The organism is Mesorhizobium sp. M0678, assembly GCF_040320505.1.
Classification (GTDB): domain Bacteria; phylum Pseudomonadota; class Alphaproteobacteria; order Rhizobiales; family Rhizobiaceae; genus Mesorhizobium.
Genome location: NZ_JAMYPT010000023.1, coordinates 1 through 54,665, shown reverse-complemented (window position 1 = coordinate 54,665; position 54,665 = coordinate 1). Strand labels below are relative to the sequence as shown.

General features: G+C 60.2%; 60 protein-coding genes and 5 pseudogenes. 40 read left to right on the top strand and 25 right to left on the bottom strand.

All coding sequences use genetic code 11. The annotated features are described in order from the left end of the window. Positions 1–598 precede the first annotated feature (598 nt). The 5 genes from NKI29_RS27900 to NKI29_RS27880 all read left to right on the top strand — a co-directional run bounded on the left by NKI29_RS27900 (position 599) and on the right by NKI29_RS27880 (position 3,670). The gene (locus tag NKI29_RS27900; RefSeq protein WP_352694392.1) at positions 599–802 is read left to right on the top strand and encodes a hypothetical protein; all 204 of its coding nucleotides are present in this window, start codon (positions 599–601) and stop codon (positions 800–802) included. 298 nt (positions 803–1,100) lie between these two features. After that, on the top strand, positions 1,101–1,646 hold the full coding sequence (locus NKI29_RS27895; RefSeq protein ID WP_352694390.1) for a hypothetical protein: 546 nt from the start codon (positions 1,101–1,103) through the stop codon (positions 1,644–1,646). Continuing rightward, positions 1,636–2,031: a phage holin family protein gene (locus NKI29_RS27890; protein WP_352450346.1), complete on the top strand. Its 396-nt coding sequence runs from the start codon at positions 1,636–1,638 to the stop codon at positions 2,029–2,031. The genes NKI29_RS27895 and NKI29_RS27890 overlap by 11 nt, the downstream gene beginning before the upstream one ends. After that, the gene (locus NKI29_RS27885; protein WP_352726040.1) at positions 2,028–2,924 is read left to right on the top strand and encodes a hypothetical protein; all 897 of its coding nucleotides are present in this window, start codon (positions 2,028–2,030) and stop codon (positions 2,922–2,924) included. The genes NKI29_RS27890 and NKI29_RS27885 overlap by 4 nt, the downstream gene beginning before the upstream one ends. Further along, a complete protein-coding gene (locus NKI29_RS27880) occupies positions 2,924–3,670 on the top strand; it encodes a hypothetical protein (protein WP_352694385.1) in 747 nt (248 codons plus the stop codon). The genes NKI29_RS27885 and NKI29_RS27880 overlap by 1 nt, the downstream gene beginning before the upstream one ends. 108 nt (positions 3,671–3,778) lie before the next feature. Here the strand turns inward: NKI29_RS27880 and NKI29_RS27875 are convergent, their stop codons facing one another. Both NKI29_RS27875 and NKI29_RS27870 read right to left on the bottom strand, forming a co-directional pair. Then, positions 3,779–4,288 (bottom strand): ferritin-like domain-containing protein, encoded by a 510-nt coding sequence (locus tag NKI29_RS27875; RefSeq protein WP_352450349.1) that lies wholly within the window; start codon positions 4,286–4,288, stop codon positions 3,779–3,781. Then, positions 4,281–4,838 carry a DUF4142 domain-containing protein gene (locus tag NKI29_RS27870; RefSeq protein WP_352694383.1) on the bottom strand — a complete coding sequence of 186 codons (558 nt, stop codon included), beginning with the start codon at positions 4,836–4,838 and terminating at the stop codon, positions 4,281–4,283. The genes NKI29_RS27875 and NKI29_RS27870 overlap by 8 nt, the downstream gene beginning before the upstream one ends. A gap of 233 nt (positions 4,839–5,071) precedes the next feature. Here NKI29_RS27870 and NKI29_RS27865 point away from each other — a divergent pair. Continuing rightward, positions 5,072–5,410: pseudogene (locus tag NKI29_RS27865) on the top strand (IS6 family transposase); the annotation flags it as partial. Positions 5,411–5,680: 270 nt separating this feature from the next. On the opposite strand, the gene NKI29_RS27860 reads toward NKI29_RS27865, so the two are convergent. From NKI29_RS27860 to NKI29_RS27850, 3 genes and pseudogenes are all read right to left on the bottom strand, one after another. After that, on the bottom strand, positions 5,681–6,253 hold the full coding sequence (locus tag NKI29_RS27860; RefSeq protein WP_352694397.1) for a group II intron maturase-specific domain-containing protein: 573 nt from the start codon (positions 6,251–6,253) through the stop codon (positions 5,681–5,683). Positions 6,254–6,433: 180 nt separating this feature from the next. After that, positions 6,434–6,902, bottom strand: a pseudogene (locus tag NKI29_RS27855) ((2Fe-2S)-binding protein). A gap of 279 nt (positions 6,903–7,181) precedes the next feature. Beyond that, entirely contained in the window at positions 7,182–7,463 is a 282-nt protein-coding gene (locus NKI29_RS27850) for a nucleotidyl cyclase domain-containing protein (RefSeq protein WP_352797923.1), read from the bottom strand. Positions 7,464–7,495: 32 nt separating this feature from the next. On the opposite strand from NKI29_RS27850, the gene NKI29_RS27845 reads away from it, so the two are divergent. The 8 genes from NKI29_RS27845 (at position 7,496) to NKI29_RS27810 (ending at position 16,783) form a co-directional block, all read left to right on the top strand. Beyond that, on the top strand, positions 7,496–7,690 hold the full coding sequence (locus NKI29_RS27845; RefSeq protein WP_352797921.1) for a DNA polymerase: 195 nt from the start codon (positions 7,496–7,498) through the stop codon (positions 7,688–7,690). A gap of 80 nt (positions 7,691–7,770) precedes the next feature. Then, positions 7,771–8,712, top strand: a complete 942-nt coding sequence (locus NKI29_RS27840; RefSeq protein WP_352694378.1) for an ATP-dependent DNA ligase — start codon at positions 7,771–7,773, stop codon at positions 8,710–8,712. A 377-nt stretch (positions 8,713–9,089) separates the two neighbouring features. Then, positions 9,090–11,528, top strand: coding sequence for a hybrid sensor histidine kinase/response regulator (locus NKI29_RS27835; RefSeq protein ID WP_352694376.1), 2,439 nt, complete (start codon positions 9,090–9,092; stop codon positions 11,526–11,528). A 5-nt stretch (positions 11,529–11,533) separates the two neighbouring features. Beyond that, a complete protein-coding gene (locus tag NKI29_RS27830) occupies positions 11,534–11,920 on the top strand; it encodes a response regulator (protein WP_352694374.1) in 387 nt (128 codons plus the stop codon). 102 nt (positions 11,921–12,022) lie between these two features. After that, positions 12,023–12,565: a response regulator transcription factor gene (locus tag NKI29_RS27825; protein ID WP_352694372.1), complete on the top strand. Its 543-nt coding sequence runs from the start codon at positions 12,023–12,025 to the stop codon at positions 12,563–12,565. After that, positions 12,565–14,319 (top strand): YaiO family outer membrane beta-barrel protein, encoded by a 1,755-nt coding sequence (locus NKI29_RS27820; protein WP_352726034.1) that lies wholly within the window; start codon positions 12,565–12,567, stop codon positions 14,317–14,319. Before NKI29_RS27825 ends, NKI29_RS27820 begins: the two co-directional genes overlap by 1 nt. A gap of 2 nt (positions 14,320–14,321) precedes the next feature. After that, on the top strand, positions 14,322–15,359 hold the full coding sequence (locus NKI29_RS27815; protein WP_352694368.1) for a HEAT repeat domain-containing protein: 1,038 nt from the start codon (positions 14,322–14,324) through the stop codon (positions 15,357–15,359). Continuing rightward, positions 15,356–16,783, top strand: coding sequence for a glycosyltransferase family 2 protein (locus tag NKI29_RS27810; protein ID WP_352797919.1), 1,428 nt, complete (start codon positions 15,356–15,358; stop codon positions 16,781–16,783). Before NKI29_RS27815 ends, NKI29_RS27810 begins: the two co-directional genes overlap by 4 nt. A 15-nt stretch (positions 16,784–16,798) precedes the next feature. Here the strand turns inward: NKI29_RS27810 and NKI29_RS27805 are convergent, their stop codons facing one another. From NKI29_RS27805 to NKI29_RS27795, 3 genes are all read right to left on the bottom strand, one after another. Further along, positions 16,799–17,110: an Hpt domain-containing protein gene (locus tag NKI29_RS27805; protein WP_352797916.1), complete on the bottom strand. Its 312-nt coding sequence runs from the start codon at positions 17,108–17,110 to the stop codon at positions 16,799–16,801. A gap of 80 nt (positions 17,111–17,190) precedes the next feature. Then, positions 17,191–17,583: a diguanylate cyclase gene (locus tag NKI29_RS27800; protein WP_352694640.1), complete on the bottom strand. Its 393-nt coding sequence runs from the start codon at positions 17,581–17,583 to the stop codon at positions 17,191–17,193. 725 nt (positions 17,584–18,308) lie between these two features. Further along, complete coding sequence (locus NKI29_RS27795) at positions 18,309–18,773, bottom strand: hypothetical protein (protein WP_352797914.1); 465 nt, start codon at positions 18,771–18,773, stop codon at positions 18,309–18,311. A 208-nt stretch (positions 18,774–18,981) separates the two neighbouring features. Here NKI29_RS27795 and NKI29_RS27790 point away from each other — a divergent pair, with 208 nt between their 5' ends. Both NKI29_RS27790 and NKI29_RS27785 read left to right on the top strand, forming a co-directional pair. Continuing rightward, positions 18,982–19,227, top strand: a complete 246-nt coding sequence (locus tag NKI29_RS27790; RefSeq protein ID WP_352726030.1) for a hypothetical protein — start codon at positions 18,982–18,984, stop codon at positions 19,225–19,227. A 277-nt stretch (positions 19,228–19,504) separates the two neighbouring features. After that, positions 19,505–20,029, top strand: a complete 525-nt coding sequence (locus NKI29_RS27785; protein WP_352450366.1) for a helix-turn-helix transcriptional regulator — start codon at positions 19,505–19,507, stop codon at positions 20,027–20,029. A gap of 317 nt (positions 20,030–20,346) precedes the next feature. On the opposite strand, the gene NKI29_RS27780 is transcribed toward NKI29_RS27785, so the two are convergent. Then, on the bottom strand, positions 20,347–20,523 hold the full coding sequence (locus NKI29_RS27780) for a hypothetical protein (RefSeq protein WP_352693844.1): 177 nt from the start codon (positions 20,521–20,523) through the stop codon (positions 20,347–20,349). Positions 20,524–20,575: 52 nt separating this feature from the next. After that, a pseudogene (locus NKI29_RS27775) lies at positions 20,576–21,061 on the bottom strand (SOS response-associated peptidase); the annotation flags it as partial. Positions 21,062–21,133: 72 nt separating this feature from the next. Between NKI29_RS27775 and NKI29_RS27770 the strand changes: the two are divergent. Then, a pseudogene (locus NKI29_RS27770) lies at positions 21,134–21,595 on the top strand (IS110 family transposase); the annotation flags it as partial. A gap of 76 nt (positions 21,596–21,671) precedes the next feature. Next, on the top strand, positions 21,672–21,836 hold the full coding sequence (locus NKI29_RS33535) for a hypothetical protein (protein ID WP_352852068.1): 165 nt from the start codon (positions 21,672–21,674) through the stop codon (positions 21,834–21,836). Positions 21,837–22,057: 221 nt separating this feature from the next. Here the strand turns inward: NKI29_RS33535 and NKI29_RS27760 are convergent, their stop codons facing one another. The 7 genes from NKI29_RS27760 to NKI29_RS27730 all read right to left on the bottom strand — a co-directional run bounded on the left by NKI29_RS27760 (position 22,058) and on the right by NKI29_RS27730 (position 30,423). Further along, positions 22,058–22,396 (bottom strand): slr1659 superfamily regulator, encoded by a 339-nt coding sequence (locus tag NKI29_RS27760; RefSeq protein ID WP_352450368.1) that lies wholly within the window; start codon positions 22,394–22,396, stop codon positions 22,058–22,060. Positions 22,397–22,414: 18 nt separating this feature from the next. Then, the gene (locus tag NKI29_RS27755; RefSeq protein WP_352693841.1) at positions 22,415–22,975 is read right to left on the bottom strand and encodes a slr1658 superfamily regulator; all 561 of its coding nucleotides are present in this window, start codon (positions 22,973–22,975) and stop codon (positions 22,415–22,417) included. A 2-nt stretch (positions 22,976–22,977) separates the two neighbouring features. Further along, a complete protein-coding gene (locus tag NKI29_RS27750) occupies positions 22,978–25,344 on the bottom strand; it encodes a SpoIIE family protein phosphatase (RefSeq protein ID WP_352726028.1) in 2,367 nt (788 codons plus the stop codon). After that, positions 25,341–26,519: a methyltransferase domain-containing protein gene (locus tag NKI29_RS27745; protein ID WP_352693837.1), complete on the bottom strand. Its 1,179-nt coding sequence runs from the start codon at positions 26,517–26,519 to the stop codon at positions 25,341–25,343. The genes NKI29_RS27750 and NKI29_RS27745 overlap by 4 nt, the downstream gene beginning before the upstream one ends. Further along, complete coding sequence (locus NKI29_RS27740) at positions 26,516–27,037, bottom strand: ubiquinone biosynthesis methyltransferase UbiE (RefSeq protein ID WP_502896732.1); 522 nt, start codon at positions 27,035–27,037, stop codon at positions 26,516–26,518. Before NKI29_RS27740 ends, NKI29_RS27745 begins: the two co-directional genes overlap by 4 nt. Before the next feature lie 173 nt (positions 27,038–27,210). Then, the gene (locus NKI29_RS27735; RefSeq protein WP_352693835.1) at positions 27,211–28,860 is read right to left on the bottom strand and encodes a putative bifunctional diguanylate cyclase/phosphodiesterase; all 1,650 of its coding nucleotides are present in this window, start codon (positions 28,858–28,860) and stop codon (positions 27,211–27,213) included. A gap of 420 nt (positions 28,861–29,280) precedes the next feature. Then, on the bottom strand, positions 29,281–30,423 hold the full coding sequence (locus tag NKI29_RS27730; protein WP_352450373.1) for a helix-turn-helix domain-containing protein: 1,143 nt from the start codon (positions 30,421–30,423) through the stop codon (positions 29,281–29,283). Positions 30,424–30,654: 231 nt separating this feature from the next. Between NKI29_RS27730 and NKI29_RS27725 the strand changes: the two genes are divergently transcribed. Next, the gene (locus tag NKI29_RS27725; protein ID WP_352757014.1) at positions 30,655–30,954 is read left to right on the top strand and encodes a hypothetical protein; all 300 of its coding nucleotides are present in this window, start codon (positions 30,655–30,657) and stop codon (positions 30,952–30,954) included. Between the two features lie 30 nt (positions 30,955–30,984). On the opposite strand, the gene NKI29_RS27720 is transcribed toward NKI29_RS27725, so the two are convergent. Further along, positions 30,985–31,230 (bottom strand): hypothetical protein, encoded by a 246-nt coding sequence (locus NKI29_RS27720; protein WP_352693831.1) that lies wholly within the window; start codon positions 31,228–31,230, stop codon positions 30,985–30,987. A gap of 576 nt (positions 31,231–31,806) precedes the next feature. On the opposite strand from NKI29_RS27720, the gene NKI29_RS27715 reads away from it, so the two are divergent. The 9 genes from NKI29_RS27715 (at position 31,807) to NKI29_RS27675 (ending at position 39,410) form a co-directional block, all read left to right on the top strand. Next, on the top strand, positions 31,807–32,070 hold the full coding sequence (locus NKI29_RS27715) for a hypothetical protein (RefSeq protein WP_352693829.1): 264 nt from the start codon (positions 31,807–31,809) through the stop codon (positions 32,068–32,070). Positions 32,071–32,219: 149 nt separating this feature from the next. Next, entirely contained in the window at positions 32,220–32,942 is a 723-nt protein-coding gene (locus NKI29_RS27710) for a DUF4336 domain-containing protein (protein WP_352797912.1), read from the top strand. 26 nt (positions 32,943–32,968) lie between these two features. Then, positions 32,969–33,316 carry a hypothetical protein gene (locus tag NKI29_RS27705; protein WP_352726025.1) on the top strand — a complete coding sequence of 116 codons (348 nt, stop codon included), beginning with the start codon at positions 32,969–32,971 and terminating at the stop codon, positions 33,314–33,316. 701 nt (positions 33,317–34,017) lie between these two features. Then, positions 34,018–34,266, top strand: coding sequence for a DUF982 domain-containing protein (locus NKI29_RS27700; protein ID WP_352531006.1), 249 nt, complete (start codon positions 34,018–34,020; stop codon positions 34,264–34,266). Positions 34,267–34,505: 239 nt separating this feature from the next. Continuing rightward, complete coding sequence (locus NKI29_RS27695; protein WP_352726238.1) at positions 34,506–34,751, top strand: DUF982 domain-containing protein; 246 nt, start codon at positions 34,506–34,508, stop codon at positions 34,749–34,751. A gap of 8 nt (positions 34,752–34,759) precedes the next feature. Further along, positions 34,760–35,002 carry a DUF982 domain-containing protein gene (locus tag NKI29_RS27690; RefSeq protein WP_352726240.1) on the top strand — a complete coding sequence of 81 codons (243 nt, stop codon included), beginning with the start codon at positions 34,760–34,762 and terminating at the stop codon, positions 35,000–35,002. 11 nt (positions 35,003–35,013) lie between these two features. Beyond that, entirely contained in the window at positions 35,014–35,253 is a 240-nt protein-coding gene (locus NKI29_RS27685) for a DUF982 domain-containing protein (RefSeq protein WP_352625651.1), read from the top strand. A 489-nt stretch (positions 35,254–35,742) separates the two neighbouring features. Further along, the gene (ligD, locus tag NKI29_RS27680) at positions 35,743–37,641 is read left to right on the top strand and encodes a DNA ligase D (RefSeq protein ID WP_352797910.1); all 1,899 of its coding nucleotides are present in this window, start codon (positions 35,743–35,745) and stop codon (positions 37,639–37,641) included. 107 nt (positions 37,642–37,748) lie between these two features. Next, on the top strand, positions 37,749–39,410 hold the full coding sequence (locus NKI29_RS27675; RefSeq protein ID WP_352726244.1) for a DNA polymerase/3'-5' exonuclease PolX: 1,662 nt from the start codon (positions 37,749–37,751) through the stop codon (positions 39,408–39,410). Positions 39,411–39,431: 21 nt separating this feature from the next. Here the strand turns inward: NKI29_RS27675 and NKI29_RS27670 are convergent, their stop codons facing one another. Further along, on the bottom strand, positions 39,432–40,070 hold the full coding sequence (locus NKI29_RS27670) for a hypothetical protein (protein WP_352797957.1): 639 nt from the start codon (positions 40,068–40,070) through the stop codon (positions 39,432–39,434). A 258-nt stretch (positions 40,071–40,328) separates the two neighbouring features. On the opposite strand from NKI29_RS27670, the gene NKI29_RS27665 reads away from it, so the two are divergent. Then, positions 40,329–40,505 (top strand): hypothetical protein, encoded by a 177-nt coding sequence (locus tag NKI29_RS27665; protein ID WP_352726247.1) that lies wholly within the window; start codon positions 40,329–40,331, stop codon positions 40,503–40,505. 173 nt (positions 40,506–40,678) lie between these two features. Here NKI29_RS27665 and NKI29_RS27660 read toward each other — a convergent pair whose 3' ends face one another. Next, positions 40,679–40,813, bottom strand: coding sequence for a hypothetical protein (locus tag NKI29_RS27660; protein WP_352450378.1), 135 nt, complete (start codon positions 40,811–40,813; stop codon positions 40,679–40,681). A 1,141-nt stretch (positions 40,814–41,954) separates the two neighbouring features. Between NKI29_RS27660 and NKI29_RS27655 the strand changes: the two genes are divergently transcribed. The 6 genes from NKI29_RS27655 (at position 41,955) to NKI29_RS27630 (ending at position 46,420) form a co-directional block, all read left to right on the top strand. After that, positions 41,955–42,182 carry a hypothetical protein gene (locus NKI29_RS27655; protein ID WP_352726249.1) on the top strand — a complete coding sequence of 76 codons (228 nt, stop codon included), beginning with the start codon at positions 41,955–41,957 and terminating at the stop codon, positions 42,180–42,182. A gap of 357 nt (positions 42,183–42,539) precedes the next feature. Beyond that, positions 42,540–42,782, top strand: coding sequence for a DUF982 domain-containing protein (locus tag NKI29_RS27650; RefSeq protein ID WP_352458910.1), 243 nt, complete (start codon positions 42,540–42,542; stop codon positions 42,780–42,782). A gap of 484 nt (positions 42,783–43,266) precedes the next feature. After that, a complete protein-coding gene (locus tag NKI29_RS27645; protein ID WP_352726252.1) occupies positions 43,267–43,512 on the top strand; it encodes a DUF982 domain-containing protein in 246 nt (81 codons plus the stop codon). Positions 43,513–44,261: 749 nt separating this feature from the next. Further along, positions 44,262–44,582, top strand: a complete 321-nt coding sequence (locus NKI29_RS27640) for a putative quinol monooxygenase (RefSeq protein ID WP_352456140.1) — start codon at positions 44,262–44,264, stop codon at positions 44,580–44,582. A gap of 79 nt (positions 44,583–44,661) precedes the next feature. Continuing rightward, positions 44,662–45,537 carry an NAD(P)-dependent oxidoreductase gene (locus tag NKI29_RS27635; protein ID WP_352456139.1) on the top strand — a complete coding sequence of 292 codons (876 nt, stop codon included), beginning with the start codon at positions 44,662–44,664 and terminating at the stop codon, positions 45,535–45,537. Positions 45,538–45,646: 109 nt separating this feature from the next. Further along, the gene (locus NKI29_RS27630; protein ID WP_502894563.1) at positions 45,647–46,420 is read left to right on the top strand and encodes an AraC family transcriptional regulator; all 774 of its coding nucleotides are present in this window, start codon (positions 45,647–45,649) and stop codon (positions 46,418–46,420) included. 401 nt (positions 46,421–46,821) lie between these two features. Here the strand turns inward: NKI29_RS27630 and NKI29_RS27625 are convergent, their stop codons facing one another. Further along, positions 46,822–47,175 carry a hypothetical protein gene (locus NKI29_RS27625; protein ID WP_352726256.1) on the bottom strand — a complete coding sequence of 118 codons (354 nt, stop codon included), beginning with the start codon at positions 47,173–47,175 and terminating at the stop codon, positions 46,822–46,824. 173 nt (positions 47,176–47,348) lie between these two features. On the opposite strand from NKI29_RS27625, the gene NKI29_RS27620 reads away from it, so the two are divergent. Next, positions 47,349–47,825: a hypothetical protein gene (locus NKI29_RS27620; protein ID WP_352726258.1), complete on the top strand. Its 477-nt coding sequence runs from the start codon at positions 47,349–47,351 to the stop codon at positions 47,823–47,825. A gap of 316 nt (positions 47,826–48,141) precedes the next feature. Here NKI29_RS27620 and NKI29_RS27615 read toward each other — a convergent pair whose 3' ends face one another. Further along, entirely contained in the window at positions 48,142–48,564 is a 423-nt protein-coding gene (locus tag NKI29_RS27615; RefSeq protein WP_352726261.1) for a KTSC domain-containing protein, read from the bottom strand. 512 nt (positions 48,565–49,076) lie between these two features. Between NKI29_RS27615 and NKI29_RS27610 the strand changes: the two are divergent. After that, positions 49,077–49,357: pseudogene (locus NKI29_RS27610) on the top strand (aminoglycoside phosphotransferase); the annotation flags it as partial. Positions 49,358–49,558: 201 nt separating this feature from the next. Here the strand turns inward: NKI29_RS27610 and NKI29_RS27605 are convergent. Then, the gene (locus tag NKI29_RS27605) at positions 49,559–49,960 is read right to left on the bottom strand and encodes a rhodanese-like domain-containing protein (RefSeq protein WP_352726263.1); all 402 of its coding nucleotides are present in this window, start codon (positions 49,958–49,960) and stop codon (positions 49,559–49,561) included. Between the two features lie 91 nt (positions 49,961–50,051). On the opposite strand from NKI29_RS27605, the gene ftrA reads away from it, so the two are divergent. From ftrA to NKI29_RS27590, 3 genes are all read left to right on the top strand, one after another. Next, complete coding sequence (gene ftrA, locus NKI29_RS27600) at positions 50,052–51,029, top strand: transcriptional regulator FtrA (RefSeq protein WP_352726266.1); 978 nt, start codon at positions 50,052–50,054, stop codon at positions 51,027–51,029. Between the two features lie 163 nt (positions 51,030–51,192). Next, on the top strand, positions 51,193–52,494 hold the full coding sequence (locus NKI29_RS27595) for a glucoamylase family protein (protein WP_352797955.1): 1,302 nt from the start codon (positions 51,193–51,195) through the stop codon (positions 52,492–52,494). A gap of 439 nt (positions 52,495–52,933) precedes the next feature. Further along, positions 52,934–53,125, top strand: a complete 192-nt coding sequence (locus tag NKI29_RS27590) for a hypothetical protein (RefSeq protein ID WP_352726216.1) — start codon at positions 52,934–52,936, stop codon at positions 53,123–53,125. Positions 53,126–53,319: 194 nt separating this feature from the next. Here NKI29_RS27590 and NKI29_RS27585 read toward each other — a convergent pair whose 3' ends face one another. Together NKI29_RS27585 and NKI29_RS27580 are read right to left on the bottom strand one after the other, a co-directional pair. After that, positions 53,320–53,967 carry a helix-turn-helix domain-containing protein gene (locus NKI29_RS27585; RefSeq protein WP_352694171.1) on the bottom strand — a complete coding sequence of 216 codons (648 nt, stop codon included), beginning with the start codon at positions 53,965–53,967 and terminating at the stop codon, positions 53,320–53,322. A 147-nt stretch (positions 53,968–54,114) separates the two neighbouring features. After that, positions 54,115–54,561, bottom strand: a complete 447-nt coding sequence (locus NKI29_RS27580; RefSeq protein WP_352694184.1) for a pyridoxamine 5'-phosphate oxidase family protein — start codon at positions 54,559–54,561, stop codon at positions 54,115–54,117. Between the last annotated feature and the right edge of the window lie 104 nt (positions 54,562–54,665).

The following is a 54,665-nucleotide window of genomic DNA, read 5'->3' as shown; positions in this document are numbered from 1 at the left end:
ATAAAAGACGCCGACGGCCTCCGCTTCTTAACCCGCCGGGGCGTGGTGTCTCAGTTTGAATTTCGGCTTGACGACCCGACTTACCGCCACGTGCGGACGTTCGCCAGTGTCGATGTCGGTCGTTGACCAGCGACGCGGACGCTATAGTTTGGTCAAGGGGTCCAACTACGAAAGGAGAAAGCTCATCGATCCCGCGATCTGGATAACATTCGTTCGAACGGTCATCATACTGCAGATGCCATCGAGGTCTGATAACATGCTGGTGATGGCGCGTGGATTGGACAGGGCGCTGAGTTGGGCTGGGACGACAGCCGGCGCGGGCGTGATGCAACTTCCCCTTATCGCGGTCGGCGTTCCTAGCTCGTGCGAGCGTCCCCGTTTGCATTCGCGACGCTCCAATGGATGGGAGCAGCCTATCTCGTTCGGCTAGGACTACGGCTGATCTTCACGTTCGGGAAGCCCGCAGCCCAGCAGGACCCACGTCAAGTCAGTCGACTTGCGGCAGCCCGGGAAGGAATGATCGCAAACCTAGTGAACCCTTGGCCCAACACCTTCATGATCGCCTCCTCCTCAATTTGTTGATCCGCATGGAGGGCCCGTGAGCCTGCAACAGCTCCTGTTAGACGAAACCCAGAAAATGACGGGCGCGTTAGTATTGGGAACTTATGCCATGGCTTCGGGCAGCATCGGTTCGTGGATCACGACGCGGCCCCGCGTGAAGCTTTGGCAGCAGCGGATCGCAGCCTTCTTCATCGTTGCCCTTGGGTTTCGAATGGCTTTTGGTGGCGGGGCAAGCCGCTAGATCCCGGTCTCAGCAGTCCGCTTCCACCCACAGCCGCTTCAAACTGAGACCCTACCGCTGGGGGCATGACTGGACGGCGAAATACCGCCCCTTGGTCCGGGCTGCCACAAGGATCGCTGCCGATAGCTCAATTATCGCGAAGCGAGACCGTGATAGTTGACTCCTATGAAACAGCCGGGATTTCGTGGAAGCACTTTGGTCTGTGCTGAGACGTATCCGCGCGCAAGGGTAGCTTCTTTGAGCAGCTCCACGGAACTAAAGGGTTTTGCCGCAGTTTTGCCTGTCAATGGAGGAAACCATGAACAGCCAAAACAAGGAACGAGAATCCGCGACCAAAACACCTGTTGAGGACATTGCAAACAAGGACATTGGGGCAACCGTGAGCGACGCGGTCTCGAAAGCCTCCGACATGGCTCAACAAGCAGTTGATACGGCCAAGCAGGCGGCCTCGAATAGTGCGTCAACAGTTACCAACCAGGTGAAGGAAATGCTAGACCGTCAGGTCGGCAGCAGTGCCGAGGTGATGGGCCAGCTCGCGAGTTCGACGAAACGCGCAGCCGAGGACCTCGACGAAAGCGCGCCCTTAGTCGCCGGTGTGGTTCGTACGTTTGCGAACAGGATCGATGGTTACGCAGACGATCTGCGGGACCAGTCGGTCGATCAGCTGGTCCGCGCCGCCTCCGATTTGACTAGGCGCCAGCCCGGATTGGTTTTCGGGCTTGCTGCCCTTGCGGGGTTCTTGACATTTCGGACGCTGAAGAGCGCGTCGCCGGCGTCGTCGCGCTCCAATGAGCCCGTGCGCGGGCGCAACCGGCAAGCAGCGAGCGAATTTAATGGCACATGATCAGCTCAAGAATTCCACGCTCCCACGAGCACTATCCGACGCCGCGGCGGATCTTGCCGACCTCGTGCAAAAGGAGCTGCGGCTGGCCCGGGCGGAGCTGTCTGAAAACGTTTTTGCCAAGCTTCGGGCCGGCATCTGGATGTCCGCTGCCGGGGTGCTTGGGCTGATCGCTGGATTGCTGACAGTGCAAGCCGTCGTCTTCTGGATAGCTAGCTTTGGGATCGTAATGCACTGGTCCTGCCTGATCGTTGCCGGCGTCGTGGCCGCAGCTGGAGCGCTCGCCTACTACAAGGGCCGCATGGATGCGCAAAAGGAGATGACGCCCACGCGATCAATCCATCAGATCAAACAGGATATATCGATAACCAAGGAGCATCTAACATGAGCCGCGAAGCGCATACGACCAACATCGGAACGGCGGAATGGCTCATCGGCGCCGCCAAAAACAACCCGGAAGGTCTTCTTCTCGTTGCAGCCGGCTGCGCGCTGTTGATGCGCCGCGGGGGGGCATGGGCCAGCGGCGGCTTTGATCACGCTGACGAAACCCGCGGAAGCAAGGGCCAGCGAAGCGTTCACCCAAGGTCTTCGAACACCGCCGGCCAGGGGCGCCGGTGGAAAAGCATTGAGGACGCTTCGGAGACGGCAGACAATGCACGGGAGCATGCCTCGGACCTCGGCGGCAAGGTCGCGGCCACGGCCAGCGCTTACGCTTCGTCCGCGTCGGAATACGTTGACGAGGCGCGACGCAACGTCACTGAGACATCGGAGCGGGTCGCGCGACGAGCCCAATCAACTTTCCAAGAGACGGTGAACCGCGTAGTCGAAGAGCAGCCACTGACGCTGGCGCTGCTCGGCCTCGCCACAGGGGCAGCTGTCGCTGCAGCCTTCCGCCCCACGGATTTTGAAAAGCGGACACTCGGCCCAGCTGGAGAGCAGTTGACGAACAGCGCCGAGAAAGTCGGCGAACGGTTGAAGGAGTCGACGGTGAAGGCGCGCGAAAGGCTCAGGACCGCTGCCGAGGAGCGCGGCCTTAATGCTGATGGCCTCAAGGATGTCGTGAGCGACGTGGCTGGCGAGTTCGGCAGCACCTTGTCGGGCGAACAGCAAGCCGGGTCGGCTGAGTCGCCGTCCGCGACCTCAGGCGTATCGCGCGGCCAATCGGCCCCGGGTAGCATGGGCCGGTCGACAGATAAATCGGCCAATTCGGATCAGTCACAACGGCCGGGTGCTTCCCGGTCCGGCAGATCCGGTCAGTCCAGCGGAAAGCGAGGTTCGTGATGGGCGAGGCAAATCTCCGCCAACTCGAACACGACGTTGAGGCAGCCCGCGCAAGGCTCGCGGAAGATTTGTCGACGCTGCGCTCGCCAAATACGGTGTCCGAGTTTACCGACGAACTGAAGCAAGAGGCGCTCGAGGCCAAGGATGCGCTGGTCGCGAAAGCCAGATCGACCGCGCAGTTGACGGCGCTGGAGATCATCGAGGATCTCAAGGCAAAGGCTGCCGCGAATCCTGGCGCCGCATTGGTAATTGGGGCTGGTCTCGCGTGGCGGTTCCTTCACCGTCCGCCAATCGCGACCGCGTTGATCGGAGCAGGACTATTCAGCCTGTTGCGTACGCCTTCAATTCAGCCGGGCTTGGACGGGCAGGTCGATCATCTCGCTTTCGCCAGAGAGCGCTTGAAGGAGCAATCCGTCGAGCTGGCAGAGAAGGTCGGCGAAATGAGCGCCAAGACGGCCGAAACAGTGAAGGAACATGCGGAGGAAGCGGCTGGCGCCGTCAAAGAGAAGGTGCGGAATTTGGGCGCCAAGACGCCGAATCTGCTCGACGAATTGCGGCAGGCCGGCAGCGAGGCCGCCGAGGGGGCAGCCGCTGCCGCCGGTCAAGCGTCATCTGCTGTCCAGGGCGCACTGAGCGATCAGGAGACGCGAGACAAGCTCCTTCTTGGTGCCGCGGGTTTAGCCATCGCGGCTGCGGTAGGTATTGCGTATCAGCGACGGCTTGAGGAGCACGCGGCGGTCGACTAGGCGACAATTCAGCGCCGGAACTCCAGAACTACGGAAGAGCAGCCTGGACGACCCAGTGTCCCGGCTGTCAGGAGCGGGTCGCCTTTCTCGCGCTAACCAACCCGGCCATCACCGCTTGGCGCTGTCGCTGTCGGCGGCGGCCCGCGTCAGGAACGTCTGGGTTGTCTGGCCAAGACGGCTCTTCAGCCACTCCGCCATTGCCTCCTCTTCGCGGAGGTTCTGCTCGCAGGCCTGCACGATTTCGGTCTCGCCCTCGGCGTTGGCCGCCGCGATGAGGATTGTATAGGAGGCGATTTCCATGTGCTCGAAAGTGTAGCTGGCGAGGGAGCCCTTCATCACCTCATCGCCGGCGAACACGCCGCTGATGGATTGGGCGAGCGCCATGAGCTTGCCACCCGCGTCCTTCACGGTGGACGATCCTTCATCGATACGGTCGAGGCAGGTCTTCAGCCGGGAAGCCTGTTGCCTTGTTTCTTCGAGATGAAGGCGGATGCGCTCGCTCAGCTCCGGATAGCTCTCGATGCGGCTCAACTGTCCAGACAGCATCGTCTCCGCCTGCTCTTCCATCGCGTGGGCATCTCTCAGCCACTGGATCATCCATTCGCGCGATTCAGACATCAGAGGTCTCCTTGTTTGGTGGCATCCAAACCACGAGCGACGAGGATTGTTCCGGCCGCAGGATGGATCGCACGAACATTATTTCGTAGTCGGGCATAAAGCGGCGTCGGCGAGCGATGGGTTCACCAGCTTCGCCCTGATGTCGCGCGTCATCCGCGGATGCTCCAGCCCCGTCGGCAAGACGTCCGAGGCAAAGTGCTGGATGTCGGCATCCTGGCCGGAACCGATCTCCCATTCGAGAAGCTGCACTGTCTTTGATGGTCGAAATCTGGCCGCTGATGTAGGCGAGATCGAAATCGGCACCGGTGAGCTTTTCGAGCCTGGCGTGCATTTGCTTGTGATCGCTGTCGAGCCCTGCCGGGAGCGGGATCTTGCTGGCCTCGGCGAGCGACTTCAGCCTGTCGTTGGTAGCCGTGTGGTCGTGGACCATGTTGCGGGCGAACTCCTTCACGGCGGCATTTTTGGATTTTCCGGCGAGTTCGCCGAACTGGACCTCGTGTCGCTTGGCAGTTAACCGTAAGAATGCAGTCGTTTCGGTCAGGATTGGCACTTAATTTGAGAACCTGGAAGTTCGGATTCTCAAATTAAATGCCATCGCATTATCGTGAAGGCCGTGCTTCCTTTGAGTTTCACACGCACCTTCGGCAAATGCGATGCCGGCAAGTTGCTGGCGCTGATTCTCGTTTAAGTTCCAATGGCCTGGCATGATTATCGGTTCCGTCGCAAACTCTCCGTCAAGACCGCATGAGGCATGAAGGCTCTTCAATTGCCGAGGAGCTTGTCATGTTCAAGGGCGGTCATTTCGACCAGTCGGTGATCCTGCTGTGCGTACGCTGGTATCTTGCCTACACTCTCAGCCTGCGCGATCTGGAAGAGATGATGGCCGAACGCGGCTTGAGTGTCGATCATTCCACAGTGCATCGCTGGGTCGTCCGCTTCTCGCCGCAACTGCTGGAGCGCTTCAACCGGCGCAAGCGGACCGTCACCGGCAAGTGGCATGTCGATGAGACCTACATCAAGGTTCGCGGTCGCTGGATGTATCTTTACCGTGCCATCGACAGCGTCGGCGACACGGTCGAGTACTTCTTCAGCGAACACCGCGACCTGGTGGCGGCCAAACGCGAAACGGCGGGCCGCAGAAAAGCGCGATGGGCCGAATGACCAATGCGCGCCCTGTCAAAACAGCGCCGGAACAGGCGAACGGCTTCATCTGTCAAACGGCGATGCGATCCGGCCGGCCATGCCGCGCAAGCGCCTTGCGCAAGAAGCGGTGCCAGGCAGCGCATTCACCGGACCGAGCTCGCGCTTCAACGCACTGAAGAAATGCTGGCCGAAAATCTCGCGCTGTGCAGCAGGATACGCCGCCCCCCATGTATTAGAAAGTGATGGACACTATGGAACCCCACGGGATGGCGGCCGATATTTTGACATCGGAAGTTGCCAATGCGCGTTCCAACGCTTGGCCGCGTGGTCCGGCATGCCGCGAGCAATCAGCTCGCGGTAAATGACCGAACCCCGCTTCCAGTGCTTGAGCTGTATGGCCCGCAGGCGGTGGCGAACCCGCCGTCGAGGTCGGCGAACACGCTCGGGGTCGGCAAGCCGGAAGTAAGCCTTCCAGCCGACGAGATAGACCCTGAGCGGCTTGCATATTTGCGCGAGGCTGCGACCGGCATTGCGCCGGGTCAGCATGCGCACCTTCTCCTTCATGCGTCCGATGGCCTGTGGCGCTACCCGTCGCCGGATGTTCCGTCCCCCGGCGACCCAGAACGGGAAGCCGAGGAACTTCGATGCCGTGGCGCGCTCCACCTTGCTCTTGGTCTGATTGACCCGCAGCTTCAGCTTGGCAAGCAGCTTGCGCAGGGATTGCATCACCCGCTCGCCCGAGCGCTGCGTGCGACCGTAGACGTTCAGATCGTCGGCATAACGGACGAAGGCATGTCCGCGCCGCTCCAGTTCTTTGTCCAGTTCGTCGACGGATCGGAATTTCCGCTCTCCACCACCCCACCCAGCCTTTCGACGCTCGTTTCTGGCGTTCCGCAGCCCAGGTGTTTGAACCAGCGGGACGCGCCACTTCTTGACATTCCCGACGCTTTTCCAAAGCGGACTTTCGGTGACCGCCCGGAATCGACCCGAGCGAACCGGAGGTTAGCGGGTGGCCCTCGGCGCTGCGGGCGATGGGCGCCTCACGGCCATCCTGCACGACGGATACGAGGAGACTTCCACCTGTGAGGAATTTTCGATGCAGGCGACACCGGACATGATCTGCCCGGGCGTGCAATAGCCGCACTGGAAGGCATCGCGTTCGATGAAGGCGGCCTGCAGCGGATGAAGCTCCTCGCCCGGGGCGCAGACCCTCGATGGTGATCTCACGCCCCTCCGCCAAGGCAGCGAGCAAGAGGCACGATTTTCACGCGTTTGCCGTCCATCAGCACTGTGCACGCGTCGCACTGCCCAGGCCGCAGCCTTTCCTCGATCCTGTGAGATGCAGGTGCTCCCGAAGGGCGTCGAGCAGGGTCGTTCGCGGGTCGAGGGATAGCCTTTGCTCGGTTCCGTTGATGCGCAGCACCAGATCGAGCGGAGCCGGCGCCGGTGTCTTGCGCGGCCGCCGCCGCAAATTCAGGCATGAGGTTTACTCCCGCAAGAGCGACGCCAGTCACCGCTGTGCCTGCCAGCAGCTCTCGCCTCGTCAATCATAACTGGTCATGTCTGGCCCCTTGCTAGAGCGGGATTCATCCGCGACGGAGCATGCGAACCGGGAAGGACCGGATGGAGCGGAGGTCGCCGCCGCTACAGGCGGCACCAGCCCTCGCGTCCGAACAACGGCTGCGGGCCGATGTTTCCAGCTGCAGCGAATTTACTCCGTGGCACGCTGATTTGGGCGGTAGCCGGCAGTTTATGTATCCGCCCCGAGCCTGTCAGCTGTCTCATGCAAGCACCAGACCGCGACTGGCCGTTGCCTTCCGCGTACCGTGCGCGTCTGGTCGGGCCGCAAGTCTTTGATGATTACAGACGGCTCATGACCGCGGGATTGCACGGCGCGCACCAAGTCGTCGCTGATCATCAGCCTTGTGCCGGTATGGCGGGTCAGGCGCTCGAGCCGGCTGGCGACGTTGACTGCGTCGCCCAGCACCGTGAACTCGAGGCGCTGGGCATGGCCGATGTTGCCGACGACCACCTCGCCATAGTGCAGGCCGATCCCAATCTCGATTGGCTCCTGTTTCGGCCGAACTCGCCAGCGTCGGGAACCGCGACACGCCATTTCCGTTGCCACACGGCCGTGGTGACGAGGCCCATCATGGGGGATCGGGCGTCGATCCGCGCGGCATGCCGAAAGCGCGCGATATCGTCGATCCCTATGCGCACATCGACCGCATCAAGGTGAAGACGCGGGATTTCCGATAGAAGCTGCAGCGGATATCCCGTCCATCATGTGGTAGTCTGGCCCGCATGACGACGCTTTATCTCAATTGGCGCGGAAGACGGTGAATCCCACAAAGCCGAATAAAACACATCCGCCGAAATGGATCGAGCCTCAGCTGACGCGCCTGGTCGACGAAGCGCCCGACGGCCCCGGTTGGCTTCACGAAATCAAGTACGACGGATACCGCATGCACGCGCGGATCGACAGCAGCGACATCCGGTTGCTCACCCGCACCGGCCTCGATTGGTCGCATCGCTATCAAGCGACGATAGCGGCCCTCCGCCCGCTCCCGGTGAAAGAGGCATATGTCGACGGGGAGCTGTGCGCCGTTCGGGCAGACGGCGTCACCTCCTTCAGCCGCCTGCAGGCCGCTATGGACGAGGGCCGCACGGGCGATCTTGCCTTCTTTGCTTTCGATCTTCTGTTCCTGAACGGAGAGAGCATTGCGAACCTTCCACTCATCGATCGCAAAGCGCGACCGGAAGGCCTGTTTTCGACCGACATGCCTGGCCTACGCTTCAGCGATCACGTGATCGGCGACGGGCCTGCGTTCCGCAAGCACGCCTGCCGGCTTGCGCTCGAATATGTCGACACGCCGATTGCCGAGACCTCCCAGCGCATGCCGCAGTTGACCACGTCGCTGCTGCAGAAATACGGCGAAGCCTGGACGCATTCGCTGGCGATCAACGATCTCTACTTCGACTTCATGGGACCTTCGCTCGCAGCGGCCGGCAAGGCCGGCACCGATGCGCCGATCAATGTCGCCGCCGGCGACGGAATCGGCCTATCAGCGCATTCGCGCCGGCCAGTTCCAGAAGGGCTCGATGGCATGATCAAAAAAGCTTCACACGACAATCGCCGAAGCACGTCCAAAACTGGACACCAACGGCATCTTAGACGGGTTCACCCGTCGATATTCGACCAGTTCGAGGGCGGCATCCTGTCCGACAAGCGGGCGCTGCGCACGAGCGGGCATCGGCTACCATGGGTCCTTTCATCCTGATGCGATTACGATTCGGTCGGGCGCGCCAATAGCTGCTCCCGTCACGAAGACTGCGGAGACACGGGGTGGGTATGAGCGTAGCGCGTATGCAGGACTGGACGCTGGATTGGCGTCGCGGAGGGCCGCTTTGCGCCTAATGACGGCCATAGGGGCGTCTTTTGCCTCCGCTCGGAAGCAGACGCCGGAGAACAACCAATAGTCAATACCGAAGCTGGAGCCTGAGCCAAAGAGATGCCCGAGGAGCGTGCAGCAACTAAGACGCCTGCCAAATCGTCCCGTCGGGCTGCTATCGGTCCGACACTGTCGGCTAGCGCGCACCCTTTTTAGAGCTTGGATAGGTTTTGCCGATATCTATCGGTAAAAGGAGCCGGAAAGTCATGACCGAGATCTGGCACTCACTCCTCGCCAATCTTGCCCTCGTCTCCATCCTGGTCGTCGCTTGGGACCTTGTGGCGGATTTCACGGGGCGTCTCCCGCAGCGGGTACAGTCGCTGCTTCTCGGCTTGGTCATGTGCGCGGGCGCGATCATTTCCATGGCGACGGCTCTGTCCGTCTCCGGCTTCGTCGTCGATCTGCGGGCCGCTTTTGTCGGAGCCGCCGCGTTCTTCGGCGGGTGGCCGGCGTTGTTCATCGCCACCGCCGGGTCCATTGCCTATCGCCTCTATCTTGGCGGGCAGGGTGCCAGCGTCGGCATCGTGAGCATCCTGATCACCGCCGTCGTCGGTCTGGCATGGCACCACATCGTGGCGGCCCGGTCGCGCACCATGTTCGACATACTTGGCCTGGGCGTGTCGGTCGCGCTTGCCGGGCTGATCACCCTTCTGATCATCCCCCCGCAAGTCGTCGCCGGCTTTGTGCAGCAGAGCACGCTCCCGTCGCTGGTGTTCCGTTTCCTCAGCACCTTCATCATCGGCGTTCTGGTCGATCGCCAGCAGCGGCGGCGAGATCTCGCCATGTCCAACATGATCTACCGGGCCATGGTCCGCGAGCTGCCGGATAGCCTCAACATGAAGGATGTCGACGGCCGCTTCATCGCGGCCAATCCAGCCACCGCCGAACTGGTGCGCGCCGCCTCGGTCGAGGACCTTATCGGCAAGACGGATTTCGATTTCTACCCCAAGGACGTGGCCGAGCGCTTCAGGCAGGATGAAACGGGCGCGCTGGAGGCCGGGCAGACATTGCGCATCGACCAGCCCGCTCTCCTACCGGACGGCAGGCAGGGCTGGCTTTACACGCTGAAAACGCCTTTCCGCGACGAGGCCGGCAAGATCGCCGGCGTCATCACCTACAACCGCGACATCACCGAGCAGAAGCGCACCGCCCAGCTCAAGAACGATTTCATTTCCACGGTCAGCCACGAATTGCGGACCCCATTGACCTCCATCCGCGGCTCGCTTGGTCTGATCGCGGCCGGCGTGGCGGGCGAACTGCCGCCCAAGGCCGCCAATCTCGTCAACATCGCCCACACCAATAGCGAAAGGCTGGTTCTTCTCATCAACGACATCCTGGATATGGAGAAGATCGAATCAGGCGTGATCACCTTCAAGATCAAGCAGATGCCTGTCCGTCAGGTCCTGGAGCAGGCCATTGCCGCCAGTTCCAACTACATGGCCGACAGTCGGATCAGGATCGTTCTGGTCGACGATGCCCCGCGCGCCGAGGCCAACATCGATCCGGATCGCCTGCATCAGGTGATGGCGAACCTGCTGTCGAATGCGATCAAGTTCTCGCACACCGATGGCACCGTCACGGTGAAACTCCAGCGTCATGACCGCGACATGCTGCGCATCTCCGTGGTGGACCAGGGCGCCGGCATCCCCGAGGCGTTCCGCAGCCGCCTATTCGGCAAGTTCGAGCAGGCGGACGCCTCCAGCACGCGTAAGATAGGCGGCACCGGCCTGGGCTTGAGCATCGTCAAGGCTATCGCCGAAAAGCTGGGCGGCGCTGTTTCCTTCGAAACCGAGGAAGGCAAGGGAACAGCGTTTCACGTCGAGCTTCCCGAAGCGCACAGGCAGGCCGAGAAGCCGGTTTTGGTCGAGCGCCGGGCGCGCAAGCGCGATGGCCGCCTGCGTGTCCTCATCTGCGAGGACGAGCCCGACGTCGCTGCGGTGATCGCAGCACTTCTCGATGCTGAAGGCTTTTCCAGCGACGTCGCGCCCGATATCGACACCGCCAAGGCGCTCCTGAGCTCCCGCGACTACGTGGCGCTGACGCTCGACATCAAGCTAGCGGAGGAATCCGGCATCAAGCTCTTCTACGAGATCAGGGCATCACCGGCCAATTCCGACATTGCGGTCATCGTCATCTCCGCTGTCGCCGACGAGGCCAGGCGCTCGCTGAACGGCAGCGCCGTCGGCATCGTCGACTGGCTGGAGAAGCCGGTGGATTCGAAACGGCTTCACGCCGCTCTCGCCAAGATCGTCGGCCGCAGGATCGAGCCGAAGCCGCAGATTCTGCATGTCGAAGACGATGAGGGCGTGCTTGCGGTGATGTCGGAGGGGCTCGGTTCGAGCGTCTCGATCACATCCGCAAAGACGCTGCAGCAAGCCCGGCAGGCGGTCGCTCGCCATCGCTTCGACCTGGTCATCTTGGACATCGCACTTCCCGACGGATCTGGCCTCGACCTCCTCGTCGATCTGCCACTCGAGACCGCGGTCATCGTGTTTTCGGCGGCGGAACTCGACCAGAAACTCGGCGACCGGGTGCAGGCGATCATGACCAAGACCAGGGCCTCCGAAATCGATGTCGCGAAGCTGGTCAGAAGCATGCTGATCGCTTCTCGCGACGGCAGCGCGCCGACCCCTGGCAAGGAGTGACGATGATGCCGGCAAGGATCTTGTATGTGGATGACGAGAACGATATCCGCGAAATCGCCCAGATGTCGCTCGAGCTCGATTCGGAATTCGAGGTGCGATCCTGCTCTTCGGGCATCGAGGCGCTAACCGATGCCGCCGATTGGCAGCCCGACCTCATCCTGCTCGATGTGATGATGCCGGATATGGATGGGCCTGAAACGCTGAGGCGCCTGGCCGATTCGCCGCTGACGGCCTCAATCCCCGTGGTGTTCATCACGGCGCGCACCCAGACGCATGAGGTGGAGCGCTATCTCGCCATGGGAGCCGTAGGGGTTATCGCCAAACCCTTCGATCCGCTGGCGCTTGCAGGTGAAGTGAGGAAGCTGCTCCCGCAGCGCGATGGCCCGGCCTAGACGCGCCAGGGGAAGGCGGCGGCAAGAAGCTGTCGGCAAGCGCGGTTTGCCGTTTGCGGCTCCTATACCATGGGCCGATATTCATCTAGTGATTGTATCGAAATGCAACCGTCGCGAATCAGCTTTATCTATGATCGCGCGGCGTTGGCGGGCGCGGGGAAAGCTGCGCGGAATTTCTGGCATGGACCACTTTGGCGGATGTCGGTTCATGGGTTGATCACTCCGGGGGGCGACGGAACCGGAGCAGGACTGGTGGATGGAGCGAAAGCAAGAGTTCTGATCTGCGATGATGATCCCTTGTTGCTCGAGCTGATGGAATTCAGGTTGAGGGCGAAAGGATACGAGGTCATCAAGGCGGTGGACGGGGCCGAAGCGCTGGCGAAGGCGGAGCAGGACCGCCCCGACATCATTGTGCTCGACGCGATGATGCCCAAGGCCGACGGCCTGGAGGTACTGGCCCGCCTCAAAGCCGATCCGGCTCTGTCGGAAACTCCAGTGATCATGCTGACCGCCCGCAAGGCTGAAAGGGACATTGTCTCGGCCCTTGAGAAAGGAGCCGACGACTACCTGGTGAAGCCATTCATCCCCGAGGAGCTTCTGGCCCGGCTCGCGCGTCTGATCTCGCGCAAGAGCGGGAAACGCTGATGAGGCGCAGCCGGCGCACAGCTCTGGCCGTATGCCTGATCCTGGCGATCGCCGCGCCTCCCGGCGCCGCGCTGGCGCAGACGGTCGACGAGCTCTACGCGTCCGGCGTCAAGGCCAGGCAAGCGCAGCATTTCGACGAGGCGGCGGACCTTTTCCGGCGCGCGCTGGCGCTCAAGCCCGACAATGCCGACGCCCTGGTGCAACTCGGCTTCGCCGAGCTCGGCCGCGACAATCTGCCGGCCGCCCGGCAGGCCTTTTCCAGGGCGCTGTCCCTTGCCCCGACCTATCGGGACGCCAGCTTCGGCATGGCCGAGGTCGAGTTCCGCTCCGGCAATCCGGATGCCGCGCTGCCGCTCGCCGAGAAGGTCGCGCAGGCCGATCCCGGCAATGCCGACGCCGCAGCGCTTGTCGAGAACATCCGCAAGGCGAAGCAGGCTGCCGGCAGCGAGGCGAAACGGGCTCCCGCGGTTCCGGCGCGGGCAAAGGAACCGGCCAGCCGGCGGCCCGATCCCTTCGCCGGCCTGATGGAGCAGGGCAGGCGCCTGCGGGCGGCGGGAAAGCTGCCCGAAGCGGAGACGGTCTATCGCCGGGCGCTGAGGCAGGCGCCGAAGAACACCGACATCCTGGTCGCCCTTGGCCTTGTCGTCGGCTCCAGCCGGCGCTTCGACAAGGCGGGGCATTTCTTCGACCGCGCGCTTGCAATCAAGCCCGGCCTTCTCGACGCGCGGCTGGGCAAGGTGCGCCTGGCGATCTGGCAGGGCGATGCGCCGCGCGCCCGGGCGCTGGTCGACGGCGTGCTTGCCTCGGCGCCGGACAATGTCGAGGCGCTCGACCTGGATGCGAGAATTGCTCTGCTCGAGGTCGACTACAGGCGCGCCAGGCAGTCGTTTCAGCGCGTGCTTGCGGCCGATCCGCGCAACGCCGACGCGCTGGTCGGGCTCGGCGATGTGCGCCGCGCCGAGGGTGACGACGACGCCGCGCGGGAAGCCTATCGCCAAGCGCTCGCCATCGAGCCAGGTTCTGCCGATGTCGAGCAAAGGCTGGCCGTGCCGCCGCCGCGCAAATGGCGACTCGACCTCGGCGGCGAGGTGAGCGATCTCACCGATGGTCTCGGCGACTGGACCGACAGTTCGGCCGGCCTTGCCTATCGGCTGTCGCCGCGCACGACGATTTCCGGCCGTGCGCGGCTGGCCACCCGCTTTGGCCACACCGACGTCCAGGTCGAGGGCCGCATCGATCAGGCCTTCTCGCCGGCATTCTCCGCCTATGTTTTGGCGGCGACGACGCCGGACGCCGACTTCCTGGCGCGCTATTCGATCGGCGCCGGCGCTTCGTGGCAGCTCGTGACGCCGGCAAAGGCGTTCGGCCCGTTGTCTCTGAACATCGACGCCCGCTACGACAATTTCGCCAACACAAATGTCACCAGCATCTCGCCCTGGGTGCAAGGCTATGTCCTCGACGGCCGCCTTGGGCTTTCCGCCCGCTGGGTGCATGTGCAGGACGATATCGGCACGCGCGCGGACGGCTATGTGCTTCGCGCCGACCTTGCGGTGACACAGCGCTTCAATCTGTTCGGCGGCTACGCGGACGCCCCCGAAATCTCCAATGGCACGCTGGTGCCGACGCGCACCGTCTTCGGCGGCATTTCCTGGGACGTCAGCGACCCGCTGACGCTGCGCGCCAGCATCGCGCATGAGCAACGCCCGACATTCGACCGAGGCATATTCGGGCTCGGACTGACCGCGCGGTTCTGACCATGTGGTACATCTGGGATCTATCCATATTGCTCACCGCTCTTTCCCTGGTAATCATGCTGTTCCTGATCGCGCGCCGCGTGCTGCAGGAGCGCTGGGGCAGGGCTGGGGCCGACCAGCGGCGCCAGCTTCTGACGACGCTGATCGCCTTCACCGAGCACCGCGACCGCGAGGTCCTGAAGGCAGCGGTGCTCGTGGTCCCGGCGGGCGTGGCGATCAATGCCGGGTTCGAGTTCATTTCGCTGCTGCGCGGCGAGGAGCATGACGACGTCCTTTCCGCCTTCAACGAATGCGGCCTGCCGGCCCTTGTCGGCAGGCAGCTGGAAAAAGGCAACGTGGCCGATCGCATACACGCGGCCGAGATGCTGGCGGCGCTGCGTTCGGAAGGTGCGGTGGCAAGCCTGCTTTCGGCGCTCGACCACGACCGTTCGCGCGAGGTCAGGATCGCCGTCGCCATCTCGCTCTGCGATCTCGGCAGCTTGCCGCCGCTCGGCATTGCGCTGCGCAAGATCGGCGTGGCGGGGCAGCGCTCGCGGCGCCTGATCGAGCTTTTCAGGCGCTTTCCGCCGGCGCGCCTCCACCAGCTCGCGGACCATGCCGCGCGTGTTGACGCCGTGCCCTTCATTCGAGCGGCCGCGATCGACGCGCTTGCCCGCGCCGGCGGCTTTCGCTTCGCCGATTTCTTCGCCCGCCTGGCCGGCGACGCATCGCCCGAGATTGCCGCCGCGGCGCTGCGCGCGCTCGGCCTCACAGGACACGCCGACGCGCCGGCGATCCTGGCGACCGCAATGGCAAACGGCAACTGGGACGTGCGCAGCGCCGCCGCCGATGCCGCTGGCCGGCTCGGCCTGTCTGAACTCGCCCCGCCACTGGCCAGGCTGATGGACGATGAGGCGTGGAACGTGCGCTATGCCGCCGCCAATGCGCTGCGCTCCTTCGGCCAGCCGGGAGAGCGGCTGCTGCGCGAGATTTCCGACAGCGAGGTCTCGCGCAGCCAGCGCACCGCCTCGCTCGTTCTTGCCGAGGGGCCGGCCTTATGATCGCCGACTGGAGCCACGAGATCGTTCTTGCCGCCACCACCCTGTCTTGGTTCATCATCGGGGCGGGGCTGGCGCAGACGACGATCTATTTCCTGCAGCTCGCCGTCGCGGGCTATGCGCTTTCCAAGCGCCCGCCGGTGGCGCGCTCGGCGCTGCTCTGGCACCGTTATGGCGACGTCGCGCCGCCGATCGCGCTGCTGGTGCCCGCCTATAACGAGGCGTTGAACGTGGTAGAGAGCGTCCATTCCATGCTCGCGCTCCAATATCCTAATTTCGAGGTGATCGTCATCAATGACGGCTCGAAGGACCAGACGCTGCAGCGCCTGATCGAGGCCTTCAGGCTGGTGAAGTTCCATCGGCCCTATGAGGAGGCGCTCGCGCACAAGCCGATCCGCGGCCTCTATTCCTCGCCGATGACCGAGCGGCTGTTCGTGGTCGACAAGGAGAATGGCGGCAAGGCCGACGCCCAGAACGCCGGCATCAATGTCTGCCGCGCGCCGCTCTTCTGCGCGATCGACGGCGACTCCATCCTCGAGCCCGATGCGCTGATGCGCGCCGCTCAGCCTTTCATCGACGACCCCGAGCGCACCATCGCCGTCGGCGGCACGATCCGAATCGCCAACGGCTCGAAAATCGAAGCGGGCAGGGTGCGCGAGATCCATCTGCCGCGCCGCCTGCTGCCGCTGCTCCAGGTGGTCGAATATCTGCGCGCCTTCCTCATGGCGCGGCTTGCCTGGAGCCGCATCAACACGCTGATGCTGGTCTCCGGCGCTTTCGGCGTGTTCCGCCGCGCAGAAGTGGTGGCGGTGGGCGGCTTCACCAGAGGTTCGATGGGCGAGGACCTGGACCTCGTCATCAAGCTGCACCGCCATATGCGTGACGCTAGGCGCAAATACCGCATTCAGTTCATTCCGGAACCGGTGTGCTGGACGGAGGCGCCGGAAACGCTGAGCGTTCTGGAAAGGCAGCGCACGCGCTGGCAGCGCGGCGCGCTCGAATGCTTCTTCCGCCACCGCGCCATGCTCTTCAATCCGCGCTATGGCCGCGTCGGCTTCCTCGGCTTCGGCCACATCTTGATTGCCGACGTGCTGGGGCCCGTGGCGGAGGTGCTGGGCTACATCCTGATCCCGGCCTTCTGGCTGCTCGGCATCCTGTCGGCCGAATATCTTTTGGCCTTCACCTCGCTCATCTTCACCTATGGCGTTTGCGTCAGCGTATGCTCCCTCATCCTCGAAGAGGCCGAGCTCCAGCGCTTCCCGCGTGCCCGGGACCTGGCCGTGCTGACGGCGGTCGCCGTGATCGAGAATTTTGGCTATCGCCAGCTCAACAATTTCTGGCGCCTGAGGGGCTGGTGGCAATTCTTGCGGGCAGACCAGAACTGGGGCGAGATGACCAGGACCGGCCTTTCCGGCGCCAAGAAATAGGCATGGCCGGACGCATCATTGCAGCGTCCGCTCGATCTCCGCAATTAGGGCATGGAGCGCGGCTTCGGCCGCCCCTTCATCCCCATTCTCGATCAGCAGCGTCTCCAGCGCGGACGCGCGCGCGCTGATCTCCCCAAACCCGAACGTACCCGCCGCCCCCGCCAGCGAGTGGGCGATACTAACCATTGCATCGCGGGTGGGGAGGGCATCGCCTTGACGTGCAATGGCCTTCAGCTCCGCGAGCTGATCGGCGCATCGGACAAGGAAACGCTGCCGGAGAGGGGCGAAAGGATCGTTTGAAATGAGGTGGCGCTCCTCCTGGATCATTTCGGCGGGTATTCAAGCACAAAGCGGCTTGGGTCGAAGCGGACTGCTTGTCGCGCATGATCTCCAGGGCAACGGCCTTCTCATACACCATCAACCACGACGGGATCTCGTCCCTCCGACTTAGCACGGAATAGTGCCAGATCGTCGGCTTTGACGAGATCATTCGGGCTCTCGTTCTCGTTGGGTACCGTTGTAGCGACGCCAACGCTGACGGTCACTCTGCCGCAATCGTGCGGAATGTTCAGATCTCGCACGCTTTGGACGAGCCGGAAGGCTATTTCGTTCGCATGTTCCATTGAAGCGTCAACCAACACGATCACAAACTCTTCGCCCCCATATCGTGCAGCCAGGTCGTTGGAGCGACCAGCGCCAGTTTGGATTGCGTGGGCAATATGTTTGAGCACCTCGGCTAGCCGGCTGTAGCCGACCACATCCGAGACCAGGATCGCTGCTATTTTGCGGGTCTCACTCATCTCGTGCTCCCTCCATCCAGCCATCCAGTCTGGCACTACTGCCGACCAGGCGCGCTGTCTCACTGCTTCGAAGTCGCATAAAAGGCAGTGCGGAATGCACAAAGCAGCAGGAGAAGGGGCCCCGTTCATAACGCGTAGGCCCCGCTAACACCGGCTGAGTCCGCAATTCAGCCAATCCGGCCGTTTCTGCCAAGCCAGCGCAGGCATCTTGCGGTTTGTTTCGCGCCGGTTACAAAGCCGGCGCCCCTCGCCGGCTTCGTAGGGCACTTGGTGACGGGAGGTAGGTTGCCAGCCGCGTAAGCCTTTGCCAGTTCTTCCCGGGCCTTCTCGACGCCAGCTTGCGGCGTGTACATGTCGATCAACGCAGGGGTGCCCGACATGGTCGCTGGTAGCCTTCCGCTCGCAAGGCGACAGTGTATGGCCGCCGGCGCGTTCAGATAAGCCGCAGCCGCCGCTTTCGTCCTGTGTGGCCTCTTGCCGCCGCGTGGCTTGTTGGTGACATACGCGGGCCGCTGCTCGTACCAGCAGCGTCGGTGTAGGTAACAAGCATGCCGCCTTCGGCCTTCTTGCGAGCGCCGGGCTTTGTGTAGAAGTGCATGCCAGCAATTTCGGCCACATGGCCATCAAAGTCCGGTCTCATGCTACGCCCTTCAGGAGGCGACAACATTCCGCAAGCACAGCACATCACCCAGCCTAGCGGCTCGCTCCATCCCGTGCGCGGCCCTTCAATCCAGCCCAACGCCCCGGCATATGTCACGCTCTGACGGCCGTATCTGATGCAGAACCTCCGGCCACACTTCGTCGAGCCCATCCTGTGCCGGCTCCACCATAGTTTCAGACGTCACCTCGTCGCCTGGCACGTCATGCGTCTCGGCGTCGTCGGGATTGGCGTCTCGCGGGTTAAGATAACCCTGCGCGCCTTCCGTACGCGTTTGGCCGGTGGTGTCGCGGATCTCTTGCAGCACGGCAAGCGCTGCGGCTGGATCTTCTTTGGCCGGCCAGTGCACCGCACGCATGCCGCCGCGGAAACGAGTGTTGTCATTGTCGGCACGCAGGGCGCCGGTGAATTCCCCAGGTTTGAATTCCGGCTGCCAGGCCGGGTAGTCCCATGATGCGATGCGCGGAGCGGGTAAAGAATAAATCCGAAGGAGGCGGGCGACCACCCCTATGCCAACTTTCTTTCTCACCATTTCGCTCGTTATTAATCTTGCCCTTTCGCGGGAGGGCTGTGTGGTGTTGGAAACAGGTGAGCAGCAATATTATCGGCAGCTTGGCGGCATGAAGAAATCTTAAAAAATGCACTCCGAGATACGTTTCTGGATGTGAAGCTAACGACAATCTTCAATTTGATTCGTATAGAATCGCGTGTTGTGAACGCGTAGTTGAGGAGCTCCCGAAATGAACGCAAAGCTCAAAAGCGAAGCCCGTCGCAAGGTAATTCTTCATGGACACCTTAATAGCGAACCGTTGAAAGATATTGCGACCAACATCGGATGCTCACTGGCGAGTTTAAGAGTCAGCGCCAGTAAACTCGGTTGCACTCGAACCCCGACGGAGGCGGCGGAATTTCGGCGTGGCTTTCATATGCCGGAACACAAACGGGAAGAAATCTCGCGATTGCGGCGCAAATTCTGGGAATCTTAACAGTGTAATCATCAGATGTCGAGTTAGGTTATTACGGACGGAACTATAACTTGAAGACTTTCTGCAGATCACGAGTAGCTTTATTGGGTAGGGGTATAAGATGACTCTGATGGATAGACATAGTGATCCTGCTTCGGGTAGCCGATACATTGCGACAACGACCAAGTATAACCATGAGGTGCATACGACGCGGCCCTCTTATGTTTTTCCTCCAGATCGTGCATCGGGCGCAGGGGTCGGGGAGCCAAGAGCACGCAGCCTGGAATCCATAACCGGCATGCTTGATCGCATCGGCTGCGGCTATCTCGTGCTGAACCGCGAGAGGAAAGTGCTCGAATGGAACGCAGCCGCTCAAACCACGCTGGAGCGCCAGGGAGAAGTGGCCGATACGGCCAGCGGTCTTTCCGTGGCTTTGAGGCGGCTGCTCGCGAATGTTCCGGCCCATTTCCTGCCGGGCTCATTATCGTGGGTGGTGATCCGCAGCAACGGCGACAGGCCGGTGATATTGAACGAGAACGGGTTTATCGCTCCTGACGGAACGAGCATTGTGGCGTTACTGGATCGCGAGAACAGGTCGGGGCCAAATCCTCAGACACTGCAAAAGATGTTTGGCTTGACGAGCGCGGAGACGCACTTGGCGTTGCGCTTGGCTCAGGGCGATGCGCCGCTGGAGATCGCCCGCAGTTGGCGCCTCAGCCGCACCACGATCCGCTCCCAGCTTGCCTCGCTGTTCGCCAAGACCGAAACGAAACGTCAGGCGGAACTGGTGGCTCTTCTTGGGCGCATTTCAGTCTTGCCATAAGGGCCGTCGTTTGGATCCATCTCAGCAGACAGCCAATCCCGAAACGCTTTGATTTTCCGTTGGGCGATGGCGCGGGGCGGGCAGCAGGAGCATGAATCTCGAAAAAGAGAGTCACTCGCAGGCACCAAAGCCGCAATGGCGTCTACGGACAAGCACACAGGCAGGTGGTTGATAGCTACTGCTGTGCTTGGGGTCGCCTACTTCGTAGCCTCTTCATATTCCCCTGGTTTGATGCGCCTCATCGGCATCGTGTTTGTAATTTGCGCCTTCTACCGCACGCAGAATCCTTAGATATCACCGGCCTTGTGGTTGCCCTATTATGCCCCCGGCCGCTTGTTCTTGACGTAGTCCAAAGCCTGGACGTGCGTCCCGTCGACATCTGTGACGAGCACAAGTTTCGGCGAGAATGCGCTGGTGCCGTCGGTGCCAACGACCTTGACTATCCGTCCGCTTTCCGGGCGGATGGCATCGAATTGGGTGGAAAGGGCGATCATGTCGTTTTGTATCTTCTCTCCTCAGATTGAACCACCGGTTGTCACGTTGCGATTATGCTTTTGCCTGCCTGTCTGTGCCCCTCATAATGGCCAAAGAACCGGATTCAGAAGCATGCTCACAACGTAACAACGAGAGAAAATAAATCTTCCACATGGTCATCAGCTCTTCTGGAAACGGCTTCATGAGATGTTCCGGGTCGGGGTCGTCAGCCAGGTCATGTAGTCTTCGGGCGTCAGAATCACCGGCATACGGATGTGGATCGTCGCCATGAGCGGATTCGGCTCACAGGTCAGCAGAGTGAAGGTGCGGATGTTGTCGCCGGTAGCGGGGTCACGCCAATCCTCCCAGAGCGCCGCCAAGGGCGAACGGCTCGCCGACTTCATCGCGATGGCATAGGTCTGTTTGTTCTTGCCCGTGCCGGAAGATGTCCTTCCATTCAAAGAAGCCGTCGATCGGCATCAGCGCGCGGCGTGACTGATAGGCGGCTTTGAACGTGCCGTTGGTCTTTACGGTCTCGCTCTTGGCGTTGATCGAAGGTGCTGCGCTTCGACCTGATGATAAACGTGGTCTGCATGGAGCAGCCACAAGCATCAGAGGGAGGAGCGCAGCATGAATCATTATGCGGGATTGGATGTGTCAGTGAAAGAGACGCCATTTGCATTGTCGACGAAACAGGCCAGATTTGCCGCGAGATAAAGGTGGCGAGCCATCCGGAGGATCTGGCACGGGTGCTCAAGGAGCCCAGCTGGTGGGTTGAGCGGGTTGGGCTTGAAGCCGGGCCCTTGTCGCAGTGGTTGTTCGAAGGCCGGCCAGGGCCGGCCTGCCGGTGATCTGCATCGAGACCCGCCACACCAAGGCATTTCCTTAAGGCGCAGGTGAACAAACCGACCGCAATGATGCCCGCGGCATTGCGCAGATGCGCAGATGATGCGAGTCAACCTGTTTCGCCCGGTGCATGTGAAAACCCTGACGAGCCAGAAGCGCCGGGCGCTGCTGACCGCCCGCAAGCTCTTGCAGGAAAAGGCCATTGCCGTTGAGAACGATCCCCGCGGCTTGCTACCGAACTTCGGAGCGGCTGCATCTCGCGTTCGAAGCCGCGCGGCTTGCATTCGGCGTACGGACACGCACATCGCGGATTCCTGCCTACATGCGTGAGCCGGTCGCGGGGCTGCTCGACAAGGGCTTTGCGAGGACGCTCGCGAAGTTGCTTGATCCCGGCAAGCGCGTGCCACTGCCGAAGTCGCCCGCGCCGTCGAGCGACACGATCTATCTCACGGTCGTGGACCGCGACTGCACGACGCCACACTTCTGACTGAGCAGCGACGGCTGATCGGCACAGGCGGCCCGACATCCCCCCAACCCGGACGCCTGCCGCCTGTGCCAGCCCCCAAGCCATTGCGAGCATCTGCGCACGTGGCCAAATTGTCGTTAGCCTCGCATCCGAATACTTATCCGGGCGTACATATCTCGCTCTTGCAGCGCTCTTGCAGCGCTCTTGCACGCCGTCCTTTGGCTAATTTCGGACGACCTTCGTCAGTCCATCAAAAGCACCACAGCGGGGTGCAGCTTCTTCAGATTCGGCAATGATTTCGATTGCCAGGGTATGTCTGGCGTTCCACGCACGACGAGTCGAACATCGGGATGCTTGCGCACCTCGATGGTAAATTTCGCGAGCAGGTTGATGCCGGAAGAGTTTAGAAAGTGAAGATCCTTAAGATTGAGCGTAATGGAAGCGGGATTACAGGCAAGAACACTGGTCGCCAACGCCGAGATAGGCGCACCGGCCTCGGAACTGGCAAGCCGCATTGCACCGTCGAAGAAAATTTCGCTTCCTTCAGTCCACACACGGTAGTCGTCTGTCTTGATTTCCATAGCCGGGCTTCGTTTCTTCTAGTTGTGAATTTGCGAGATCGGAATAGAGGCATATGTCTCCACGGAAAGCCGATCGCTTTCGTCGGCGGCGCTGAATATCCAAGCCAGGCGTGCGCCGTAGTCGCTCATCAACGTCAGCAATCCAAGTCCGGAGCCTGCCATGTCGGGGTTGGCGGCATTCTCTTCAATTCGCTGTATCAGCAGGTCCACGGGGTCGCCAACCGTGAGATCTGCCAGGAGACTTTGGAACTTAGAGGCATCTTCACCATCGACGTCGTTCGACACCTTGAGCTTGAAGCACTCCGAATCCATCGACGCCTCGATCAAGATCTCACCTGGTGCGCGAAACTTGACCGCATTTTCGATGAGTTCGTTGACCAGATATCCGATACTGTGCCGCACTTCCATGTAGTCATTGCGGGACGACCGGAAGCGCAATGCGAAAAGATCGGCGATGAAGTCCGAGGTCGTGGCACAATGACGCCAACTCAAGTCGAGAGGTCCGTCGAACAGCCGCACGCGACTGACGCTCTCCTTCATCCCGATTGCAATGTCAGGGGTCCCGAACAGCGTTGTCATGGCTATGTGTGCCTTATGATCACGAGGGTGATGTCGTCGTGGATCTTCTGGATCCCGATATGGGCCATGAGATCCTCGATGATCCCGGTTTTGATTTCCTCGGCGCTCCCGCCTTGACGTTTTCGTGCGCTCTGGCAGAGGCGCTCGAACCCGAACAGCCTTCTGTCTTGGTCTTCCGCCTCGGTCACACCGTCGGTGTGCAGCACGATCACGTCGCCACTGCCGAACAGGATGTCGCGCGTGGCAATGAACTTCGAGATGTCATTCTCCAGGCCAACCGGCAGACCCAAATCCATCGTGTCGATGCGTTCGACGTCCCCGTCCGCACGCACGACGAGAACGTCCTCATGCTGGCCGGATAGCGTTACCCGCTCATCCTCGAAGTCAAGGAAGGCCAGCGAGAGATGCTTGCCGGTGTTCGTCCGCTCGATGTTCTTGTAGATCGCTCTGTTCAGCCGATCCAGAAACTGATGCGGATCCCCCTCATTGGTCTCCTGCAGCGCGCGTGCAACGGATTGGACCATGAGCATCAGCACGCCGCTCTCGAGACCATGACCGGTCACGTCGCCGATGCCAATCTTGACCCGTGACCCGTTCTGCAGGACGTCATAATAGTCACCGCCGACCTCGTCGGCCGGCCGCATGTAGGCCGCGATCTCCAGCCCCGGAATCGCTTCGAGTTCGAATTGTTTCGGCAGGACCATCATCTGGATCTGTCTGGCGACCGCGAGTTCAGCACCAAGGCGAACGTTTTCGTCCTGCAGCTTTTCGTTGAGTGCGGAAATCTCCTGATTTGCGTCCCCAAGTTCCCTGGTTCGTTCGTCGACGAGTTGCTCGAGGTTTTCCGTGTGAAAGCTGATCTGCTCAGCCATGCGGTTGAAAGCGACCCCTGCCGCTCCAACTTCGTCGCGCGTTGGGATGCTCACTCGGACTGAATAGTCTTTGGACTGGAGCCGCTGGGCGGCGCTGGCAAGCGCCCTGAGGCCCGCCGTGATCCGCTTCGAAATTCCGAGCACGGCGGCAAAAACGATCAGAAGCGAAACGACGATCGCGGCGATCTGAAAGAGCAGGATACGGTTGGTTGCACGGGAAATACTCTTCTGCGCGGCGAACAGGGATGCATAGATCTCCCGTTCGGGAACGACGATCCCGACCGACATCATTTCGGACTTGATCGGTCCCGAACTCCACAGATTGGTCGGCTTTAATCTTTTGAGGACAACAATGTAGGGTACGCGTTCGCCCTTGTCGGCGAGCATGACATGCTGAATGACACCGTCATTGTTCTGGTCGAGAGGCAGCGACGCGATAGCCGGCTGCGTACTTCCCCGCAGGGACCTCTCCAGGCCGGTGACGCCCTGGGTGCCCGCATCGCTCGATGAAGTCAGGCCGATGATTGCCTGGCCTGACGGATTGATCGCCACGACGTTGCCAGTCGACATTGTGAGAAAGCCGAACCCGGTCTCAGCGATCTTCACACGTTCGACGACTTCCGCGAGTTGATCGAGAGTGATGTCTGCTCCCGCCGTACCAGCGATACCGGTGCGATCGCGCGTCCACAGCGGGTGGAAAAAGCTGACGATTAGCTTTCCAGTGATCGCATCGGTGTAAGGCGCTGTCTGGGTGATATCGTCAGAGACCGGACGTGAGGCTGGATCCCTGGCCCATTGCTGCCATGACCCATAGATTCCCGGAAAGAAAAACTCCCAGAACTCTGCCTTGTTGTGGCCTGGGTAGAGCCGGTCGAAGGTCTGTGCCTGGTCCGTATACGGCACCGTCCTGAAAATCGGCCGTTCCTTTGGACCAATATAATACATTTGCAGCTTGGACGACCCGCTGGCCATGAGCGTCGGCGCAACGAGGTCCAGCACGGTGCTGTCTTCTATTTCCTGCTGAACGCTTGGCAGCGGACTGTGGTCGGCGCCCAGCAGGTAGCCCCAGACGCTGACCACGGAAGGCGCTCCCGGCAGGTTCTGCGCCCAATCGCCCCGCGAGTCGTAGACGACCTTCACGGAGCCCGGCGCCTCCTGCGAAAGCGTGGCTCCGACCTGTTGTTGCCTGCTTGGATCGTCGATCTGGGCCTGCAGCACGCCGGCCAACGCCTTGACGTCCCCATGGACTCGATCGAGCAGCAGGTCGACGCTTAACGCTGTCGATTCGGCATAGGAACGAATGTATTCCTGGTTTGCGATCGTCAGGCCCTCACCGACTTCGGATGTTGCGTCGCGCGACAGCTTTTGAACATTCCAAAGCGCCAGGCCACCGCTTAAAAGGAGGTCGAACAATACCGCGCCGCCAACGACCAATACGAATTTCGCTCGAAAGGAGCGCAGGCCGAATCGCGGTGTGGGCTCATCGTTGGCTTTCATTGCGGCCGTCGCCCCGATGCGACCCAGATCGGCCAACCCGCATAACCCTTGGGGTGGAGCGCAGCGAAAATATGATCCTCGAAGCCCTGCCGGAAGCGTGCGACGAACTCCGGTCCATCGCCGCGTCTGGTCGCCATCTCGCCCGCATAGACGTCCGCCCAGGCCGCAATGACATCGGCGAAGTCCTGCGGATCCCCGTCCAGGTTAGTGACCATGAAGGTCTCCACACGGATGTCTTCGAATCCGGCTTCGATCAGGTATCGCCGGCTCTTAGGCCCAAGCTCGACATCCATCTCGAAATGCCCGAACAGCTTCGCCACCTCGTTGTAGGTCCAACGAATGCTTTCGGCGCGCGGCTCGCCGAGGCAATGCGAATTCTTCTCGTTGGTGATATAGACCCGCCCGCCTGGCTTGCAGATGCGGTAGAGCTCCTTGAGGATGAGTTCAGGTCGATTGAAGATTTGAAGGGAATGTCGGCAGGTGACCAAGTCGAACTGCGCTTGGTCGAGCAGCATCTCCGACGCATCGCCATAAGTATATTCGATGCCCCGGATGTCGAATTCCCGCATCACTCGTCGAGCATAGTTCAGGCTTGATCTGGAGTGGTCGAGGGCGACGATCCGCGATGGCTGAAACTCCTTCTGCGCGAGTACGGCGAAATCACCGATCCCGCAACAGACATCGGCCATGACGATCCCGGGCCTCATGCCGTGTCGCGGCAAGATTGTGCGCTCGTGGCGCCAAGTCATCTTTGTCTGAGTGCGCAGGATGGGTACGAACCCGCCTTCCTCAAGAAAACCCTGCCCCGGATAAAATTCAGTGTCATACTCCTCGACGGTGATGTTCGGTTCAATTCCGCTCAGGCGACCGAATTTTCGCGAGGTCCATCCGACGACGCTTGACGTGATGACGACGAATTTGAGATCGGGTCGAGCGCGACAAGCGTCGATGATGATCCTCGAAAAGGTGTGAAACGCCGCATTGTTCATCTGCGTCAGGCGCCTGACATTGACGTAGAGAACGCCGCGCACACGGCCGATCGCATCGCGAAGTAATGCTATGCTGGGCCCAAGCTCATCGATCGCCTGAGGCCGGACCACTCCCGATATGGAGAACTCCTGGTTGTTCGCGTCGTATTGCGCCTTGAAGCGCGGGAGAAGGTCGTAAGGGCTCAATTTTGCAGGCCCTCGAGCGGAAGATCCACGACAAGCTTGATTGCATCGCCGTCCGCGTCCTCGATCCAGAGTGTCGCGTTGTAGTCGACAGCCAGTTCCAGGAGTATGACCTCGCGGCTCGGCGCGAGATCCCCGGACACCGAATTGAGGTATCGCTCTCTGGCCTCTATTCCTGCAAGTTGCGACACGGCTTCTTCGTAGAATTGGCGCTCCTCCGGCACGCAAGGAAATGTCAACTCGATCCTATCCGTCGCGCCATGGCGAGACACCCTGCATGCCAGTTCGCCGTCGGCATGGCGAGTACGAAAGGCGACTTCCAGCAATTCGTTGAAGGCGGAGGAAAAGAGATTTGAATGGTGGACCGAGTCTGACCTGTTTTGACTGATCATCCGGGCCACGTATGTCGAGACATAATCGCAATGCTTCCAAGCGGAGACAAAAGCTTTGATTTCCATGTCGATCTGGATCATCGGCTCAAAAGTCGGCTCGCCAGCCAGGTCATGATGAATAGGTCCCATCGGCATCTCACTTGTTCCATCAGTATTGAGCTCTCGCGGGGTGATGGCCTTCGCGATGAAAAATTTCTCCGCGCCCGTGATGAGTCTGTCTCGCACCCACTCGAGGAATTGCGCGGTATCTGCCTCGATCATTCTAGAATCTCCGCCTCACCGTTAACGAAGGCCGCAAGGCGCTAGAGCGCTTGTTTTGATTCCTCCATCGCGCGTACCACCCTCAGCGGGGACCGCCTGATGAAACCGCTGATCGCCTCGGCTCCAAGCGGCTTTCCCAGGAAGTTGCCTTGCAGGCAATCGCAATTCTCCTTGATCAGCCACCGTGCCTGTGCCGGCGTCTCGACCCCCTCGGCAGTGACATTTATCCCGAGGCCGTGCGCCAGATTCATGATCGATCGCACGATCGTTTGGCTTTTGAGATCGGTCTCCAAGTCCGCAATAAAGTACTGATCTATCTTCAACGTATCGAAGGGAAAATTTTTAAGGTAGCTCAACGATGAATAGTATGTTCCAAAATCGTCTAGCGATATTCGAATTCCCAAGACATTCAGCGTATTTAATGTGTCTATGTTGTCGATCGTCTTCTCAAGTAGAACCCTCTCGGTTATCTCAAGTTCAAGTCTGTCGGCTTCAAGCCCAACTGCGTCGACGATCTGAGCGACGGTGTCCGTCAGCAAACCGCTAAGGAACTGAGCCGGCGACAAGTTCACTGCGACTGTCAGCGAGGAAGGCCACGTCAACGCCTGGCGACACGCTTCCTCGAGCACCCATCGTCCAATCTCGTCCATCAGACCGTCGGCTTCGGCGATCGGTATGAACACGTTGGGTGGAATGATTCCGAGCTCGGGGTGCCGCCACCGCAGCAGCGCTTCGAAACCGGTCACTGACGAGGGAGGCTGAATGAGCGGCTGATACTCCAGATAAAGCTCGCCGCGCTCCAGCGCGGTTCGAAGGCTGCGCCTCAGATTCTCGCGTTGCTCGAGCAAGAGCAGCATCGAACGGTTGAATGTTCGAGCGCAGCCGCGTCCATCTGTCTTGGCCGCGTAAAGAGCAATGTCAGCGGCTTTCATCAACTGTTCGCCGTCGGTCCCGTGCTCCGGCCCGAAAGCAATTCCGATACTCGAGCCGACGAACACGGGAATGCCGTTGATGACGAACGGGCCCTTGAACGCGTCGACTAGAGATCCGGCAAGGCGCTCAGCCTCTGCTGGCTGCTCCTTTCCCAATTGGATGACAGCGAACTCATCGCCGGCATACCGGTAGGCGGATTCGCCGTCCTGCAGCGAGTCGCGGATACGACCCGCCGCGAGTTGAAGAAGAGTGTCGCCTGCTCCATGGCCGAGCGTGTCGTTGACCGCTTTGAAATCGTCAAGGTCGATTTGCAGAAGGGCGGCTTTCGGCTTTGATCCGCCGAGGGCCGCCATTGCCTGCTGGAGCCGCTCGCCGAATCGCCGCCGATTCTGCAGTCCAGTCAGCACGTCGTGCGTCGCCTGATGGAGCAGAACTACATGTTCTTGTTCCTCGGCTGCGCTCCGCCCGCCGTCCTCCCTTAATTCGATGATACCCGCACCATTTGCCGTGGGGAACACAAAAACGGACCGGTGCGCTCCGCCCGATGTTCGCGGCAAGTCGATGCTGGCCGGAGAGCCACCCTGGAACACACGAAGAAATTCGTCGCGATGGCTCGCATCGAGAAAGCTCGGGTAGATCTCCCAGATGGCGGCGCCCGGCGCTACCGCGCCTCCGTACAACCCTTTGAGCCTGGCCGCGTAGTGCGTCAGGCGGAAGTCACGGTCATAGAACGACAAAAGTTCGGTCGTGTTCGCCAAAAGGTCTGCGAGAACCCCATCGCCGACACTTGGAGCGTCGCTCGATGAAGGCCCCTCACTCTCCGTGCCGACGCCTGAAGCCTCTGAGGGCAAGAACCACCTCCATAGGCGGTGCAGACTCGCGCCCCCCAGTCGAGAAATAGCATAACTGTCAAGCTTGGCAAACTTTCAAATCGCACTCTTAATAAGAGCCCCCCGCAGCCTAGTTCCATGTATGCTCCGCCGTGATCGGCGGCAAATTATCGATAACGATGAACCGTCACAGTTCGTTAACAAACCGTGAATTGGTGAGAATCAGCTGTGTGATTAATGCGCAGTAGGCGCGACACGAAGATATTGTGGCCCATGAGGCGGCGTGACCTTCGCCGCCCCGGGCAACCCCTCTTCTAAGTCCGCCCAATCAGCTTCGCGATCCTGTAATCAGTTTCCGAGCGCCTTGAGCCAACCTTCAAAGGAAGAGGCCTCCTGGCCTCCGGCATGCGAAACAGAGTGGGCGGGGCGCGGCAATACCACAGTACTGCGGCCTTCGCGGGGGCTGTAACCGAATTCCTTGCTGAATGCCCGGCTGAAATTAGCCGCTGAACTAAACCCGAAGGCTTCAGCAATTTCAACAATGCGCCGGCTGTCCGCCGGATCGCTTAGCGCAATATGGGCTGCTAGAAGGCGGCGACTTTGTATGTAATGGAGAACACCGCCGCTTGGTTCGAACAACTGATAGAGACGAGAGCGCGAGACGCCGAGCGCCCGGCACATTGAATCCGGTGTCAAATGAGCCGCATCCAGATTGTGGTGTACGTATCGACGCGCTCGCTCCATTAGCGCGACACTCGTCAATAGTTCGGCGGCCGCAACCTGTTCCGCCGGAGGCCCGAGGCAGGCAATGATCATGCTGCGTGTTGCGTGCACGATGCGGGGCAGATCGTCAGCCGTGAGGCTGCGCAGCCTTGCTTCGATGCTGTTGACGTAATCGAGCAAGAGGTTGGCAAAGTTGCCCGACAGAATTGAATTGTTCTTGGCGTCCAGGGTTGCCGCCGCATCGGCGAACAAATCGCGCGGCAAATAGACAAAGAGACTTTCGGAGTCCGTTGTCCTCCCGCGAAACGGGTAGCCAAGCGATCTGATCTCCAATTTACCCGGCTGGTTCTCCGCTACACGGCGATCGACCTCCGTCCACGACCGGCCAGTACGTGGCAAGGCGATATACCAGTGATCGATCGAGCTGGACCGAAGCTTCGCGGCAGAACGCATATAACTATGTGCCGGTGCGCGCTGTTGAACGATCAGCATGCCGTCGAGGTTCCAAGCCGTGTGGTCGGCGGGAAAGCCATCGTCGAGCGATTTGTCATCCGGCAACCTGACCTCGACGAGCGGTGCCATATGGGCCTGCCAAGCGGCGAATTGATCCTCTGGCGCCAGTTCGAGTGTTGAAAAGGGCAAAGGTTCGAGCGCCGGCGCAAGTGACGGGGCACCCTCATTGTAAGGTTGAGCTTCGCGCGGCCAACGACGTCGATCACGCTCCAGCGCCTGCCTCGCAAGCGCCTCCTCTTGCCTTTTAGCATCCATCGCGTGGTGTCATATCCGATTCGGGTATGCCCATGCCCCTCTCAATCATGTGGTGTACCTCAGGCATCTGGCAAGACTGGCCGACTCGAGGCGACTGAAACGGCGATCACGCTGGATTACAGTCAGAAATGCATGCCGAGATAAGTTTCTGGATGCGAAGCTAACGACACTCTTCAACCTGGTGCGTATAGAATCGGGCATCATGAAAGCGTAGTTGAGGGGACCGCTGAAATGAACACAAAGCTCAACAGCGAAGATCGTCGCAAGATAATTCTTGATGGGTACTGTAACAACGAACCGTTGAAAGACATTTCGGCAAAAATCGGATGCTCACTGGGGAGTTTGAAGGTCGCGGCCAGTAAACTCGGTTGCACTCGAACTCCAAAAGAGGCGGCGGAATTTCGGCGCGGATTTCACGTCCCGGAAAACAAGCGGCAGGATTACTATAGACTTATGATTACCGGACAATATAAAGCCCGTGAGTGTGCGGTTATGCTAGGATTAATAAAGGAGCAATCAGGAACCAAGTAAATTGATTCCTAGTCACTGCAGATGACAATATCATTTTGACAGCCACCGCTTCAGCGGTTCATCAGCCAAAAGCCCGCCGCAAGCACGGTAGCGGGCACTGAAAGGTTCGCACAGATGCTGCCTCGGCATTTCAATCGCACCTGCCTCAGCCCTCATGATCTGGCTATTTGCGAACGCGTGTTCGATCAGGTCTGCGCGGATGAGCATCTCGACCCTTTGGACCCGGCGGCCGAAATCTTGACGGTAATGGTCGTGGCCATTTTTCGAAATGCTCACGCCGGCGAGCGCGAACTACTTGCGGCTGTCAAGTCTCATCGGCAAAAGGCTGCGGGAAGGTGCGTCGCATGAATCCGTTCAGTCGCGACGCGCTGTTGCCAAGACACCGGACTTGAAAACCGCCGCGGGCACGGGTTCACAGTGGTTTCAATACTACTCCCTCCAGCGGTTGATATTTGCTTCGGAAGATCGTTTTTGGTGCAAGCGGACCTTGCTGTCGCGGAAGTCTCGATTGCTGCCATCTTGGCGCAAGCGAGTGCGCCGATGGTTTCGCGGCTATCCCCTAAGTCCCTATTCGGTCGCGTCCGTCTCGCTTTCGTCACCGATCGAGCACCGGCAAATATAAGCTCGTTTCCAGACATTCTCGCAGAATGGTCTCACGACTCTAAAGGGGGTACAAATTCACACGGCAAGGCGGGCCGACCGGTGGTGAACATCAGCCGAGCCTATCGGCTCACGCCACTCTGCAGCCAGAGAGTTGCATTTACGCTCTTCAACATCGTTAAAAACGTACGGAGGTTTCCCGAGACTCGGCTGCCCGCGGCGCGCATGGTCAGGGGCAGGGAGGAATAGACCATGCGCGAATTGCCCAATACCATCGACGCAGACGTTCTGATCGAAATCGGCAGGCGTTTAGATGACCGCGCGAAATCGACGCCCGTGCCGGTCCACAAGCTTGCATTGTTAATGCGGCAGCGTTCAAACGCCAGCCTTCCGGTTGAATCGATGGAAGAGTTGATCGTGAAGATGGCCATGACGCGGCAATTGCCAATGATCTTCGATTTGCCTGACATTGACACGGACGATGTGATCTCGATTGCCTTGGCACGCGCGTCTTGAGACTTGCCCTCGAGCGCAAGTTCAGTTGCTCCACCAGAAGCAGCAGGTGCTGCGGTTCGGCATGACGAAACCTGGCCCAGATAGCGTACATCGCCTTGCGCCGAGCTGGTGAAGTGGAATGGGCTGTGAGTGCGTCCCTTTACGAGCCGATGAACGTCTATAAACCGCAGGGACCCGATATCGGCGTCGTTGACGGTCCGTTTGAGTATTTGACGGTAGCAGGAATAAAATTTCCGCTGCCATTCACCACTCGGATGACGGTGGTGCGCCTATCGAACGGCGATCTGTTCCTTCATTCGCCCATCAAGTTTGCTTCGAGGGTGGCCGAAGAGTTACGGAACTTGGGCAGAATTCGCCATCTCGTGTCACCCAACCAGTTTCACTACGCTTATATCGGTGAGTGGTCGAAGGCTTTCCCTGAGGCAATAACATGGGCATCGCCCGGAGTCCGGCAAAGAGCACGCGCACGGCACGCGGATGTGACGTTCGCACGAGATTTGGAGGCCGATCCGCCGGAGGAGTGGCGGCGGGACATGGACCAGATGCTGTTTCCCGGTGGCTACTTCAAAGAGTTCATATTCTTCCACCAAGCTTCAAAGACGCTGATCCTTACAGACACGATCATCAATCTCGAATTAGACATGATCGATGAGCCTTGGCGCACGATGGCCAAGCTGACTCGGATGGCTCACCCGCACGGGCGGACCTTCTTTGGCATGCGGCTGCCAATTCTCCTGCATCGACGGAAGACACAGGCAGTAGTAAGCAAACTCCGGTCGTGGCAGCCGCGGCGGGTGATTCTCAGTCACGGCCGCTGCTTCGATGCGAATGAAGACGAGATTGTCCGTAGAATATTCGGAAAGTCGGCTTAGTAACGCTGTGGTTTGGGAGAAGCCAAATGTCCATTTCGGGTCGGCTCCGGCCGCTCGGCCTCGATCGCTTCAACGACCGCTCCTGGCGCTCCTTGCTCGTTTCGATGGACGACGAACGGCAAAGTTCACACTCCCAGCCGACGCTGGCTGTCAGTGTAGCACGTGGTCGCCGCATCTGGGCAGTAGTGACCTTGCAGCACCTCCTCGGCCCTCATCCTGCAATCTACGTCGATAATCGGATGGCCACTGGCGAAGCCTACACGCTCGAAGTAGTGTTGCCGCGTGCCGCTTATGGGACGAGCCGCCATGCCTCTTCGAAGCTGAATAACCTTCTCGGCGGTGATCGCACTGCTGCAGGCGGTAGTGGGAGATGAAGCTTTCATCCAGTGGCGATTAGAGCCTCGGCCGTTTCTGTTACGCCGTATGGCGCGGTTTGAGCAACCGGCGGAGACGCGAAGCCTTCATTGAGCGCAGCGTCGGAGCCGGTTGCGGCGGATCGAAGGGGTACCGGGGGGGGTCGTCGCGCGAGCCAGTTATCCGATCCCCGCTCAGAAATTCCTACCAAATATTCCTGACTGTTGCGGCCCAGCACCGTACCAATTGTACAATTAGTACATGGCCTTGATGCCGCTCAGGTAGGGAGTAGAGAGCGTGTCCCTGGGGGGCTGGATGAGCGTCGCGCAAAGGGTAGGTCCGCTTCTAGAGCAAGCAATCACTGTACTCCTCAACAGGGCGGACCGTCGCGACACGGTCTCGATGAAAGCGGCACTACGCGAAGCTCGGGAGGCTGCGCCTTATTTGGTGGCCTCCGACGAAGAACTAACCGAGGCGATCGTCGAGGCAGCAACTGCCATGGGCCTCTGCGTGGCTTTCGACTCTCGCGAGTAGCTGTCAGCCAACTTCAGTCACTGTGGCACATCGCAACGAAAGCGCGCCGTCCTGCGCCATTTTCAATAGCTAGAGGAGGTAATCCGCAATTACCTTCGCAACCTGCTCACTCTGCCTGTAGAACGGGAACTGGGCTGAGCAAAAGTATTTGCTGGAGGAAATTGATCGGGCCGACAAAGAGTGACGTATGGCTCTCCACTGGTTCAACCCTCCGGTCCCCGTCAAGACCGAGCGTCCCGGGATCATCCGCAACGTCAACAACGCCGAGACAGCCGGCGAGGAGCTGATGAAGTGGACCAAGCGTGGCCCTTGCTGGGACCTCGCGGTGCGCGTTTGCATGGCCGTGATATTCGACGAGATGGAAGCTGAGGAGGCCCGCAAGGCATTCCTGGCTGCTGCAAAAGAGGAGGGGACATTAGTCCCCAATGACAATTAGCTAAAGACAATTAGCTAAATTGGATTGCGGTATAAGGTTCTATGTGTCTCTGACCAACCCCGCCTTCGCGAAAGGAGCCCGCCGCCGGTGAGGGAGAGGCGACGGCCCCCCACAGGGGGTGCGCATCCACGAAGAATCGACCGCTACAACTGCTAAGCCCGCGAGGGCCTACATCGTTCCCTTAGCTGCGGCTAAAGCGGGGTTGGTCGGCGGGCTCTTGCCGCTCTAAGTTCCCCCTTATGGGCCCTCTCTGGTTCTCTCCACCGGTTTACGTGAAGACGAAACGTCCGGGCATTCGCAATGGGGTCAGCCACGTCGAGGGAGCCGCCGAGGAACTCATGGCGTGGGACACAAAGGGCCCGAAGTGGACCAAGGCGGTCCAATCCTGCGTGGATGCGTTCGAGGGAAGCGCCTCCCCCCAAGAGGTCCGTGAAGCCTTTGAGGCGGCTGCCAAGGAGGCCAACATGTATCTCTCCCCTGAGTAGGAGGTATCATGGCAACCCATTGGTTCGTCCCTCCGGTGTTCGTGAAGACTGAAACCGGTGTCAGGCATGGCTGCAACAATGCGAAGGAAGCCCTTGAGCAGCTCAAGATGTGGACCCGGCGAGGGCCTCGCTGGCACAAGGCGGCGACCCTCTGCCTGTCAGCCTTGGAGGGCGATCCGATTGACCCTCAGGTGGTCCGAAAGGCCTTCGAGGCTGCCGCCAAGGAAGCCAAGATGTATCTTTCCCAGTAGGAGGAGGTGTCATGGCAACCCATTGGTTCTCCCCTCCGGTGTACGTCAAGACCGACCGACCTGGGGTCACCTACGGGTGTAACAATGTCGAGGGTGCCGCCGAGGAACTCATGAAATGGACCAAGATGGGACCTAAGTGGAGGAAGGCTGTGCAACTGTGCGCCGACGCCTTTCAGGACCGTGTGACTCCGGAAGAGGTCCGTCAGGCTTTCGAGGCTGCTGCCAAGGAGGAGGGGGTGCTCCGTGAGTAGCAGGCCGGTGCCCATGGCTATGTTGGGAAGGACCCGTTAGGCTGTCTAATGCTGACCAAGTCCGCGCTGCTCGAAATAGACCCGGATACGAGAGCATTGACTCTGGTCGGCGCATTCATGGGCATTTTGCACTTCTTGAAACTGGTATCGGAGCTGCTCTGGGCGAGGTACTTGGCGTCAATGGGGCACGTTGAGGTAGGGGGACCGGAACCGGAATGTCAGGCTTCGAAAGCCGATGGCAGAAACCGGATACGCTGTGGCGGCATTTGAGGGCACGTTCCTGCTCTTGATTATTGCCTGTGAGCTGTGCGCGAAAATCGGGAATGGAAGGGCCGGAGGCAGGAAGCACGGCCTCAGGCCGAGGCGCTAATCAAGCGGGTCGGCAATGATCGCGAAAAGCTCAACACGGCCGGCAGCGAAACTAAAGAAGTAGTCGCGCGTTGGACGGCGGATAACGCTGTTTCGTCTCTGAGTATGGTTTAGGTCAGAGTGGTCAAGCCAACGTCGCGTAAGGCAATCAATGCGTCGAGCGCTAGTCAAGCGAAGTCGCCCGCTCGTGACGAGGTCACTTTAGCGCCGCCCGCTTTCCGGCCGGTCCAGCTCGCAACGCTCGTGGACACGGTCCCTGCCGGCGATCGTTGGATCCATGAGATGAAATACGACGGCTATCGTATTCTCGTTGCCGTCGGCGGTGGCGAGGCGCGAGCGTACACACGGTCTGGTCTGGACTGGTCTAGCCGTTTTCCCTCGATCCTCTCCGAGGCTCGCAAGCTCAAGGTGCGCTCAGCCCTGATTGACGGCGAGGCCGTGGTTGTCGATGTGGAAGGAAGATCTAACTTCCAGGCGCTTCAGAATGCATTGAAGGGTGCCCCGGCGACTATCGACTTTTATGCGTTCGATCTGCTGCAGCTCGACGGCGAAGATCTGACAAGGCTTCCTCTTGTTGAGCGCAAGGCGAAGCTGGAGGCGATCTTGCCTGCGAAAAATCCGGTCCTTCGTTACTCCGACCATATCCTCGGCCGCGGAGAAGAGCTGCTCGATCGCTTCTGCGCTGCCGGCCTTGAGGGCGTCATCTCAAAGCTCGCGGATTCGAGTTATGTGGCGGCCCGCGGCGCAAGCTGGCTGAAGATCAAATGCATCAGGCGGCAGGAATTTGTGATTGTCGGCTGGACGCCGTCCGACAAGGTCCGCGCGTTTCGGTCCTTGATCCTTGGCGTTTATGACCGCGGCAAGCTGCGTTACGCCGGGAAAGTCGGCACCGGCTTCGATACCGCTGAACTTCTTCGTCTCTTGAAGATCATGGCGCCGCTTGAGCAGAAGGCCGCCACCGTCGACGCACCACGCGCCGAAGTGCGCGGCGCACACTGGCTCCGTCCGAAACTGGTCGCTGAGATTGCCTTCACCGAAATGACAAATGAAGGGACGTTACGACATCCGAGCTACCTTGGTCTCCGCGAAGACAAGAAGCCGGAGGCGGTCGTGCTCGAGACGGAACGTCATGCAGCCGATCTCGCCGCGTTTGCGACAACCGCCATCGCGATAAGTAACCGTGACCGCGTCATCTATCCGGAGTCCAACATCACCAAGGGACAGCTTGCCGACCATTACGCAGCGGTCGCGGCGATCATGCTTCCTTGGGTTGGCAGCCGGCCGATCAGTCTGGTTCGATGCCCACAGGGCCGCGCGAAGAAGTGCTTCTTCCAGAAACACGACGCCGGCAGCTTTGGCGACAAAGTCCACCACGTAGGCATCACGGAGAAGGACGGGCACGAGGAACCATATCTCTATGTCGACGATGCCGACGGACTGATGACTTGCGTCCAGATGGGAACGATCGAGCTGCATGGATGGGGGGCTCGGATCGAGGATGTCGAAAAGGCCGACCGCCTCGTGTTCGACCTCGACCCCGATGAAGGCCTCGATTTTGAGGCCGTCCGCGCCGCTGCCTTTCAGTTCCGCGCTATCCTTAAATCTCTGGGGCTTACGACTTTCCCGATGCTAACGGGAGGCAAAGGAGTGCACGTCATCGCGCCCCTCACCCCTGGCGCCGAGTGGCCAGAGGTGAAGGACTTCGCGTCTCGCCTGGCGCAGGCGGTCGCCCAGAGCGATCCGGCCCATTTCACGGCTGTGTTGTCAAAGGCGCGCCGCAAGGGTCGCATCTTTGTGGACTATCTGCGCAATCAGCGCGGGGCGACCGCGATCATGCCCTACAGCGCAAGATCACGTCCGGGCGCTCCTGTCGCGGCACCGATCACGTGGGCGGAGATGAAGACAATAGATGCGCCCTCTCATTTCCACGTGGGCGATGCTCCTGAATTAAAGAAACGCGCAGCCTCCAAAGCTCTGGCGGGATGGGGTCGCGCTGACCAATCCTTGCCCAATCTGTAGCGTCCGACGCGGGAAGAGGCAGTAAAGCCGGGATTTAAAGGGCAACGCGGCGCTCATGGTCTTGCCTGATTGGAACCTGCGGAGATCGGCCTCGTTTGGCTGAAGCCATGGCAAAAATCGATCCGAGGACCGTCGCCAGTCTTTTGAGGGAATACGCGCAACGGGCGTCTATGCGCGGCGACAATCCCTATCGCACAAAGGCTTACTTGCGCGCGGCAGACAGTCTGACGGCGCTGTCGCAGCCGCTTGATCGGATCATCGCCGCCGGCGCCCTCACCAAGATCCCGGGGATCGGCGACGCGATCGCAGACATCGTGACCAAGCTTTACCAAACCGGCACGCACCCGAGCCTTGAGAAGCTGCGCGAGGATGTTCCAGCGGGCGTGATGGAGCTGTTTGCCATACCCGGGCTTCGTCCCGATAAGATAATGAAGCTTCATCAGGCGCTCGGCGTGAACTCGCTGGCGGAGCTCGAGGCCGCAGCAAGAGAAGACCGCATCCGCCCGGTCAAAGGCCTCGGCGCCGCGCTTCAGACAAAGCTTCTGCAGAACCTGGCCATCGTGCGAAGCGGCAAAACGCAACTTCACCTGCACAAGGCCGCCGCTCTTCTCCACCATGCGGTCATATCGGTGAAGCAACAGCATCCAGAGTTTTCTCGCGTCGAAATTGCAGGCGACTTCCGGCGCGGTTGCGAGCTCGTTTCCGACTTCGTTCTGGTAGCGCAGGGCTTAAAGTCGACTGGTATTGAGGATACGACCCTCAGGCTTGTTGTCACGGACCGGAAGCACTTTGGCGCGAGCCTGCTCGAAGCAACCGGTTCGGCAGACCACCTCGAGCAATTGAAGACGTTCGCGGCCGACAAGGGGTTCACCCTAGACGCCGACGGGCTTCATCGCGGGAGAAAGCTGATCGCGTCAGCGACAGAAGAAGAAATCTACCAAGCTCTAGACTTGCAGTTTATCGAGCCTGAATTGCGCGAAAGCAGCGACGAGATTGAGCGAGCGGCAAAGCAGAAGCTACCCGCCCTCATTCGGGATGAAGATCTGCATGGCATCCTGCATTCTCACACGACCGCATCCGATGGCACCGAAACGCTTGAGGCAATGGCTGAAGCCACGCGCAAGCGCGGTTTCGACTACTATGGTGTCGCCGATCATTCGCAGTCCGCTCACTACGCAGGCGGCCTTTCGTTGCAGGAGATTGCTGAACAGCACCGCGAAGCTGACCGGCTGAACAAGGCATACAATGGAAAATTTCGCATACTGAAGGGCATCGAGGCGGACATCCTGGCGGATGGCTCGCTCGATTACCCGAATGATATCTTGGAGACGTTCGATTTCGTCGTCGCGAGCGTGCACAGCCGCTTCAAGTTGCCCAAGAAGGAACAGACGGAGCGTATCATTGAGGCGATCGGAAATCCTCGGACGACAATCATCGGGCACATGACCGGTCGCCAGCTGTTGCGCCGGCCCGGTTATGATCTCGACGTCGACAAAGTCCTTAAAGCGTGTGCGAAACACGGCGTCGCTGTCGAAATCAACGCACATCCGTGGCGACTCGACCTCGACTGGCGCTGGCATCAAAAGGCACTCGATCAGGGCTGCATCTTCAGCATCAATCCGGACGCTCATTCGATCCGCGAGCTCGACCACATGCATTGGGGTGTCGAGATGGCGCGCAAGGGCGGTGTCCCTGCGAAGCGGGTCCTGAACGCGATGCGTTTGACGGCCCTCCTTGCGCATCTCGCACGGCGCAGGCAAACGTCCTAACCTGCTTGTGCGCCCGGCCTATCAGCGCAGGAGTCCGTCATTCTCAAAATCTTCCCAGCCGCGCAAACTGGAGTGCGAGTTCTCATCGGGCCCATAACCAGCTGAAGCTGCAGTTCCGCGACCGCTTCTTTGAGCGCGTTTCATAGCGGCCCTCCCCGCGGCTCGCCGCCTATTCTCTGCAGCTGTCACTGCGTCCTGTTCGCGCCAGACCGTAACCAGGTCGCGGTCAAGCACATCCTCCACGTGCTGCGGGTCGAACACGTGAAAGGTGATTTTCCTTGCCCGCCCGCGAAGTTTCACCGTTTTCGTCCCGGCGCTCTGCAAGCGACCATCTTTCAGCCAGCGGTGCCGTTCGGCCGTCGAGATCGTCAGAATGTCCTCGATTTCACGGGGGATTACGGGCAGGTCTTCGATATTCTGCAGTGCTTTGGATACGATCCCGAATACCACCTGCACATCATTCTCGGCGCCCTCAGACAGGCGCAGGGTAAGCACGCGGGACTCGATATGGAGCAGTTTCCTGAACTCCGTTGGAAGGCGGGCGCGTATTTCGAGAAAAATACCCGTCGCTCTGACGGACGATCCAAGCGTTGCAGCCGGGGTTAAAGGCCATCCTCCAATCAGCTTCGCTGTTGCATTGGTTTTTCGGCGCGTGGACATGCCCCTTATATAGGTCACTGATTTTCGGCAGCGATGAGCCGATCGCAAAGCCGACAGAGTTCTAATCCGCCAGCGGTCTGAACCACGATGCCCAAAGGCGCAACCACGATTGTTAGCGGGGCCGCTGATTGTCGTCGCCTTGCGCTTACCGACATTGTGCTTCACCCGTTCCGGGCCTCCTTGTTAAGCGCAGTAACTTTGAAACAAATCCTGCCGGCAGGCGTTCCAGCATGGCGGGCGGCGTTGCCGGAGGACCCAATGCCCGATGAAAACAATGACATCGTCATCCCCCAAGACCACGATGCATCGCCACTTCGGGAGGAGGAGTATTTCGTCCTCTGCCCGGCGTGCGGCCAGGCGTTCGACATCAGGTGTATGGCAGCGGCGCTTCATCACAACGAGCTAGGCCACGAGCCATACGACCTCGACTCGTAGTCGGCAGTGATCGACGACCGTCGATGAGTGTTTGGAGATGTCCCTTCACAGCCTGTGCGAGCCGGGTCGAGACCAACACCCGAGGGTAAGCTCTCGCTCATCTGGCCGGTCGCGTTGCCGACCGATCGGCCTAGAACGAATCCCTGTCGCGAGGGCGGACCTTCGCCGGCACGCTATGTCTTGACAGATACCTTGCGGGCTTTCAGCAACGACTTGATGCCGTTGCGGTCGTTGTCGATGCGGCCGCGGCCGTGACCGACCGAAAGCTTCGACAACGCATGCACCGCATGCGACAGGTTGTTGTTCATCCAGGGCGACGGCGCCTACTCCACCGCAACCATGTCGCCCAGTTCTGTCACGACGCTCCGAAGCAGACCTGTTGCCGGCATCGGGTGCCGGGACCACCATGTGATTTCCATAATGCGTAAGAGCCGAAGGCCCATCGCCGGCAACAAGGCGCTCATTGCAGAGAAAGGTTACGATCGATCGGATGCCCGCGTTGCCTTCACGCGAAATGTTGCTGGGCGCCTCCTTCGACAGCGCGCACATGCGACACGTCCTGGCCGGGCGCGCCGCCTGTTGCCGAGAGCGACGATCGCGAATGCGCGAACGGCTGGACGGCAGGTGAAGCGGGGTCGCGATAGGCCCACATCGGACTTGCTTCACCAGTAGTCCGAAGACGCCAGCGACGCACTAGGCTGGACTCGTGCCCTAGCCGTCGGACTCCCGCTTATCCGTTCGTCCGCCCTTTATCTGGCTGGACAGCGCCGCGCCCTTGGGCTGTTCAAACTGCGCTTGCATCTTCCGTACGCGGACAAGCGCGGCCGTTGTATCGCCGTAGTGTCAACCCGCTGTGAGCAAACATTGGACAGAAGCATTCCAAGATTCACGATGTGCAACACCGACGCCAGATCGACATGAATCTTCAGTTCAAAGAGCGAGGATTAATGCTGCGGCAAACGAAGGGGGCACGGGGGGTCTTCGCGCGAGCCAGTTATCCGATCTCCCGCTCAGAAAATTCAGCCAAATATTCCGATCTCCTGATGGAACCCATTCGTTGCGGGCGAGTTGCGGCTCATTGGGACGGACTTCCCGAACATGACAACGAGCAACAAAGCAGACCATCAGTCTGTCTCCGAAGCGTTTCGGAAACTGATCCGTTCCGAAGGCTATCGTCATCACGTACAAACATTCTTAAATCTGGAGGTCGAACCAGAACTGCCGCCAACCCTACAGTCATTACTTGCGGCTATTGATCGGGCCAAACAGGGCCCGACGGAAGAAGGTCCCTAGCCGGCTGGCTGAGCGTCAGGTCAAAGAGTATAGAGGCTCGCTTCGTGGCTTGTCCCCCTGATTCCCACTCAGAAGTTATCAAACATTCTTCTTGATTTTTCTCGACAGAGGATCATGAATGTTCCCTTGGGTTCTCGCTGAGGTGGGAGGCCTTGTATGAACGTTTGGACGAACTGCCGACCCGACAAAGTGACTGCCAAACACCTTGTTCACGAGCTGATCCTACAAGCCCGTCGCGGCCAAATCATCTCCGTCAAAGAGACTATTGCAGCGGTGCGCCGAAACGGGCCATATCTGGCGGAAACTGACTGCGAGCTGGTGGAGCTTATTGTCAATGTTGCCCCAGCCTTTGGCCTGTTCGTCGGGTTCGATCTTCGCGAATAACCGCCTCCTCAACAGGGCGGACCGTGGCGACACGGTCTCGATCAAAGCTGCACTACGCGAAGCTCGGGAGGCTGCGCCTTGCTTGGTGGCCTCCGACGAAGAACTAACCGAGGCGATCGTCGAGGCAGCAACTGCCATGCCTCTGCGTGGCTTTCGACTGTCGCGAGTAGCTGTCAGCCAACTTCAGTCACTGTGGCACATCGCAACGAAAGCGCGCCGTCCTGCGCCATTTTCAATAGCTAGAGGAGTAATCCGCAATTACCTTCGCAACCTGCTCACTCTGCCTGTAGAACGGGAACTGGGCTGAGCAAAAGTATTTGCTGGAGGAACTTGATCGGGCCGACAAAGAGTGACCGCATGGCTCTCCACTGGTTCAACCCTCCGGTCCCGGTCAAGTCCGAGCGTCCCGGGATCATCCACAACGTCAACAACGCCGAGACTGCCGGCGAGGAGCTGATGAAGTGGACCAAGCGTGGCCCTTGCTGGGACCTCGCGGTGCGCGTTTGCATGGCCGTGATTTTCGACGAGATGGAACCTGAGGAGGCCCGCAAGGCATTCCTGGCTGCTGCAAAAGAGGAGGGGACATTACTCCCCCAATGAGAACTAGCTAAATTGGATGCGGTATAAGCTTCTAGGTGTCTATTACCAACACCGCCTTCGCGAAAGGAGTCCGCCGCCGGTGAGGGAGAGGCGACGGACCCCCCCACAGCGGCTGCACATCCACGAAGAATCCCGCTGCCACCTCTAAACCCGCGTGGGCCTACATCGTTCCCTTAGCTGCGGCTAAAGCGGGGTTGGTCGGCGGGCTCTTGCCGCTCTAAGTTCCCCCTTATGGGTCCTCTCTGGTTCTCTCCACCGGTCTACGTGAAGACGAAACGTCCGGGCATTCGCAATGGGGTCAGCCACGTCGAGGGAGCCGCCGAGGAACTCCTGGCATGGGACACAAAGGGCCCGAGGTGGACGAAGGCGGTCCAATCCTGCGTCGACGCGTTCGAGGGCAGGATGTCCCCCATGAGGTCCGTGAAGCCTTTGAGGCGGCTGCCAAGGAGGCCAACGTGTATCTCTCCCCTGAGTAGGAGGTATCATGGCGCCCATCTGGTTCGTCCCTCCGGTGTTCGTGAAGACTGAAACCGGTGTCAGGCATGGCTGCAACAATGCGAAGGAAGCCCTTGAGCAGCTCAAAATGTGGACCCGGCGAGGGCCTCGCTGGCATAAGGCGGTGACCCTCTGCCTGTCAGCCTTGGAGAGCGATTCGATTGACCCCCACATAATACGAAAGGCCTTTGAGGCTGCCGCTAAGGAGGCCAACGTGTATCTCTCCCCTGAGTAGGAGGTGTCGTGGTAACCCATTGGTTCTCCCCTCCGGTGTACGTTACGTAACCTTGCACCTCGACTAAGGCGATCGGTCCCTTGGGAACAGTGCCGTCGGTATGGAAAGATCGCATCGGCACTGTCCTTCCAGCCCTGATTGAAGAGGCCCGTATCCGCTGCCCTGCTGTAGGTAACGAACCTTCCCCGTTGCGGGCTCCGACCTCTTCCATCCAAGCCGTGGCAGCACCCAGCCAACTCGCGGACTACCTTCAAGTAACTGGGGCAAGTCGTGGGGCCGCGGTCTACATGACCATCGGTACTGTGCGATGGGTGGGACCTAGCGTCGGGCAGGGGGCAACCTAGAGATAGCCCGACGGCCCCTTACGCAATGTCGCCACGGATAACCCGGACGTTCAGCTGCCTTAGCGCCGGCACGAGTTCCGCGTGAGCGCCGTGGCCCGTCGGGCCCTGAGCCTGCCGTCAACGGCGCGGTCGTAGACCGCCACGCATTCCGCTCCGGTCAGCCGCGAATTCTACAGGATCCCGTCAACGGCGAACCCGTTAAAGAGAGTCTGGCTCAGCTTCCGGCCTTCCTCCTGTTGTTTGGCACGTGCAGCGTCGGTGCTGATCCCGAGCCGCAGCAGGCCGGTGGATCTACAATGTTGCGGACGCGTCCGGAGCCACGCGTGATTTCGCTGCCATTTCGCATTTCTACAATGCGACGCAGCTTCGCCGAGCTAGCATTCCAGCATCAACAAGGGTCTGCTAATGATGTTCATCGCGAATCTTCTCGCTCGGGCCGAGACCGTCGATCAAGTCCGTGACATCCTCATCGATCTCACGCGGCAGACATCCGCTGAGTCGGGCGCGGTGTCGTATCACGCCGCTCAGAGCACGTCCGACACCACGCATTTTTATGTCGTGGAACAATACCGCGATCATGCGGCTTGGGAGTCTCATATGGCCTCTCCCCATGTGCGCAATGCGCTATCCGTGTTCAATGATCTACTTAGAGAGCCGCCTGCGGCAGCCGCGTTCGTGGTTTTTGCCGAATACATAGCTGTGCCAGCCGACAGCCACGCGATCTAAGCGTGTTCGCCATTTAGCTGTCGACCACACAACTGGATTGGCTCTTCATACAACCTACGACGGACGGAAAGGATTTCCGATGGCTGAAGTGGCAGTTCTAGGACTTGGAGCGATGGGGTCGCGCATGGCAGCCAATCTGCTCAAGGCAGGGCACCGCTTGACGGTGTGGAACCGGTCAAAGGAGGCGGCGCATTCGCTCATTTCCACAGGAGCACGTCTCGCCGGCACGCCGCGAGAGGCCGCGGCAGAAGCAGATTTCGTGATCGCCATGGTTCGAGACGGCATTGCATCACGGAAAATATGGCTCGACGAGGACACGGGGGCACTTGCTGGGCTCAAGGCGGGCGCGGTGGCGATCGAGAGCTCGACACTGACGCCGGTTTGGATCGGCGAGCTCGCCAAAGCCGCATCGGCTCGGGGCGTCGCCTTCCTTGAGGCACCGGTGGCAGGCGGGCGCCCACAAGCGGAGGCGGCCCAGCTGATCTATATCGTCGGCGGCGAGAAGGACGTCCTTGCGCGAACAGAACCGCTGCTCAAAGCCATGGGGACAGCAGTACATCACGCTGGGCCGGTCGGGGCAGGCGCCATGGTGAAGCTCTCCGTCAACTCTCTTCTCGCTATCCAGGTTGGCGCAATGGCCGAACTCATTGGCCTGCTGCAGCGGCTGGGCGCCGATGTCGATCGAGCCGTCGAGATTATTGGCACGACGCCCGCCAGCAGCCCAGCGGCGAAAACGATGGCAGCCTCCATGCGCGCGGGCACGTTCGCACCCTTGTTTCCAGTAGAACTCATGGACAAAGACCTTGCATATGCAATCGCTATGGCGGGCGCGGACTGCTCACAGCATATGCCTCTGACTATTGCGGCCCGCGAGGTCTTCCAGCATGGGATTGATCGCGGCATGGGCGATGACAACATAACCAGCATCGTGCGCCTGTACACTGAGCCAAGATAATCTATGTATGCGATGGGCGACTGCAGAAGTAGCGTAACAGATAAGTCATGGATTTTGAGAGGCTTGGATGCTGAGTATATCCTATCGACCGATCGAATCGATAGGTCACGTGGTTGATCGCTACTGGTCACGTGAGACCAATCCTGGCGAAAACATCGAATTTATGCCGTTCTGGCCAAGCCCAGGCGGAGCTGAGATATTCTTTCACGTTGCACGAGGCTTTCTGCTTAACGGGAAACAGCCGCCGCGGGCCCATGTTTTGTGCTGCCGTAGCCAGCCCATTCACCCAAAGGCCGTGCCGGGATTTCGCTTTCTTGCTGTCCGTATTCGGGCGGGCATGGCAGAACATCTGCTGGGAGTACCTGTTTCCGAACTTGCAGACAGAATTGTTCCACTCGAGGTGATCTGGGGACAAGAGGCAACGCGTCTGACGGAGCAAATCGTAACCACGGCGCTTGACAGCACGCGGGTCCACCTGCTGAACCATTTTCTACAGCAACGTCTCAATCCCCGAGCAGAGCGGCGCACCCTCGATGCCGCCTTCCGACTTCTCGAGACGGGAACATCATCGATCTCCAAAATCTGCGATCTTGTGGGACTGAGCGAGAGACAGCTTGAGAACCGTTTCAGGAGAGCAACGGCAAATTCGCCGGTCCGCTTTCGCCAACTTGCGCGGTTGAGACGAACTATCAAAGCGATATTGCAAGATCCGAACGAGAAATTTACGCAGCTTGTCGATGAGGCCTACTTTGATCAATCGCAGGCCGTTCATGAGTTCCGCCGTTTTACAGGTCTGACACCAACGGAATTTTGCGAGCTGGCGAGACGGTCCGCTCACTTCTACGAGTTGAGATCGCCGGCTTTGGCTCGCAGAAGTCAGTAGTGGGTCGAGCCCGCCGGGCAACGCGGCGGAAGCTCCGTTCCTCCGGAACCACTGCAAAGCCGGCCGCAACGATCAACCCCGAAGACGTTGTCCGATGTAGGGTTCGAATCGCTCTAGCACTATCGGCAATACAGCGCGTCGATCGAAATCACCTGTTAGCCTCTCCTCTGAGCGCGGCCGCAGCTCCCTTCAGGCAAGATGCGCGAGCAGACGGATATCTATCTGACCGAAAGCAAACAGTAGCCAGGCGTGCCCCACTGAAAGCACAAGCAAGCGCAAATGTTCCTGGACTGATGCTCGGCTGGCGGCAACTTGCTCGCCAGCCGAGTTGAGTTCAGGCGGTGGTCGGGGGAGACTGGCCAGCCAAACGCTGGTGATTCCAACCTGTGCCGATGTGCCAATCAGCAACCTTCGTCGGTCTTTTTCACCTGGCCTGGCGCGGCGGTGTTGGCTGTCGTGTCCTGCTGACCTGGCGCCGCCTGCTGAGCGCTGCCAGTCTGCTGGCCGGGCGCGCAGTCCCTGGCCGAGTTCGGATTTGTGGTGCCGCTGGTGGTGGTCGTGTCGGTGCCCTGATCGCCGGACATGTTGGTCCCGCTGCCCGTCGTGCCGGTGCCCTGATCCGTCGTGCTGGGCATGGTTGTCGTGGTCGAGGTTCCGCTCGTCGAGGTTCCGCTCGAAGTTCCGCTCGTCGTCTGGGCAAAGGAAAGCCCGGCCGACACCGCCAGCACGGCCGAAGCCAAAAGGATGCGTTTCATCTTCTTTCGCCTGTCTGAATGCGCGGGACGCGCCTGGCAATCCAACAGGTAGACAGAAGGAGTATTCCCCGATGAAGTTCAACTTTTGTAACTCTGGTCGTAGGTCAGCGTTAGGATGGCGCGTATATTAGAAGCCTCTTGAAGAAGACGCTGCCCGCACCAGAATCCATGGCATGGCTCGGGGAATAGGCATTGGTGACCAGGTGGCGATTACTGCCACGGTTCGAAGGCGGACAACAGAGGACCGCGTAAGCGTCTCGATCCCAGGTTACGACTTCCCGCATTCCATCATCGACCACACTAAGGTGAACCGAGGCCAGCAAATCGAGCTAAAAGGCGAGGTCACGCGCATCGACGAGGACACTGTGACGATCGACCTCGGGCCGCTGGTCACGGTCGACCGTGGCAAGGTCCGGTTGGTGGAGAGGTATCGGCCGCCAAAACGACGAAAGGCACTTGTCGTTGCCCGGATTAGAACCGACAACATCGCGACAGGCTATGAGGGCAGGCCGCATGACGGGCCGGTAGAGGACGAGTCGAAGCACTTGGTCTACTGCCCAGTCTGCGGCCAAACGTTCGACGCGCGCGATCTTGGACAGGTCTTCCACCACGCTGAGCCGCAGCACCAGCCGCTTCCGGTCGAGCAATAGTCCAGCTAGTTGAGCTCCGGCGGCAGACCGACGTTTGAGACCCTTCAGCGCGCCACCGACGTACGTTGGATGAGAAAAGGGTGCTGCGTGCACCGCGCCTTCCCCGCGCGCCGATGCTCCACCTGGAGCGCAAAAAAGTCCCGCCGCACTGCCAGAACGGCGGGACCGATCAAACGCTTTGCACCAGGCGGGGGGATGCGGGGGGTGGGCTTGCCAAGTGAGCGCGGACCGTAACCAACCCTAAGCGCCACAGCGGCAACGCGTCCACCAACCGCCGGTTGGAGCGACAGGACGATTGAGCCGCCGGCAGGTCAGGTCATCCCGGGTCGCTATCGCTCGCAACCAGACGGTAGCGGAAATTGTTGCGGATGTGGTCGTTGAAATAGCGGCCCTTGGCGAACGCGGCCCGGAACGCGGCAAAGGTTTCCGGCGGTACCCCCTCAAACTCGTACCGTTTACCGCTGGCGACAAACCACACCGAGAGGGTCCTTCTATCCAGATCATATTCCATCTTGCGGATCGAAGTAGATGGCATGAGCACCACAGGCCGAGGCCCGCGCCCTTGCGGGGAGCGCGGGCCGATCGGGATACCGATCTGCAGCAATACCTGGAGGGGAGGATTCGCTGCGTGCACCGAACTTTCGCGGCGGTCCCGTGTTCCCAATCGAGATACACAAAAGTTAGCTGCACCTTTCGGCATCACGCGGACGTTGGATTTCTGAGAAAGCGCGAGCGTCAATACTAACTTCTGGTGATGGAATTTTCCCGTGAGATAGGCACGCTCCACCGCGAAAGGAGTGCCCCGCCCTGACCGTCCTCGCCTACAACCTTGCCAATGACATCAAGGGGTCATGGAAAGTCGTCTTTGTGCCTGACGAACTGCATCTGTATGTCCAATTCAGTCCGCCAGGCGCCGACACAAACCCGGTTGATTGGATAAGTGTTGATGATTTCCTTGCATGGCGGCCGAAAGGCGCACTCCACAAGCGAGCGCGCGACAGCTTGGTTTCGCTCATTTGCAAATGAGACAAGGGAAAACCCGCGCCGAGATCGAGTGCGAGCGCCCCGGGTGGGCCTATTCGACGTTCCGAAGGCGCAGCGACGATGCCGCCAATGCGATAGCTAAAGCTCTTATGGGTGACGGTGCGCGGGCTTGGCTTTGAAGCGTCAGCGGAGCGACATTTGCACCTTTCGCTCGGTGATCGCATTTTCGATGTCGCTGACGTTAAGCTTTCTCACGAACTCCGCGTACGACCAGGCTGGCGTTCGTCAATCGACCTCCTGCAAGCCGAGACCGGAACCAGGATCGACCTTGCCGCGATGCCGCCCGACGGCGTTGCCCGATGTAGGGCAGCGTGGTCGCGGCTCGTCGGGCACAGGACATGTGTTGTTCATGGCGACCCTAACAATGCGGCTGGTCTCGAAGAAGCCGCTCATGACATTGCCGCTCAGGCGTCAGCCGCTTGGGAAGCCGCTGTTTGTTGGAAAACGATTACGCAATCAAGCGGCTCGCCGAAGTTAGAGCCCTTTGATCGATGGCTAATGGCGGAATAGCCCAATAATTGTTTATCGCGCTCGGCAACGGGGAGTTTGACCGGCTGGGCTGGGTCTCGAAGAAGGTTCTCCAGTTCGGACAGTGCAAGATGCGGCGCTCCGTTCGAACGTTGCATGCTCCACAATCAGTTCATGAAGCTGAGCGGCATCGCCTGGCGATGCAACTCGGATCGCAATGATCACGTGTCTGAACCTTTCGCCAACTCGAAGCCTTCATCGAGCCAACCCGTAACGCCGCCAGCCATGATCTTCACCGGGCGACCGAGCTCCGCAAGGCGAAGCGCCCCACGGGCGGCACCGTTGCAGTGAGGGCCGGCGCAGTAGGTGACGAATACGGTTTGGTCGGACCAGCACTCGAGCTTTGAGCGGACAATCTTGCCATGGGGCAAGTTGATGGCCCCGGGGACATGACCTTGGGCGAACATCGAAGGGCTGCGGACATCGAGGAGGACGAAATCGGGTTCGCGCGACAGCGCATGATGAACATCCCAACAGTCCGTTTCGAAGGTAAATTCGGCTGAGAAGTGTTCGCGTGCGATTTCGCTCGGAGCAGCGGGAACGGTTGTGACGGCGGAGGACAAGGTGATCTCCTTTTTGTTCTTGTTCGCTCTCCATGTGGCTGACTAGGATATCACCTTGCAATTGGCGTGAATGACATACTACGGGTATATCATGCCAAACACGAACGGCCCCCTCGTTGTCGCGCTTCTCTACGATGGTCTTTGCACCTTTGAGTTCGGCATAGTCGCCGAAGTCTTCGGTTTGGCGCGACCTGAAATGGGTGAAAGCTGGTACCGGTTCGCAAGCTGCGCCATCGAGGAAGGCCCCCTTCGTGCGAATGGTGGCTTGTTGCTGATGCCGGATCATGGCATCGGATTAATCGATGAGGGCGATATTATCGTCGTTCCAGGATGGAAAGAGGTCGACGAACCTGTACCTCAAACTCTCGTCCAGCGGTTGCGTCATGCCCATGACAGAGGGGCAAGATTGGCGTCGATCTGCTCGGGTGCATTCGTGCTGGCCGCTACGGGCCTTCTCGATGGCGGAACGGCGACCACGCACTGGCGCTACGCTGATGCACTGCGCAGCCAGTATCCAAAGTTGGTCGTGGACCATGCCTCGCTCTACCGCTCGCATGGCCGCGTGTTTACGTCCGCCGGGAGTGCCGCCGGCATTGACCTTCTGATCGAGATCGTTCGCCAGGACTTTGGAGCTGATGCGGCGAACTCCGTGGCTCGAAGGCTTGTAATGCCGGCGCACCGTACCGGTGGGCAGGCCCAATTCCTTGAACGACCTGTTCCGACACGGCGTGGGTCAGAAGTTGCGCCACTGCTGGACAAGATGAGGGCTGAACTCGGCGGCGCTTGGACGCTGGAGCGAATGGCATCGGAATGCCACATGAGCTTGCGGACCTTTATACGACGCTTCACCCAAGCGACGGGATCGCCTCCAGGCGAATGGCTGGTATCCGAGCGCCTTGAGGAGGCGAAGCAGCTCCTGATTGGTCGCCACCACAGCATCGAAGAGATCGCCGCGGCCGTGGGCATGAGTTCAGCGGATACGCTGCGACATCACTTCCGCAAACGCACGGGTATCAGCCCAAAGGAATATCAAACGCAGTTCGGCCGTCCGACGCCAGTTCGATCATGATTTTGACGAATGCTCGGTCATCTATCTGTGTCCATCGACGTCCGGAAAGGGATCGCAGAACGAACCCGCTCGCACGGGAGGGCACGCGTTTCGCGGCTGGCGCATAGGCGATAAGATGACCAAAAAGGTGGGAAGCGCAGCGAACCCCTCTATATCGACTGCCATGGATGCATCGAGCGACCACCCGCAGAACGACGAGCTTCTCTCGGACATCCAGCGCCTGTCCTTCGACTATTTTCTCAAAGAGGCCAACCCGGCGAATGGCCTGATCGCCGACCGCAACACGCCGGGGTCACCGGCCAGCATCGCCGCCGTCGGGCTCGCCCTGTCGGCCTATCCCGTCGGTGTCGAGCGCGGTTTCATGACGCGCGCCGCCGCCGCTGAACGGACGCTCGCCACGCTTCGCTTCTTCTGGAACGCGCCGCAAGGGCCCGAAGCCGACGCAACGGGCCACAAGGGCTTTTATTACCATTTCCTCGACATGGAGACCGGCCGCCGCGTCTGGAAGTGTGAGCTGTCCACGGTCGATACGGCGCTTCTGCTTGCCGGTGCGCTGGCCGGCGGCGCCTATTTTGGCGAGGACGATGAATCCGAACTGGAAATCCGGCGGCTTGCCGATGCGCTCTACCGGCGCGCCGACTGGCGATGGGCGCAGAACGGCGGCGCCACCCTCACCCATGGCTGGCGGCCTGGAAAAGGCTTCCTGCGCTATCGCTGGCAAGGCTACGACGAAGCGGTGATCCTTTATGTGTTGGGCCTCGGCTCGCCAACCCATCCGCTGCCGCCCGAGAGCTATGCGGCCTGGCTATCCACCTACAAGTGGAAAAAGATCTATGGCCGGGAATTGGTTTACGCCGGTCCACTTTTCGTCCACCAGCTCTCGCATATCTGGATCGATTTTCGCGGCATCCGCGATGCTTCCATGCGCAACCACGACTGCGACTATTTCGAGAACAGCCGCGAGGCAACCTACCTGCAACGCGACTACGCCATTCGCAATCCGAAGGGCTTCAGCGGTTATGGCGAGAATTGCTGGGGCATCACCGCCAGCGACGGCCCAAGCCCGACAAAACGCCAAATGACGGTCGGTGGCCGCCGCTTCTTCGGCTATCTGGCGCGCGGTGCGCCATTCGGCCCTGATGATGGGACGTTGTCGCCGTGGGCAGCGATTACCTCATTGCCCTTTGCACCAGAGATCGTTCTGCCAGCACTGCGCTATTTCCATGAGATCGACCTGCAAGAGGGCAACCCTTACGGCTTCACCGCAAGCTTCAATCCGACAATGGCAGCCGCCGACGGCCGGCCATGCGGTTGGGTATCGCCGGACCATGTCGGCATCAATCAGGGGCCGATCACTCTGATGATAGAGAACTACCGCTCGGGCTTCCTGTGGCGCCTGATGCGCCGCGTGCCGGCCATCATCGCGGGACTGCACCGAGCCGATTTTTCGGGCGGTTGGCTATAACAAGTCGAGATGACAAAGCTCCCCGACTGATACCGGGACTTTTGACTGCTAGCGCATGCCGCATTTGCTGCAAATGTCGCCCTAGCGGCCCATTGCTACTCAGCAGCATAGGGGCCGAGGAACGAACCCGCTGCGCGGGAGGGGCGCGCGCGGTTGAGGTAGAGATCAAGAACCGGTCGTCGCGCTCGCGTTGAGCGTCGTTCGGCTTGAGCAGAGCATGGCGGGCTTCTTCAACAAGGAGCCTGACCATGCCCACCTTGGCGTCGCGCGAAGGCCAGGCTTGTGGCGCGCTTGACGACGTTCTGCTGAATGGCCTCAGTCAGGACCGTCTGCGCCGGCTCTTCAGTCATGCCGCAGGCCGGAGCCGCGGCTTGCAAAACTTGCCGCTTAACTGGTCGCTTGGCCTGCAACCTGGTGCCGCTCTCTTCGAACCTGACCAATGGCTGAGCGCGCTGGACGCACCGAGCCGGCTTCGAACCGACGGCATCGATCCGAGACCGATCCTGATCCCGTCCTCGACATGCTGGCCAACGGCTTGGCCATGGCCGAGCAGGCCTGCAGCGAGGCCGAACGCCGCCACGAAGCGACCAGCGCCGATCTTGCTGCGGCATGCGAGGCGATCGATGCCTGAATTCGGTCCGGATGCAATGTGGCCATGTGCCGGTCCATGCCTTCCTCCGGAAGCCTGAACGCCGACAGACGTGCCCGCTGTTTCCTCAGTCTTCCAGCGGCAAACAAGATCGTCTTCCGCGCTGCTATCTTGCTCTTGGTGCCCCGCTGTCAATTGGTCTGAAGTGTTAGAACATCCCGGAGTCGGAGCGCGGCTCATTCGCTCATCGCATGAAGCGCTTCGTGCCTGACGATTTCGATGCTGCGCAGGTTGAGCAGGCGGATGACGCCCTTGTCCTTCAACCGGGTGAAGACCCGTGAGACAGTCTCGATTGTGAGGCCGAGATAATCGCCGATGTCCATACGCGACATTGGCAGTTCGACCTGCTGCAATCCGCCCTGCCGTTCCGCCATGTCGACCAGGAATGCCGCGACGCGTTCGATGGCGCTCTGGCAACCGAGGACCAGCAGATGTTCCTGCGCTCTGGTCAACCCCTTGAGCGCCAGGGGCAGCAACTGATGGGAGTTGTCCGCTCCAGCAGCGAGGCGGAAGACGCGGACACCGGTGGCATTGATCGCCTCGGCGAAGAAATGATGCGTGGTGCCGGCTTCGAAGCCGAATGTCTCTCCGGCGAGGTGAAAGGCACTTATCTGCCGGCGGCCGTCAGCAAGCAGGCGGTAGACGCGGACGCCGCCGAACTCCAACTGGTAGAAGGCTCCGGCCTTCTCGCCCTGGGCGTAGATTTCCGCGCCGGCGGGATAGAAGCTGAGTGGTTGCAGCGGTGCGGGCTCGAAAGCCTCCGGCAGGTTGGGCTGGGAGGACCGCGACGGCAGTGCAACTCTGGAGTTGGTGTAGGCGTGCATGGCTGTTTTCCCGGTTGATCCGTGGAACAGCAATCGCGCTAATCGGCCCGTGGCGAAATTCGGTTATGTCCGTACGGGAAACTACTAGAACCGCTCCCTACGCGCCGGTCCAGCCACCGCTTTCAGCCGTCGCGGCAGTGGAGACAGCTACTCACTTGCCTCGCGGCCCGACACCTGCTCGATCAAGACCCGGAAGAACACGTGGGGCGCGCTGTCCGACACCGGAGGCATGACCGGCTTGAGGGCGCCCGGCTCCCACCAGTTGGCGTGCTTGCTCAACACTGACCATGCATAGTCGCGCTGAACCTTGCAGCCGATCTGGTCAGGCAGTTCTTCATAGCGGCCGTCTACAACCACGCTTCTCCATCCCCGTCCTTGGCCGCGTTCGTCGACCTGGAGGGACACCAGCGGATTGGCCCGCATCCAGTCGATCTTCTTGCCCAACATAGAAAATGCATAAAGGTGATTGTCCGCGTGGGCATAATGCAGCGGGACGACATAGGGCTGGCCGTCCTTCGCGCATGCTAAGCGGCCAACACGATTGGCCGTTAGCAATTTCGTACATTCCAAGACGGAAAGCGTACGGATCAGCATCTGTCGATGCCGGCTCAATACTCCCCAGAAGTGCCGTTTGAATCTTCCCCAGTATAGCGCTGCCGCCGGTCTTCCGGAGCGCGCTCCGGGAGACCGGCGGCGCG

What these genes read in the sequence shown, in the direction of transcription:
- NKI29_RS27700 (WP_352531006.1), top strand. Translation starts at nt 34,018, where the DNA reads ATGGCTCTCCACTGGTTCAACCCTCCGGTCCCCGTCAAGACCGAGCGT.
- NKI29_RS27880 (WP_352694385.1), top strand. Translation starts at nt 2,924, where the DNA reads ATGGGCGAGGCAAATCTCCGCCAACTCGAACACGACGTTGAGGCAGCC.
- NKI29_RS27875 (WP_352450349.1), bottom strand. Translation starts at nt 4,288, where the DNA reads ATGTCTGAATCGCGCGAATGGATGATCCAGTGGCTGAGAGATGCCCAC.
- NKI29_RS27580 (WP_352694184.1), bottom strand. Translation starts at nt 54,561, where the DNA reads ATGCTGATCCGTACGCTTTCCGTCTTGGAATGTACGAAATTGCTAACG.
- NKI29_RS27885 (WP_352726040.1), top strand. Translation starts at nt 2,028, where the DNA reads ATGAGCCGCGAAGCGCATACGACCAACATCGGAACGGCGGAATGGCTC.
- NKI29_RS27780 (WP_352693844.1), bottom strand. Translation starts at nt 20,523, where the DNA reads ATGATCGCCCTTTCCACCCAATTCGATGCCATCCGCCCGGAAAGCGGA.
- NKI29_RS27895 (WP_352694390.1), top strand. Translation starts at nt 1,101, where the DNA reads ATGAACAGCCAAAACAAGGAACGAGAATCCGCGACCAAAACACCTGTT.
- ftrA (WP_352726266.1), top strand. Translation starts at nt 50,052, where the DNA reads ATGCCAAACACGAACGGCCCCCTCGTTGTCGCGCTTCTCTACGATGGT.
- NKI29_RS27670 (WP_352797957.1), bottom strand. Translation starts at nt 40,070, where the DNA reads ATGTCCACGCGCCGAAAAACCAATGCAACAGCGAAGCTGATTGGAGGA.
- NKI29_RS27740 (WP_502896732.1), bottom strand. Translation starts at nt 27,037, where the DNA reads ATGGGACCTATTCATCATGACCTGGCTGGCGAGCCGACTTTTGAGCCG.
- NKI29_RS27725 (WP_352757014.1), top strand. Translation starts at nt 30,655, where the DNA reads ATGAACACAAAGCTCAACAGCGAAGATCGTCGCAAGATAATTCTTGAT.
- NKI29_RS27690 (WP_352726240.1), top strand. Translation starts at nt 34,760, where the DNA reads ATGGCAACCCATTGGTTCGTCCCTCCGGTGTTCGTGAAGACTGAAACC.
- NKI29_RS27650 (WP_352458910.1), top strand. Translation starts at nt 42,540, where the DNA reads ATGGCTCTCCACTGGTTCAACCCTCCGGTCCCGGTCAAGTCCGAGCGT.
- NKI29_RS27730 (WP_352450373.1), bottom strand. Translation starts at nt 30,423, where the DNA reads ATGGATGCTAAAAGGCAAGAGGAGGCGCTTGCGAGGCAGGCGCTGGAG.
- NKI29_RS27595 (WP_352797955.1), top strand. Translation starts at nt 51,193, where the DNA reads ATGGATGCATCGAGCGACCACCCGCAGAACGACGAGCTTCTCTCGGAC.
- NKI29_RS27810 (WP_352797919.1), top strand. Translation starts at nt 15,356, where the DNA reads ATGATCGCCGACTGGAGCCACGAGATCGTTCTTGCCGCCACCACCCTG.
- NKI29_RS27705 (WP_352726025.1), top strand. Translation starts at nt 32,969, where the DNA reads ATGTCCATTTCGGGTCGGCTCCGGCCGCTCGGCCTCGATCGCTTCAAC.
- NKI29_RS27815 (WP_352694368.1), top strand. Translation starts at nt 14,322, where the DNA reads ATGTGGTACATCTGGGATCTATCCATATTGCTCACCGCTCTTTCCCTG.
- NKI29_RS27820 (WP_352726034.1), top strand. Translation starts at nt 12,565, where the DNA reads ATGAGGCGCAGCCGGCGCACAGCTCTGGCCGTATGCCTGATCCTGGCG.
- NKI29_RS27790 (WP_352726030.1), top strand. Translation starts at nt 18,982, where the DNA reads ATGAACGCAAAGCTCAAAAGCGAAGCCCGTCGCAAGGTAATTCTTCAT.
- NKI29_RS27830 (WP_352694374.1), top strand. Translation starts at nt 11,534, where the DNA reads ATGCCGGCAAGGATCTTGTATGTGGATGACGAGAACGATATCCGCGAA.
- NKI29_RS27695 (WP_352726238.1), top strand. Translation starts at nt 34,506, where the DNA reads ATGGGCCCTCTCTGGTTCTCTCCACCGGTTTACGTGAAGACGAAACGT.
- NKI29_RS27635 (WP_352456139.1), top strand. Translation starts at nt 44,662, where the DNA reads ATGGCTGAAGTGGCAGTTCTAGGACTTGGAGCGATGGGGTCGCGCATG.
- NKI29_RS27645 (WP_352726252.1), top strand. Translation starts at nt 43,267, where the DNA reads ATGGCGCCCATCTGGTTCGTCCCTCCGGTGTTCGTGAAGACTGAAACC.
- NKI29_RS27675 (WP_352726244.1), top strand. Translation starts at nt 37,749, where the DNA reads ATGGCAAAAATCGATCCGAGGACCGTCGCCAGTCTTTTGAGGGAATAC.
- NKI29_RS27795 (WP_352797914.1), bottom strand. Translation starts at nt 18,773, where the DNA reads ATGGTGAGAAAGAAAGTTGGCATAGGGGTGGTCGCCCGCCTCCTTCGG.
- NKI29_RS27715 (WP_352693829.1), top strand. Translation starts at nt 31,807, where the DNA reads ATGCGCGAATTGCCCAATACCATCGACGCAGACGTTCTGATCGAAATC.
- NKI29_RS27835 (WP_352694376.1), top strand. Translation starts at nt 9,090, where the DNA reads ATGACCGAGATCTGGCACTCACTCCTCGCCAATCTTGCCCTCGTCTCC.
- NKI29_RS27760 (WP_352450368.1), bottom strand. Translation starts at nt 22,396, where the DNA reads ATGGAAATCAAGACAGACGACTACCGTGTGTGGACTGAAGGAAGCGAA.
- NKI29_RS27785 (WP_352450366.1), top strand. Translation starts at nt 19,505, where the DNA reads ATGCTTGATCGCATCGGCTGCGGCTATCTCGTGCTGAACCGCGAGAGG.
- NKI29_RS33535 (WP_352852068.1), top strand. Translation starts at nt 21,672, where the DNA reads ATGCGTGAGCCGGTCGCGGGGCTGCTCGACAAGGGCTTTGCGAGGACG.
- NKI29_RS27665 (WP_352726247.1), top strand. Translation starts at nt 40,329, where the DNA reads ATGCCCGATGAAAACAATGACATCGTCATCCCCCAAGACCACGATGCA.
- NKI29_RS27585 (WP_352694171.1), bottom strand. Translation starts at nt 53,967, where the DNA reads ATGCACGCCTACACCAACTCCAGAGTTGCACTGCCGTCGCGGTCCTCC.
- NKI29_RS27805 (WP_352797916.1), bottom strand. Translation starts at nt 17,110, where the DNA reads ATGATCCAGGAGGAGCGCCACCTCATTTCAAACGATCCTTTCGCCCCT.
- NKI29_RS27890 (WP_352450346.1), top strand. Translation starts at nt 1,636, where the DNA reads ATGGCACATGATCAGCTCAAGAATTCCACGCTCCCACGAGCACTATCC.
- NKI29_RS27800 (WP_352694640.1), bottom strand. Translation starts at nt 17,583, where the DNA reads ATGAGTGAGACCCGCAAAATAGCAGCGATCCTGGTCTCGGATGTGGTC.
- NKI29_RS27710 (WP_352797912.1), top strand. Translation starts at nt 32,220, where the DNA reads ATGAACGTCTATAAACCGCAGGGACCCGATATCGGCGTCGTTGACGGT.
- NKI29_RS27685 (WP_352625651.1), top strand. Translation starts at nt 35,014, where the DNA reads ATGGCAACCCATTGGTTCTCCCCTCCGGTGTACGTCAAGACCGACCGA.
- NKI29_RS27660 (WP_352450378.1), bottom strand. Translation starts at nt 40,813, where the DNA reads ATGAACAACAACCTGTCGCATGCGGTGCATGCGTTGTCGAAGCTTTCG.
- NKI29_RS27755 (WP_352693841.1), bottom strand. Translation starts at nt 22,975, where the DNA reads ATGACAACGCTGTTCGGGACCCCTGACATTGCAATCGGGATGAAGGAG.
- NKI29_RS27590 (WP_352726216.1), top strand. Translation starts at nt 52,934, where the DNA reads ATGGCTGAGCGCGCTGGACGCACCGAGCCGGCTTCGAACCGACGGCAT.
- NKI29_RS27750 (WP_352726028.1), bottom strand. Translation starts at nt 25,344, where the DNA reads ATGAAAGCCAACGATGAGCCCACACCGCGATTCGGCCTGCGCTCCTTT.
- NKI29_RS27640 (WP_352456140.1), top strand. Translation starts at nt 44,262, where the DNA reads ATGATGTTCATCGCGAATCTTCTCGCTCGGGCCGAGACCGTCGATCAA.
- NKI29_RS27625 (WP_352726256.1), bottom strand. Translation starts at nt 47,175, where the DNA reads ATGAAACGCATCCTTTTGGCTTCGGCCGTGCTGGCGGTGTCGGCCGGG.
- NKI29_RS27620 (WP_352726258.1), top strand. Translation starts at nt 47,349, where the DNA reads ATGGCTCGGGGAATAGGCATTGGTGACCAGGTGGCGATTACTGCCACG.
- NKI29_RS27655 (WP_352726249.1), top strand. Translation starts at nt 41,955, where the DNA reads ATGAACGTTTGGACGAACTGCCGACCCGACAAAGTGACTGCCAAACAC.
- NKI29_RS27825 (WP_352694372.1), top strand. Translation starts at nt 12,023, where the DNA reads ATGCAACCGTCGCGAATCAGCTTTATCTATGATCGCGCGGCGTTGGCG.